Here is a 57,671-nt window from a genome sequence, read left to right as displayed (position 1 = left end):
GCAGGCGTAAGCTGTGACGTAGAAATCGCTTCTGAATTCCGTTACCGCAAGTTTGTGACGCGTCCAAACAGCCTATTGATCACGCTTTCTCAGTCTGGTGAAACCGCCGATACGCTAGCAGCCCTTCGCCTAGCAAAAGAGAAAGGTTACATGGCGGCAATGACCATCTGTAACGTCGCGGGTTCTTCTTTGGTTCGTGAGTCTGACTTTGCATTTATGACCCGTGCTGGTGTGGAAATCGGTGTGGCATCAACTAAAGCATTCACGACACAGCTTTCAGCGCTATTGATGCTAGTAACTGCTCTTGGTAAGCAACAAAACCGCATCAGCAAAGAGAAAGAAAAAGAGATCGTAGAAGCGCTTCACGCTCTACCGAAGCAAATCAACGCAGCGCTGTCTTTCGAAAAAGAAATCGAAGCACTAGCACCAGACTTTGCTGATAAGCACCACACACTATTCCTAGGTCGTGGCGAGTTCTACCCAATAGCGATGGAAGCATCTCTAAAACTGAAAGAGATCTCTTACATTCACGCAGAAGCGTACGCAGCGGGTGAACTGAAACACGGCCCTCTAGCGTTGATCGATGCAGATATGCCAGTTGTGGTTGTTGCACCAAGCAACGATCTTCTAGAGAAACTGAAATCAAACGTTGAAGAAGTACGTGCTCGTGGTGGCCTGCTTTACGTATTTGCCGATGCTGATGCAGGCTTCGAAGGCGATGAGACCATGAAGATCATCACTATGCCACACGTTAGTGAAATCACGGCGGCGATCTACTACACCATCCCAATGCAGCTACTGTCTTACTACGTAGCGTTGATCAAAGGTACGGACGTAGACCAACCTCGTAACCTAGCGAAAGCAGTAACGGTAGAGTAAGCAACGCAAGGTGTGATTAAGATTACACTTGTTTATGTTGCGCTATGTAAGTAGCGAGAACCTAAAGCGAAGTCACATGACTTCGCTTTTTTTATGTCTGTAAGCATGGTTATGATGCGCAATACGTTGACATTCAATTGTTTACTTTCTGACACGCCGAGCGGTGAGCATCACTATCGTAAGCCCAACGGATGTGGTTTCCATTGAACTGAAAAGGTCACTATGAAAATCAAACTCTTGGCTTTATGTATCGCGTCCTCACTTTACCATCCATCAGTGATGGCAGAGGAAGAAACACAAACAGAAGAGCGCAAAAGCCAAACAGTGTTCATCGATGAAAGCGATGACTGGTTACAACTCAAATCTGGTGAAGTGATCAAAGGGGAACTCACTGGCACGATCAAGGAAGAAACCAACTCGTTCGATCAAGAAGTTGAATTCGATAGTGATGATCTTGGCGATCAAGAGATCGAATTGGAAGACATTGCGGTGCTAGAGACAGCAAGTTTCTTTACCATCCGGACTTCTAGTGGCGATATCTACGATGGCTATTTGTCGATCCGCGAAGACAAGTTATACCTCAGCAATGATGGTGAAGAGATCGCATTCCCTGTGACAGAAGTCGTGTCGATCTATCGTGGTTCAGAGACCGACTCAGACCACTGGACGACGGAGATCTTTTTGGGACTGGACATCAGCAAAGGAAACACTGATGAGTTCTCACTCCTTGGTGAAGTAGAAGCGGAAAGGAATACCGTTGGCTCGCGGACTAAGCTGAAAGCCAAACACGAAAACTCCAAGACGAATGATGAGACGACAGCGAATAACAGTTCGTTTGATGGCTCCTACGACATTTACCTAAGTAACCGACTCTTCTTTAGGCCACTTAAGCTCTCGCTGCTCAGGGATGAGTTCCAAAACATTGATTATCAAGTTAATGCCTCGATGCAGATGGGTTATTTCATCATTGCTAATTCACAGACAGAATGGGATGTCTCCATCGGTCCCGGTTACCAGTACACCGATTTTAAAACGGTAGAAGAAGGGGAATCTGGCGATGCGACCAGTAACACCTTAACCTTCGAATCTAACTTTGAGTATGAACTGACCGATGACATCGATTTCAGTCATACCTATAACCTCAACTGGGCGAGCAACGATGCTGGTGGTACTCGACATACCAACGAGCTTGGTTTTGATATCGATCTTGTTGATGATCTTGATCTGAGCATAAAAGCGATTTGGGACCATGTTTCGGATACCAAAGCCGATGCGGAAGGTGTGGTGCCAGAGAAAGACGACTATAAGTTCCATTTTGGTCTGACTTACGAGCTGTAGTTTGGGTGGTTATCGGTAATCAATCGCTATTTTGGTTTATGACAAAAATGTCATTTTCGAGATAGGTTGGTGTCAGGTGTGTTGTTGAATAATGAAGCCATTGAAAACAAACACACTCAAAGGTCATCAACATGAAAGTACTGAAAACCGCTCTCCTTGTAACAACAATGGCAATCACTAGCGCATCAGCATTCGCTCAACCGACTTTCACTGGTGGAAAATACATTAGCCGTGAAGAAATGAAGACCATTTCTGTTGAGCCAACGGCAACCTCGGATGCAGCTTATCAACAAGCGTTAGCTGAACTAAACTCCTTAAAAGACATGTCGTCTCATGAGCTTAATAAAGAGTTGAACATCGTGACTTTCGATGTCGCGAGAAACAGCACACACCTGCAGGACGGTGGTTTTGTTACGGTACAAGAGCGCATGAACGAACAGGGACAGTTGGAATATCTGGGTACTGTGAACGTGAAAGTGAACTACGCACAGCGCGACAGTAATCGATAAAAACATTGAATGAAAAGAGTATGATGCAATTTGTGTCGTACTCTTTTTGCTATCGTCAATGCTGAGCACACCCCGTTAAGATAGAGGGCTGAAATTGAAACTACTGATTGTCGAAGATGAAGTAAAAGCAGGGGAATACTTGCAAAAAGGGCTGGTGGAATCGGGCTACGTTGTTGATTGGGTTCGCGACGGTGTCGATGGTTTGTATCACGCTACCAGTGAACCTTATGATCTTATTCTTCTCGACATCATGCTGCCCAAGCTCGATGGTTGGCAAGTGCTCAACACGCTGCGCAGTAGTGACATTCACACCCCAGTTATCATGCTCACTGCCAAAGAGCAGATAGAAGATCGCGTGCGTGGCTTTGAGTTAGGAGCCAACGACTACGTGGTAAAACCTTATGCGTTTGCTGAGCTGCTGGCGCGCATTCAGAATGTCTTTCGTCATCATACTTCTTCTCGTGTACAGACTTCTCCTCAGACACTGCAAATTGCGGATCTAGAGCTTGATATGATGAAGCGAGTGGCAATGCGAGGAGGGCAAAGTATTACGCTAACGGCAAAGGAGTATGCGCTGCTTGAACTGCTGATGCGTAAAGAAGGTCAGGTGTTATCACGGACCACCATTGCGTCATTGGTGTGGGACATGAACTTTGATAGCGATACGAACGTCATTGACGTTGCCATCAAACGACTGCGCAATAAAGTCGACAAGCCATTTGAAACGCCTCTGATTCATACCATCAGAGGGATGGGGTATAAGCTGGAAGCGCCAGATGTTTAAACACCCAGCCAACCTATCCATGCAAAATAAACTGGTGCTGATGTTTGTAGGCACGACGTTGGTGGTGTATCTCGCTTTAGCCTTTATCCTCTATTACACCATCGAGCGCCATTTCTTTACTCAAGACTATAACGAAATGGTCAGCAAATATAATGCGATAGAGAAGACCATGATGGTTTCTCCTGAGTCGGCTTATTTGCTTATCGACAACAGCTCCGCTTACATGTGGGCGTTTGAGGAGGGAGAGCAGACCTACAAAAACTCAACGCTTTCTATTCCTAACAAACTTTCTCTCACGCTGAGTTCGCCGCAGATTTTGAATCAAAACAATGCGATTGAATGGCATGAAGATTCTTTGGATATTCGAGCTTTCGCCTTTAAAGCCAAAGATGTCACTGTGGTGATAGGCACCAGCATTAACCACCATATACTGTTCCTCAATAAACTGGGGTGGATTCTATTCTGGTCGCTGGGCTTTGCGTTTTTAGCTTCTGCTCTGTATAGCCGAACCATAGTAAATCGAGGTTTGAGGCCGATTCTTACCTTAAACAAACACATCCAACATATTACTCCTGAACAGTTAGATATTCGTATTGACTCTGAGACGTTGCCGATCGAGCTAAGAGAGTTAGCGATAAAGCACAATGCAATGTTGGATCGATTACAAACCGGCTTTCATCGTTTGAGTGAGTTCTCCTCTGATATTGCTCATGAGCTTAAAACGCCGCTGACTAATATCACCACTCAAAACCAAGTAATCCTTGGCGCTGCCCGCAGTTCTGAGGAGTATCAAGAAGCGATTGCTTCTACTTTGGAAGAGCTTGAACGGATAACTAAAACCATCAATGACTTACTGTATATCGCCAAAGCAGAAAACAAACTGATCCATCGACACAACGAGCGCTTCGCAGCTCATGAACAAGTGGCTCATTTGATCGAGTACTTCGAAATACTGGCGGAAGACTCAGCGTTGGCCATTACCACTTCAGGTGAGGCGATGCTGTATATGGACCGAAACATGTTTGAGCGCGCTATCAGTAACTTATTGTCCAACGCGATTCGCCATGCGTATGACGAGACGACGATTTCGGTTGATATTGAGCAGGTTGGTGAACTTGTGAAGATAACCGTCAGCAATGTTGGTGAGGCGATTCCCAAGCAAAACTTGCCGTATCTGTTTGACCGCTTTTATCGGGTCGACAAGTCTCGCCAACATTCAGGTAGCGTGGGAGCCGGGCTGGGTTTGTCAATCACTCAATCGATAGTTCACGCCTACGATGGAAGCATCAGCGTCACTTCAGAAGATGGCCAAACCCAGTTTTGTTTGATACTGCCAGCGGCTAAAGCTGACTCAGCAGTGGAATCACTTCCTCAAGAGACGCTTTAATGATGACTTTGTCTTCGAGCTCTGGCAGAGGTGGAAGTAAATCCGGAATCATTACCGCTTGGCATTTTGCAGCGAGTGCGGCTTTGATGCCGTTGTTCGAATCTTCCAATACTAAGCACTGTTTGGCGTCCACACCTAAGTGGCGATAAGCCATTTGATAGCAATCAGGGTTTGGTTTGCCGCGTTCTACATCTTCGGCGGTAATCACTAAATCGAACTGTGCAAGGTACTTGCTGCCTGCGAAATTGTGCTTCACCTCTGGAAGGTGAGAAGAAGTGACAATCGCGGTTAATAAGCCATGTTGTTTGATGGCATAAAACAGTGCGTCGAATCCGGGTTTGAGCGCAATGCCTTGATTTCTTAGATTATGGAAGTGTTCATCTCGCACGGCTTTATAGCGAGGCATATCGATAGCGTCTTGAAAATGCTCGGCGAGTATTCTTTCACATTCAGGGTCTTGGACACCGATGAACTGTTGGTAGAAATCATCGGTGATGGTTAAGCCTTGCTCGGTCGCGGCGTATTGCCAACTTTGCTTGTAGATTGATTCGGTATCGAAAATCAGTCCATCCATATCAAAAAGTACAGCTTTTAACATTGGGTAGGGCTCCTACGTTTTTGGGTGTAGAGCGGCTGACATTGTTATCTTGTTATACCTAAGCAACCTCGAATCCTTTTGAAGGTGGCTTGGGTATAAAATGTGGCGTTAGAATGGGCTCTCTTTGCCGAGTTCATTGCAGATCTCGACAATCGCAAGCGAGAGCCCTGACTTAATGATTTGTTGTTGACGTTGCAGTTGTAGCTGATAAAACTCAAGGTCGATGTCGTCATCTGGTTCGTTGACTTCCAGCTGTACCATGCCCATCTTCTTCACCAAATGCAGCTTTTTGATTGGATCTAGAATATTAGGGTCCGTGAACTCGTAGTCAGAAGCGTCGCTATTGAGATGGTTTTTGAGCTTAATGATGTCTTCGATGTCGTGGTAAATATCATCGGGAAGCACACCCAAGCCAAACAATAACTTCAAACGAACAGACAGATCGCCCAGCGGTCCCGAGTCTTGTAACAGCGGACCGACAACCGATTGAACAGCGAAGTTATCTTTACGAAAAATTCTTTGCACTAACCCGTCGATCGAATCGTTAAAAACGTCGACTGCTGCAATGAAAAAGCCTCGTACCGATGGTGCGCTGTTTAATCGCTCAATGATCTCGGTTTCGTTGATGTTATCTGCCATATACTGAATACATTTCTAATTATTAGCTATCCCAACTCTTCATGGAGATGGATATAGAAGGGGAGCCAAGCTCCCCTAGGTAAATCAAAGTTGGTTGTAAAGTGTCTCGATTTGAGTCACTTCAGCACTGTTTTCTGCAAGACCTGTGTATGTCGCTAGCGTCTTCTTCACTCCCACTTCTTTTAATGAGTTTTGTAGCTCTACGGCTTGTGGGTCAGTGTCGTTAGTGTACTTCAACGCAGCGGCAATGCCTTTCAAAAGTGTTTTATTTTCAGTGCCATACTCAATTGTACCGAGTAAAGGCTTCACTAATCTATCGTTTGCACCTAATTTACGAATTGGTTGACGACCTACGCGATCAACCTCATCCACTAAGTATGGGTTGGCAAAGCGTCCTAGAATCTTCTCGATGTAAGCATTGTGCATGTCACGGTCGAAACCGTAACGTTTGATCAGCACTTCACCACTCTCTTGCATCGCCTGTTTTACTTCAGCATGAATACTTGGGTCTTCAATCGCTTCACGAATGGTGCGATGGCCTTTCAAGCAACCTAGGTAAGCGGTAATGCAGTGACCTGTATTGAGAGTGAACAGCTTGCGTTCTACAAATGCCATTAGGTTGTTGGTTTTTTCCATGCCTGCGATATCAGGGATTTCGCCCTTGAATTGCTGTTCATCCACAATCCATTCGCTAAAGCTTTCTACCGTCACTTCTAGTGGGTCATCGTTCGCCGCTTCTGCTGGTGGCACGATGCGGTCTACCGCGGAATCGACAAAGCCAACTAACTCGTCTGCTTTTTCGTGCAATGATTCATCTAAGTGTTTGTACACTTCACCTTTTAGGTGTGTGGTACCACGAACCATGTTTTCACAAGCGATGATGTTCAATGCTTTATCGTTACCTGCTGCAAAGCGTTTAGCAATGCCGGTAGCGATGGTTTTTGCAATGATGTCCAGTACGTTAGGGCCCACTGCTGTTGTTACCAAGTCGGTTTTTACAATGCGGTCGATGACATCTTCACTGGCTGAGTTAACCGCGTTGACGTGAGTTACTGTGTCGATTTGGCACTCAGTACCGACCACTTTTACTTTGTATTCTTGCTTGTGGCTCAGCTGATCGACGAGTGGTGCATCAACGTCTGCAAATGTCACCTCGACTTCTGCGTCTGCTAATAGTTTACCGATGAAGCCACGACCAATGTTACCTGCGCCAAAATGAACTGCATTTTTCATAATTCTTACCTACCAATGTCTGAAATATTGACTAAACGAATTTAGGGTGAGGCCAACCGCATAGGGGGTGACAGCTGACCTCGGTTTGCTCAGGAGCAAATTAAAGGGAGTGATTAAGCCGCTTGCTGGCCGCCAAGGATGTTCAGAATCTCTTCTACATCGTTGGTGCTAGTTAGTTTCTCAATAGCCTCTGGCTCATCGAGCGCGTTTGTAATGGTGGTAATCACCTGGATGTGCTCATCGTTCTTAGCGGCAATGCCGATAACCAGTTTCGCTACATCATCGTCGTCTTCAGTAAATTGGATACCCGATGGGTATTGGCAGATTACAATGCCGGTTTTCTTCACGCGGTCTTTCGCTTCTACCGTACCGTGAGGTACCGCGATAGATTCGCCTAGGTAAGTTGGAACCAACGCTTCACGCTCAAACATCGCGTCTACGTATTCTGGTTCTGCGTAGCCAAGTTCAACCAATTTGTTGCCTGCAAAGCGAATTGCTTCTTCTTTGTTGGCTGCTTTCAAACCTAGGTGAATGTTCTCACGCTGGATTTGGAATACCGATGGTTGTTGTGGCTCAAAGCTGTCGTCGTTCGCCGCCATGACTGACACTTTTACCATTTGGTCGTCATTGGCTGCGGATTGGTTTTGTGCTGCTAGTAGTTTGGTGACTAGCTGGTTGTACATTTCGCTGTCTAGGAAGTTAGTCAATGAAATGTGGTGCGCGTTTGGAGCATGCTTACGTGCACGATCCGTTAAGTCTTTATGAGTAATCACGATATCTGCACTCTCTGGTAAGCTGTTAATAGCAAGGTTGGTTACGTGGACGTTCAGACCTGCGTCTTGAACCTTTTTGCGCAGCATGCTTGCACCCATTGCGCTTGAACCCATGCCCGCATCGCAAGCGACAATGATGCTTTGTACTGTCGCTAGGTCTACGTCACCTTTGCTTTGGCTGTTTACCATCGCATCGTTTTTAGATGCAGATTTCATGTCTTTCATTTGTGATGTTGCTTTCTCTAGTGCAGCTTCATCACCGTCTTCTTCTGTTGACGTTTGCGTCTTCATTAGTAGTGCCGCTACTGCGAATGACACACCTGTTGCTGCTGCGATAGATGCGAGTACACCTACGATTGAACCTTTCTGAGTCATCAACAAGATAGCGAAGATTGAACCTGGTGATGCTGGAGAAACGATACCTGCGTTAAACATTGTTAGAACGAATACGCCAGTCATACCACCTGCAATAGCTGCTAGGATTAGGCGAGGGTTCATTAGAATGTATGGGAAGTAAATTTCGTGGATACCGCCGAAGAAGTGGATGATTGATGCACCACCGGCAGTTTGACGAGCCGTTCCTTTACCAAACACCATGTAAGCCAGCAAAATACCTAGACCAGGACCTGGGTTCGCTTCGATTAGGAAGAAGATAGATTGACCTGTCTCAGACGCTTGTTGGATACCTAGTGGAGAGAAGATACCGTGGTTGATCGCGTTGTTTAGGAACAGGATCTTCGCAGGTTCAACGAAGATTGAAGTCAGTGGTAACAGGTGAGCAGATACTAGGAAGTTAACGCCGGCTGCTAAGCCACCAGATAGAATTTTTACGAATGGACCGATAAAGATAAAAGCAAGAATCGCACATAGCATGCCGATGATGCCTGCTGAGAAGTTGTTAACCAACATCTCAAAGCCACTTTTTACTTTACCGTCGATGTAGTTATCGAATTTTTTGATCGCCCAGCCACCCATCGGACCGACCATCATTGCACCCATAAACATTGGGATGTCTGTACCGACAATCACACCCATTGTTGTGATTGCGCCGACTACCGCACCGCGATCGCCACCGACTAATTTACCACCGGTATAACCGATAAGCAGTGGTAGCAAGTAGGTAATCATAGGACCAACCATAGAGGCTAACGTTTCGTTAGGTAGCCATCCAGTTGGGATGAATAGAGCAGTGATAAAGCCCCACGCGATAAACGCGCCGATGTTTGGCATTACCATGTTTGACAGAAAACGACCAAAATTTTGTATCTTGATCTTGGCATCTGGTGATATCATAACAATTCCCCGTTCGATGTTCTGATGAATCTTGTTGTAGTAAACGGTTCGCCAAAACCGTTTGTTTGATTGCTTAGTACCCAATCAATTTACCACACATTTTCCAATTGGAACTGACAACGGGTTTTTCGTGATCTACGCCCGCATTTCTTAGGCTGAGAAACGGTTTTTAAGTGACCAAGTTCAAGTTATTAACTTGTAACTTAATAACAAAAAGCCACTTTCAAATCTGTCAATAAAAATCTTAGTGATCAATTCGATCTTCTGATAAATTTAAAATCAAAATACTTTGTGACTTAGATCGCCTTTGATTTCTTTTGAAATTCAAATTAAATACCAGTAACGATCAATATCACATTTTGTGTTGGTTTGGTCTGGGTATAAAGTGTGATCTGAGTCGTTTTTGGTGTTTTGTGAAAGTTTATGACGGGATTGGTGTGATCAATGTCATTGCTAAGGTTTTGATAAATTGCGTTGATGAATGTCTTTTCGAGCCACTTCACGCAGTGATATGTCATTAGTGATAGAAAGATTAGAAGTGCATTGCTCTAGGGCTTCATTCTATCCATTACAACGCACTTTTCATTGATATTTCAATACTCAGCGGTGTTGACCTAAGTAACGGTGAGCCTGCTCGCCCCCCATGTACCGTGCTAATGTTTTTTCTTGGACATTACGCAAGTCAACCATGATCAATCCATCCAAAGCGTTGTTGAATGCTGGATCTACATTGAAGCACACCAGTTTGCCATTGAGGCTTAAGTACTGACGCAGTAAAACGGGCACACCTTTCCCTTCATCGATTCTGGCAATAACGCGTGATAATAGCTGTAAATCCCCCAGAGCAGTAAGCATGCTGGTGTTCCAGTCACGGTGGTGCTCAGGAAGTGGGTTAGAAGGCGTGACGTACTCTGCGCAGTTGTTATCGTAGTGGTGCAGTGTCATTGATTGGGCAAGCAGTTGGCGTGCAGTATCGCTATAGTCGTTGCTAATGCTTACCGGACCAAATAGGTGAGTGTAATCTGGGTTTTGATGCACGAAGGTTGCGATGCCTTTCCACAGCAGCAGTAGCGCGCTTATGCTCTTCTGATATTGCTGCGCAATCACTGAGCGTCCCATTTCAATGGATTTACCCATTTGGGCGATAAAGCGTTGGTCATAGTTAAACAAGGTTCGTGAATACAGACCCGCTACGCCGCGCTTTTCAATCAGTTGATCAACCAGACCTAAACGATACGCGCCCACCAAGCATTGGTTCTCTCTGTCCCACACAAACAGATGCAGGTAATCATGATCGAAATGGTCAATGTCTATTGCTAGTCCCGTCCCTTCGCCAACCTGTCGAAAATTGAGCTCACGTAGGCGACCAATTTCATGCAGTAGGGAAGGGATATTCTGCGACTCCGTGCAGTAGACATCGAACTCACCACTTGTTAGCAGCTTGGACTCTTTTGGTAAGTTGTTCAGCTCTTCAAGCAATTCGCCTACGGGTAACCCTGCCGCTATTGGAGAGAGCCGTTCTGATGAGGAAGAGGGTTTCACCGATTGGGTTTCACGATTGAGTAAGTAAGTGTTGAGCCGCAAATAGTTCACCACTTGATCATCGCTAAGTGTGTTGAGCTCTTTAAATTTAATCGCTTGGCCAAAAGACAAGTTGATGGTTTGCGCGTGTTTGTTCAGCAGCTCTCGACCAAGCATTAGGGGGCGTAGAAGCGGATGGATTTTTCCCGCTATATAAAAACTTTTCGAGTTTTGACCGCTGATGAAGACCGGAACTGTCGTGGCTTTGTTTTTGCGGAGCAGGCTACTTACGCTTCGACTCCACGCTTTGTCTTCCAAGCGTTGCTGTTTGGCATCGACTAACTGGGAAACCTCACCGGCAGGAAAGACAAGCAATAAGCCACCATTTGCGAGGTGTTTATTGGCAGCTCTCAGGGCTTTCATATTCGATTTGACGGCGTCTTTGCCTTCAAGCACATCAACACCAATAAAGAGCTGATCTAACTCCAGCACGGTTTTAAGGTATTGATTGGCTAGGATTTGGATATCGTCTCTGACCATCAATAACAGTTCAGCCAAGATCACGCCTTCTACACACCCAAGCGGGTGGTTCGCCACAATGACGGTAGCACCTTGTTTGGGAACTGAGTCGAGTGAACCATGAGCAATGCGATAGTCTATACCTAAGATATCCAGCGTGAAGCGGAGAAAAGTTTTGGTATCGGCGTTAACGGGGCGTTGGGCGTAGAATTTATCAAGTTGGTTTAAACCGGTTGCCCATTCAGCAACGTTTTCACCAATGCCAAACGGCGTTTTACGTGGGAGACGAAAAGGGGTCGAACTATCCATATTTACCTCAGCGTACAAGTTGCTGATTGGATAGTAGAAATTACAGATGACAGTTAAGAGGCAAAAGCATGAGCCTTTGGTGACAAACCAATGAAGCTTTATTGACCAAAGGCGTTGAGGCGAGAGTTACTAATGGTAGCGTTAGGTTTTATCCCCAGCGAACATTAAGAAACTCAACGAGTTCAGTGTTTCACCCAAGCTTTCGAGAGAGCTCAATACCTGCTTGGTTGGCTCGTTGTCTAACAGAATACGCCCATCAAACCCCTTGCCTTCGCAATGCTCCTCAGTACAAGCAATCGTTGATTCGTCTATAGCTGCGTTTTCGACAACTTGCTCTTCACTCATCTCTTCAGAGGCAATCTCGTCAGCACTCAAACAAGACGCAGAGACAAGTAGGCCACTGAGCAACACCATCAACTTTGGTTTTAACATAGTAATGAAACTCGAAAATAAAACACTGTTCGATTTTATGCTATTGCGCTTATCATTTCGAGCGATATGACAAAAACTTAGCTTTCAGTCGCTATTTTCCTGCGGTATCTAGGCTATGTTATCTAGATAACAAATTGATTGGTTTAACGAAATTAGGAGGATGAATGGAGCGGATTTCTAACAAGTCATCACTGTGGCTAGGGCTGTGCTTAATCATCGGGTTAGGTGTGTTGGGCTTTTTCATTCAACAGACCGCGGTAAAATACAAAGCCTATGAACGCGTCGTGACGGTAAAGGGCTTATCTGAGCGTGAGTATCCAGCGGATACGGTGATTTGGCCAATTCAGTTTACTGTTGCGAGTAATGATATGCCGACGATGTTTGATGAGATTGATCAGCAAACCAAGCTGGTGCTCGATTTTCTGGCAGCTAAGGGGTTGGATGAATCAAACTTTTCTCTTTCCTCTCCCGCTGTAACAGACCGCAAAGCGCAGCAATACGGTAATGAACAGGACATTGAGTATCGTTACTTAGCCAATCGAACGGTGACGGTTTATAGCCAGAATATTGATGTCGTCAGAGCGGCTATCAATGAAATTGGTGAGCTAGGTAAACAGGGCGTTTTGCTTAACCAAGACCCTTATGCAAATCGTGTTGAGTACAGCTTTACCAAGCTCAATGACATCAAGCCAGATATGATTGAGGAAGCGACTAAAAACGCTCGTGAAGTAGCAGAGAAGTTCGCCAAAGATTCACAAAGCTCGCTTGGTAAAATCAAACGTGCGACGCAAGGTCAGTTCTCTATTTACGATCGTGATAGCAACACGCCGTATATTAAGAAAGTACGCGTTGTTTCAACCGTTCAATATTACTTGTCGGATTAACTCTATTTCTTGCCAACCCTGAATAACAGTAGAAGCCAGTCATTTGATTGGCTTTTTAATACTCAATTAATTGCATTTTAATTGCCGCTCTTTTTCTGATTTGTGCAAGTGATCTTTTATAAAACTAAGTTCTTATTTGTTTGGCGATAAAGTTGATAAAAGTCAATTCAGAGAAGGAGTTAGAGGCGTAATTTTGACCGCACTGATTAGCTAGAAGGAATTACTAGAATGGCATTTAAACATTACCTCAGAGAGTTACTGGGTTTGACCATCGTGGTCTCTGTGGTGTTCGGGGTTTTGAGTATCTTATTGGATTTCTGCGCCCTTGCGGCACTGTGCGAGCATCAAGAAAATATCGCGCATATCTTCTTCCACGAATCGTTTTACTTCGTCGCGTTTCTGATCCCGCCTTATTTCTTGTGGAAAGTCATTAATCGCCCTGACTTAGTCGCAGCGACAGAGGGTTACCAAGTCAGCAAGCTTGAGTTAGAGCGCCCTTAGGTCTAAACAAACCTCAGTTCTAAACTACCTCTAAAGTTAGTGTTGAGTCGTTGGTATTGGAGGGAATCTCTGTCTTCCAGATACAACAAAGGCCCGTAGATTTCTCTACGAGCCTTCTGAATATGGTGGCCCCTCCCAGACTTGAACTGGGGACCAATCGATTATGAGTCGACTGCTCTAACCACTGAGCTAAGGGGCCTTAATAGGTCAACGATTATAGGGGAAGCTTTGCTAGGTGTCTAGCCACTAGGTAGGGCAATTGCGCTTAGTTTTTATTCACTTAGCTTCACAGATAATAAAAAAGGTGACACTCGGTCACCTTTTTTTGTTTTTAATCGCTGCGATTACTCGTCTAGGAAGCTGCGCAGTGTTTCTGAGCGGCTTGGGTGACGAAGTTTACGTAGTGCTTTCGCTTCGATCTGACGGATACGTTCACGAGTAACGTCGAACTGCTTACCAACTTCTTCTAGAGTGTGGTCAGTGTTCATGTCGATACCAAAGCGCATACGAAGTACTTTTGCTTCACGTGGCGTTAGACCTGCAAGTACGTCTTTTGTTGCCATTTTCAGGCTTGTCGCAGTTGCAGAATCTAGCGGTAGTTCTAGCGTAGTATCTTCGATGAAATCACCTAGATGCGAATCTTCGTCGTCACCAATTGGTGTCTCCATAGAGATTGGCTCTTTAGCGATTTTCAGTACTTTACGAATCTTGTCTTCTGGCATTTGCATACGCTCTGCCAGTTCTTCCGGTAATGGTTCACGACCCATCTCTTGCAGCATTTGACGAGAGATACGGTTTAGCTTGTTGATCGTTTCGATCATGTGTACCGGAATACGAATTGTACGTGCTTGGTCCGCGATTGAACGAGTGATTGCCTGACGGATCCACCACGTTGCGTAAGTCGAGAACTTGTAACCACGACGGTATTCGAACTTATCTACCGCTTTCATCAGACCGATGTTACCTTCTTGGATTAGATCCAAGAACTGTAGACCACGGTTGGTGTATTTCTTCGCGATAGAAATTACTAGACGTAAGTTCGCTTCAACCATCTCTTTCTTCGCACGGCGAGCTTTTGCTTCACCGATAGACATGCGACGGCTGATGTCTTTAATGTTTTGAACGTTTAGAGAAGTCTCTTCTTCAATCATTTTTAGTTTAGTGATTGAACGACGGATTTCTTCTTCGCTACGTTTGATTTTTTCAGCGTATGGCTTGTCAGATGATAGGATTTCATCCAACCATGCTTCGCTTGATTCGTTGCCTGTGAACAGTGCAATGAATGATTTCTTAGGCATTTTGCCGTATTCAACAGCAGCCTTCATGATCAAACGTTCTTGAGTACGAACGCGATCCATCGCCGTGCGCAGTTCATTCACTAGGTGGTCAAACTGTTTTGGCGTTAGACGGAATTCTTTGAATACGTCTAGCATCAACTCGTTAGCTACTGTTGCTTTCGGGCTCTCGTAACCGTGTTCGTTGATTGCAAGCTGAAGGTTTTGGTACGTGCTGCGTAGCTGGTTGAATTTCTCAAGCGCTAGCTCTGGGTCGATACCAACATCTTCTTCAGAATCATCTGAATCGTCATCGCTTTCTTCGTCTTCATCAACGTCTTCTTCGTCTTCTTCTTCTAGCTGAGATTCAGTCAGTTCAGAACCGATGTGCGTTGCTGTTGGTGCAGCCGTGTCGTCTGCATCAGGGTCAACAAATCCAGAGATTAGGTCTGTTAGACGAAGTTCTTCTGCTTGAACTTTGTCAAATTGCTCAAGAATGTATGGGATAGTGCCAGGGTATTCAGCAACAGACGATTGAACTTGGTTAATACCTTCTTCAATACGTTTTGCGATGTCGATTTCGCCTTCGCGAGTCAGCAGCTCTACAGTACCCATTTCACGCATGTACATACGTACTGGGTCTGTTGTACGACCAATTTCACTTTCTACGCTAGAAAGTGCTGCTGCTGCAGCTTCTGCTGCATCTTCATCGGTAATGTTTGTGTCATCGTTCAGCGCTAGATCATCGGCATCAGGAGCAGTTTCTACTACCTTGATACCCATGTCGTTGATCATCTGAATGATGTCTTCTACCTGTTCTGAATCTACGATTTCAGCAGGTAGGTGGTCATTTACTTCGGCGTAGGTCAGATAGCCTTGTTCCTTGCCTTTAATAACAAGTAACTTTAGCTGTGACTGCGGATTTTGATCCATAGACGGTATCCAACTTCGTAATCTGGTGAAGGAATCAGTATGCGAAATGCAAACCACTTACTATAACAAATTAAATTGTTGCTGACTAATTAAACAGGGTTACGCTTTTAAATCTAGCATCAAAGCTAGCAGCTCCCTTTTCTCTTCGGCTGATAAACCGACACTTCTTGCTTTGGCCTGCAGGTTTTCAATTTGCTTTTCTACGCACTGGGCAATAATTTTATCCAGTGAGTCTAAAAATATTTCTTCTTGGTTGTCTTCATCGAGGGGAATATCCCAGCTCGCTAGACGAGACAGAAGGGTCTCATTTTGGCTATTTCGCCAATGCTCTAATAATTGGCCTGTGTTTATATGGGGATGTGCCTGGCATTTATCAAGTACATCAACAAATAAACTTAGTCCCGGTATTGATAATTCTCTTACCGAAGACAAATCAGGTACCATTTGAGCATAGCTCGGATTTTGAATAAGTAGAGCGATTACCTCGCGCATAGGAGTTCGTTTGATCTCTTTGTGCGGCTGAGGTCGAGTTTCGCTCGTCTTCTTACGCGGCTGGCGTAAGCGGTTATCAAAGCCCGTGCGTTCATCAAGCAGCTTTTCGAGTAACTCCTGAAAGTAGGGATCAGGTATCTTGTCGATTAAAGCACTCGCGTAGGCACGCAGTGCGGATTTACCTTCATTGTTGCCCAAGTTGATTTGGTGCAATTCAATCAGGTTATCGAAAAGATAGCTCGAAAGCGGTGTCGCTTGTTCAATTTGTTGTTCGAAGGCTTGTTTGCCGTATTTACGAACGTAGCTGTCTGGGTCTTCACCATCAGGCAAGAACAGGAACTTCAATGTGTTACCTGTTTTTAGGTATTGAAGTGCGTTCTCTAACGCGCGCCATGCGGCTTCTTTACCTGCTCGGTCACCGTCATAACAACACACTACGGTGTTGGTTTGTCGGAACAGCATTTGAATGTGGTCACCGGTCGTTGACGTGCCCAATGAAGCGACAGAGTAATCTACGTCATATTGCGCCAAAGCCACCACATCCATGTAACCTTCAACCACCAAAATTCGTGGTGGTTCACGATATGCTTGTAAAACTTCATAAAGGCCGTAAAGCTCTTTACCTTTATGGAAGATAGGCGTTTCTGGTGAGTTTAGGTATTTCGGAGTACCGTCGCCAAGTACACGACCACCAAATCCAATCACTCGACCACGACGATCACGAATCGGAAACATGATACGACCACGGAAGCGGTCATAACGGTTACCTTTGTCGTTCTCGATCAACATGCCGCCACTCACAAGCATCTCTTGGTTGTCTTTGTTCTGGCCGAAGTTCTTACGGACTAAATCCCATTCATCAGCCACATAGCCGATGCCAAACTTCTGTACGATTTCGCCAGATAGACCGCGATCTTTCAGGTACTCTATCGCCACTTTGCTTGCTGGCTGCTTGAGTTGGTTACGATAGAACTGAGCAATACTGCCCATCAAATCGTAAAGGCTGCGTTTTTCACTGCTGCTTGCTTGGGGGCCAGAGTTAAACTGACCACCGCCACCACTGCGTTGTTCGCGTGGAACATCCAAACCAAGGTAAGACGCCAGTTCTTCAATCGCTTCGACAAACTCTAAGCGCTCGAATTCCATGATGAAGTCGATGGCATTGCCGTGAACGCCGCAACCAAAACAGTGATAAAACTGTTTCTCTTGGCTAACGCTGAAAGAAGGGGTCTTTTCGTTATGGAAGGGGCAGCAAGCACCGTAGTTTTTGCCTTTTTTCTTAAGTTTTACGCGCGCGTCGATGATATCGACAATATCGAGTCGAGCTAGGAGGTCATCAATAAAACTGCGAGGGATGTGTCCAGCCATAAAACCTAACAAAAAAAGAAAATCATGATTGGTGTGAATGGGTTACAGAGAAAAGCATGTGTACGGCTTTTTTGTTATTCCATTCTGCCAGATACAAACAAGCCGTGCGTTCCAAAGGATAGCACGGCTTGCTGCAATCGGGTGGGGTATTAAGCCAATTTAGCGCGAACTAGACCGCTTACTTTACCCATATCTGCACGCCCTTGAATTTGCGGTTTCAGAACGCCCATTACTTTGCCCATGTCTTGCATGCCAGCTGCACCAGATTCCGCAATTGCATTCTCGATAAGAGCTGCAACTTCTTCGTCTGTCAGTGGTTGAGGCATAAAGTCCTCAAGAACCGTAATTTCAGCTTGTTCCGCATCAGCTAGATCTTGACGACCCGCTGCTTCAAATTGCGTTACAGAATCGCGACGTTGTTTAACCATCTTAGTCAATACCGCAAGAATGTCGTCGTCGCCCAGAGTGATCTGTTCGTCAACTTCACGTTGCTTAATTGCTGATAGAGCTAAACGAATAGTACCAAGGCGCAATTTGTCCTTGGCTTTCATCGCTAATTTTTGCTCTTCTTTGAGTTTATCAATCAGAGCCATAACTAAATTCCTTTCCGGAGCTCAGTTATTAGTACAGGCGAACGCGACGAGCGTTTTCGCGAGCTAGCTTCTTAGCGTGACGCTTTTGAGCTGCTGCTTTAGCGCGTTTGCGAACTGTAGTTGGTTTTTCGTAGTGCTCACGACGACGCACTTCAGAAAGGATACCTGCTTTTTCGCAAGAGCGCTTGAAACGACGTAGAGCAACGTCGAACGGTTCGTTTTCACGTACTTTAACTACTGGCATATGCCTTTCACCTCAGGGGTTATTCGTTAACGCTGGAATTTAATGAACCAAATCACAATTGTTTGGTCAGTTACCAGCTTGATCAAAAATGGTGCGGAATTTTAATCCGATCAACACTGCTTTGTAAAGCCTTTTATCGCTTATTGTCTGTACAAAATTTGTTTGAAGCACCAAGGCAGGGTAATATGACGCCCAAATTTCCTCTATATAGAAAGCATACTGAGAAAACCATGCGCATTATTGGTATTGAAACCTCTTGTGACGAGACTGGCATCGCGATTTATGACGATGAAAAAGGTCTGCTATCACACAAGCTTTACAGCCAAGTAAAACTTCACGCAGATTACGGCGGCGTGGTGCCTGAGTTGGCTTCACGTGACCATGTTAAGAAAACCATCCCTCTTATTAAAGAGGCACTGAAAGAAGCAAATCTGACTTCTAAAGACATTGACGGTGTAGCATACACGGCAGGTCCAGGTTTGGTGGGCGCACTCCTTGTTGGTGCTACCATCGGTCGCAGTATTGCTTACGCTTGGGGTGTACCAGCGGTGCCTGTTCACCACATGGAAGGTCACCTACTGGCGCCTATGCTAGAAGATAACCCACCACCGTTCCCATTTGTGGCGGTATTGGTATCGGGTGGTCACTCAATGATGGTGGAAGTAAAAGGCATCGGCGAGTACAAAATCCTAGGCGAATCAATTGACGATGCGGCGGGTGAGGCATTCGATAAGACGGCGAAGCTCATGGGCTTAGATTACCCAGGTGGTCCGCTGCTTTCTAAGCTGGCTGAAAAAGGCACGCCGGGTCGCTTCAAATTCCCACGTCCAATGACGAATGTACCGGGCTTGGACATGAGTTTCTCTGGTCTAAAAACCTTTACGGCTAACACGATTGCTGCCAACGGTGATGACGAGCAAACACGTGCTGATATCGCTTTAGCATTCGAAGAAGCCGTGTGTGCTACGCTGGCTATCAAATGTAAGCGGGCACTTGAGCAAACGGGTATGAAACGCATTGTTATTGCTGGTGGTGTAAGTGCGAACCGTCGTCTGCGATCAGAGCTTGAGAAGCTGGCGAAGAAAGTTGGCGGCGAAGTTTACTACCCACGCACTGAGTTTTGTACCGATAACGGTGCGATGATTGCTTACGCAGGTATGCAACGTTTGAAGAACGGTGAAGTGGCTGATATGTCGGTTGAAGCGCGCCCACGTTGGCCGATCGATCAACTAACGCCAATCGCGTAATCAAACTTTCGCTTAAGGTTTGAAATAGATTTACGAAGATAAAGGTCTCTGCTCATCAGAGGCCTTTATTTTTAGATATCTAATTGAAAGGCTTTGTGTAATTGATGGTAAGAGCCTGACTGATGCGAGCAGTTTTATATCGTTTCAGTGATAGGATGGTTCTCAAAAATAATAGATGGATATAACAATGAACAAGTTTGAAATTGAAGGCCAGCAACTTGCTTACTTAGATAAGGGTGAAGGCCCTGTGCTTCTGTTTGGTCACAGCTACCTTTGGGATTGCCAAATGTGGGCACCACAAATTGAAGTGTTGAGCCAATCTTACCGCTGTATCGTGCCAGACCTTTGGGCACACGGTGAGTCGGATGCTGCACCCGCTTCAACACGATCTTTGGTGGATTACGCACAGCACATGTTGGCGTTGATGGAGTATCTGGAGATCGAGCAGTTCTCTATTGTTGGTTTGTCTGTTGGCGGTATGTGGGGTGCAGAGCTGACTTCTCAAGCTCCTCAACGTGTGAAGTCATTGGTGTTGATGGATACCTTCATTGGGCTTGAGCCTGAAGTGACGCACAAGAAGTACTTTGCGATGTTAGATACGATTAGCCAAGTGCAAGCCGTGCCAGCGCCAATTATTGAGGCCGTCACTCCATTGTTTTTTGCCAATAATGCCGAGCAAGTGAACCCTGAGTTAGTGGATTCATTCAAACAAAGTCTGGAAGCTCTGCAAGGTGAGCGTGCAGTCGAAGTTGCTCGTATTGGACGCATGGTGTTTGGCCGTCGTGATGTGATTGAAGATTCTGAGATGTTCGCACTGCCAACGTTGATTGCGGTCGGTCGTGAGGATAAGCCACGCCCTGTTTTTGAATCTTACTTAATGAATGACTGCATCACTGGCAGTGAGTTGGTGGAGATCCCTGAAGCAGGCCACATTAGTTCGCTAGAGCAGCCAGAGTTCGTCAATCAAATGCTGTTAGACTTTCTAAACAAAGTGCACGCATAGTTCTGCGTTCGAAAGCTTAAAACTAAAAACTCGGCATCAAGTCGAGTTTTTTTCTATCAGTTTCTTTTCGCCAATTTTAGGCTCTTCGCCGGACAATAAACGGCGGATATTTTGGTGATGCTTAAATACAATCAAGCAGCACAGCATGGCAACGGGCAGAGTGTATTGGGGTTTGAACATCCAAGTATAAAAAGGAGTAACCAGAACCGTCACCAATGCCGCCAAGGAAGAGTAGCGGAATAAAGCCGCAACAGAGAGCCAAGTGAGCATCACCAACCCAGTTAAATCCAAACCAATCGGCGCAATTGCGCCCAGTGCCGTTGCAACGCCTTTGCCACCTTTAAAGTGAAAGAAGATCGGATACATATGGCCAAGACAGGCTGCAATAGCGATGACGCCAAGGATGATAGGGTCGATACCAAGGAAGTAACTGCCCCAAACAGGTATGGTGCCTTTGAGCATATCGCAGAGCAATACTGCGACCGCCGCGCCTTTTCCGCCAATGCGTAACACATTGGTTGCACCTGGGTTATTGGACCCCACTTTACGCGGGTCTGGCAGCCTTAATAAACGACAAATCAGCACCGCACTGGAGATCGAACCCAGCAAATAGGCGGCCATTGTCATTATCAGTGCCAGTGCGTCCATAGAAGTCCTTGATGGATTGGAATTTAATGCTCAGTTCCTGAGTAGTTGCTATCATACCGCGATTCGGCTGTGAGCAAAAATACTCTCTGCGATAGAGCTTGCATTATGGGATTTCTTGTATATAAAGAGTCTTCGCAGTTTATACCCAAGTGACTTTTACCGCCAATTGACGCGCTTAAAGGTCTCTATAGGTTACTTGGGTATAGAATAGTACGATCAAATTGCCCAAATCGGGTATCCGACCTCTGAAATAGAAGGACATAAGATGGCTCTGGATAAAGTTTTTATTGAACAGTTAGAAGTAATCACCACCATCGGCGTTTACGATTGGGAACAGCAAATTAAGCAGAAGCTGGTTCTGGACATCGAAATGGCGCACGACAATAAGCCGGCGGGCAAGAGTGATGATGTTCAAGATGCGTTGGATTACTCACAAGTGAGCGAAGCGGTGTTAAATCACATCGAAAATGGTCGCTTCTTGTTAGTAGAACGCGTAGCAGAAGAAGTCGCAGAGCTTATCATGCAACGTTTCTCTGTTCCTTGGGTGAAGATCCGTTTAGCGAAACCAGGTGCTGTACCTCAAGCACGCGCTGTTGGCGTTGTGATTGAGCGAGGTCAGGCATGATCAAAACGTATATCGGTGTAGGGACCAATATTGACCGAGAACATCACGCACTTGTGGCTTATCAAGAGCTGCAAAAGCTTGGATGTGATCTGAGTGTTTCGCCGATATACGAATGCGAGCCAATCGGCTTTAGCAGCCAAAACTTCTACAACTTCGTGATTAGTTTTTCCACGGAGTTATCACTCGAAGAGTTGAGTCACCGCTTACGCGAGATTGAATTTCAGTGGGGGCGTGAAGAAAACGCGCAGAAGTATCAGGATCGAACTTTAGATCTCGATATAGTCTTGTTTGGTGAGTGTATTTCGCAGCAAAAACCTGAGCTACCTCGCAGTGATATCTACAAATATCCTTTTGTAACAAAGCCCCTGTATGATCTCGAACCTCAATTGGTGATCCCCGGCGATGGCAGAACAATCGCAGATATTTGGCGGGCGATACAGCCCGTCGATTCACTCAAACCAGTTTCCTTTTCACTTTAATCTTGAGTAGTTTACATGAGTTACTTTGAAGCCTTTATTCTGGCTCTGATTCAGGGTCTGACAGAGTTTTTGCCAATTTCCAGCTCTGCTCACTTGATCCTGCCTTCAGCCATTCTTGGTTGGGAAGACCAAGGCTTGGCATTTGATGTTGCCGTTCACGTTGGTACGCTAATGGCGGTGGTGATCTATTTCCGTCAAGAAGTGATCACGCTTTTCCAAGCACTGTTTGCCTCGATCTTTAAAGGTGATCGCAGCAAAGAAGCTAAACTGGCATGGATGATCGTGATTGCAACGATCCCGGCGTGTGTATTTGGCCTACTGATGAAAGACATCATCGAAGTTTACCTGCGCAGTGCTTACGTGATTGCAACCACCACGATCATCTTTGGTCTGCTGCTTTGGTGGGTAGATAAGAATGCGGAGCTAGTGGCGGATGAGTACCAAACTGGCTGGAAGAAAGCCCTGTTCATTGGTATTGCTCAAGCGTTGGCGATGATTCCTGGCACGTCACGCTCTGGTGCAACAATTACTGCTGCTCTTTACCTAGGCTTCACTCGTGAAGCGGCCGCGCGTTTCTCGTTCCTAATGTCTATCCCAATCATTACCTTAGCGGGTGGCTACCTAGGTATGAAGTTGGTGACAAGCGGTGAACCAGTACACATTGGCTTCCTGCTAACGGGTATTGTGACGTCATTTATCAGTGCCTACATCTGTATTCACTTCTTCTTGAAGATGATTTCACGCATGGGCATGACACCATTCGTAATTTACCGTCTAATTCTAGGTTTTGGCCTGTTTGCGTTCTTGCTAATGGCTTAAGTCTAATCCGAATGAAAACGCCCGCTTGGTTAAGCGGGCGTTTTTGTTTGACTCTCTTTTCTTTTGAATCGCTTACTTACCTAATGCAGCTTTAACCGCTTCTGCACGACGTTTCTCTTGCTCATCACGAATTGCAGGGCCTTTGAAACCGTTTTTGATAATGGCTTGCACATCAACCGATGCCGCGGCTTGATAAGCGCGCATAAACAGTTCTGCTTGCGGGTACGGTTGGTCTTCTAGCCCCTTTCGGCCTGCATGATCGGCTTGGCAGCAAATTAAGATATCTTGTAGACGCTCAGCCTTGCGCCACACATCAAACTTGTTGAGGATCTTGATAATGGTTTGAGGCTTGAGCTCAGCTGCTCGATGTATGTTAGAGTGCTGCTCGCACACCATTAGGGCTAAGTCACGAAACTCATTAGGTACGCGTACACGGTCGCACAGCTTTTTAATCAGTTTTAATCCTGTATGACAATGCATTTTATGACTTGGCCATTCGCTTTCTGGCGTGACGCCTTTCCCTAAATCATGTACTTGCGCAGCAAATCGAACGGGTAGTGAATCACTCAGCTTCGCTGCCTGCTGTGCCACCATTAAGGTGTGAATGCCCGTGTCGATTTCCGGATGCCATTTTTCTGGTTGAGGTACACCAAATAGCGCATCAATTTCTGGCAAGACAACGGCTAATGCTCCGCAATCTCTTAAAACGGATAAAAACACGTCTGGTCGGGAGGTAGAAAGCGACTTATGCCATTCTTGCCAAACGCGTTCTGGCGTTAGCGTGCTTAGCTCGCCGGATTCGGCCATATCGCGCATCAGCAGCATGGTTTCCTCTGCGACACTAAAACCCAAGTTAGCTAACTTAGCCGCGAAGCGAGCAACACGCAAAACACGCAGAGGGTCTTCAACAAAAGCTTGCGAGACATGACGAAGTACTTTTGCATCGATATCTTTTTGGCCGCCATATGGGTCATACAAGTTACCATCTTCATCCATCGCCATGGCGTTGATAGTGAGATCGCGACGGATGAGGTCTTCCTCTAGTGTGACGCTTTGATCAAAGAAACATTCAAAGCCAGTGTAACCTGCGCCAGATTTTCTTTCGGTTCGTGCAAGGGCGTGCTCTTCTTTAGTTTTGGGATGAAGAAATACAGGAAAGTCTTTCCCGACAGCCGTGTAGCCTTGGCTTTGCATCATTTCTGGTGTCGAGCCGACGACCACCCAATCTTTGTCATAACTGTCGATTCCGAGCAAATGATCTCGAACTGCACCACCAACTAAATAAACTTGCACGGATTACCTCTTAATTTATGGATATGACGTTGGACATTGTAGCAAGCAATGGTACTTTTCTTCACATCTAAAAGAACTTAGCGCTTTGTTTAAGTCTAATAAGGAATATCCCGATTTGATTGCGGGTGGGTTTTAGCTGGAGATCCTAATGTATAAGGACTTTTTCGGGTTTGTTGAACTGCCATTTTCGATTGTTCCAAACTCGCGTTATCTATATCTGAGCCAACGTCATAAAGAGGCGATTACGCACCTTCAGGCGGGGTTAGGCGATGGTGGTGGTTTTGCCATGCTGACAGGCGAGGTAGGGACAGGTAAAACCACGGTCGCAAAAGCCATGCTGGCGAACCTAGACGAGAACACCAAAGCGGGGTTGATCCTCAATCCAACGTTCTCAAGTCGAGACTTACTCGAAGCTGTTTGTGATGAATTCAAAGTCACCTATCCGCAAGATGCGACACTAAAGCAGCTTAACCAAGTGATTCATGAGTACTTGTTGAATAATCACAAGTCAGGTTGGACAACGTTATTGGTTATCGATGAGGCTCAGCACTTGGCAGCCGATGTGCTTGAGCAATTACGTCTGTTAACTAACTTAGAAACGGATACGCGTAAACTGCTTAAAGTGCTTTTGGTGGGGCAGCCTGAATTACAGCGCTTGTTGCAAACTACGCAACTGCGTCAACTTGCTCAGCGCATTACTGGCCGTTATCACTTACTGCCATTGGATGAGAAAGAAACCGCAGACTACATCACGTTCCGTTTGCATACCGCTGGTGGTGATAAGCAGTTGTTTGACCGCAGTTCTACCAAATTGATTGCTAAATACAGTCACGGTATCCCACGTCTGATTAACCTGATTTGCGATAAATCCCTGAACATGAGCTATTACAAAGGCAATGTGGTCGTGGATAAGCAAACTGTTCATCAAGCGTGTGAAGAGGTAATGCAGTTCCAAGCAGAGATTTATCAGCAAGACAAATCCATTCGCCGCAGTTTTGAGTGGCCGACATGGGGTTCGGCTGCCATCGGTGTTTGCGCTGCTGTCGGTATTGGTTGGGCTGTGATGCAGCAAATGCCTTTAAAATCGACGGTGAGCACTTCGCCTGTTGAAGTCGTTCAAACCACAGTACCTCAAATCGCTGCACCTGTAGTGAATGAGCAATTGACCAATGAGCAACGCAACATGTTGCTAGAACAAAAACAATCGAATCTAGCGGTGAATGAACTGTACAAGCTTTGGGGGTATCGAGCTTCGGTACGTGACAACTTGTGTTTATCGGAGCCTCAATCGACCATGCGTTGTGAACGTAAAATGGCGACATGGCCATTGCTGGTACAACAAAACCGTCCGGTGATTTTAGAGCTCAACTACCAAGGCCAAGTGGGTTATGTGATCCTTTACGCGATTGGTGACAACAAAGTCGAAGTACTCAACGGTAGCCAACGCCTTCGTTTGCCTGTGTCATGGCTCAAGCCGTTATGGCAAGGCAACATCATCGAACTTTGGCAAGCGCCGCTTAAAGATACTCTGCGCTTAGATATGGAAGGACCTGCGATTGACGTGCTTGACCAGTTATTAGCACAAGCTGTGAACGAGCAACCACTTGGCAGTGACATTTACGATGGCGCACTGAAAGAGCGAGTCGAGTTGTTCCAGCGTTGGCAAGGAATCGGTGTTGATGGAATTGCAGGTAAACACACCTTAGAACGTTTGCAGCAGAGCGTTCAAATTGATGCTCCACAGCTAAAGCAGATAAATGAGGAGGACGCATAATGTCAGTCATGAAGCATGTTGGACTCTTCCTGTTACCAATCAGTGTTACTGCGGTTGGGGCAGCTTGGTACTTGGACCTGTTTGCTCAAGAGGCACCAGTACCCGTGGTCGTAGAGAAAGCACAAGCGCTAGCTAAGCCAGTAACGCCAACGGTGAAAGCAAAATTTGAAAGTTTGAATTATCCCGACGAACCACAATTGGCGCAGTTGGAACGAGAGTGGCCTACCGCTGAGCTATCGCAAGATTACGGTACTTTTGTCGATCAAAACTATGTGGCTAACAACGCAATTCCTGGGGAGCAGGATCTTTTTGAACCTTCACAACAAACGGTGAAAACCAGCCCGAGCATGCAGAGTAATGATGACCTTGGTTTATCGCTCGATGATCTCGATTTGTCCTCGTTGTCGCCAGATTTGGCGCTGAAAGTTGAAAGTGCTTTATCAAACAATGATCAACCGTCACTAAATAGCTCTTCATCTGTCGGTGAGCTGGAGCGTGAAGCTCGCCAGTGGCATGGTCGCTTGCCAGCACTGAACTTACAGACGCACATGTATTCAAGTGATGCAAACCGTCGTTGGGTGAAGATCAATAATGTCGAGTACCATCAAGGTGATGTCGTTGATGGACAAGTCACGCTAAAAGAGATCCAACCGCAAGCAGTAATCGTCGAATTCCAAGGGGAACAAATCCGCATACCTGCGCTGTATGAATGGAAAGGGTAATAGTCCCGCTTGATTCTATTCCAAATCCAATTAGCCAGTGAGCTTTGCCGCTGGCTTTTTTGTAGCCCCAACTTGGATTGGCTTATCGATTCTCATGATGCCAACGAGAAGGGGATCAACGCATTAGGCGGGCTTAGAGAGCGAACATCATAGAGCATCATTGAACCGAGACAACAAAAAAGCCAGTCGAGTACGACTGGCTTTTCTTTATCTATCCAGCTGAAGGCAATTATGCCCAACCTGCTGGCGATTTCTTTCTGCGAGGAATTAGGTGTGGCAGCACCAAACCAAATAGCAGACCAAGACCTGCAACACCACCACCGTAAGTGAAGTACTTCAGTAGCATGTCGTCTTTTTGCGTGTCTAGCTTCGCGCGAAGTTCGCGGTTTTCCGTTTCAACAGAAGTAAGCTGGTCGCTGATTTCAGAGTATTTCTTCTCTAGGTCAGAAATCTGTTGGTTGCGTGTTTCTAGTGATGTCACTAGACCCGCTTTTTCGGTGTCTGAGTTCTGGCGCGCGTTTGCAAGTTGAGATTTCACTTCTTTCAGCTCTTTCTCAATGCGAGGCATACGAATAGCCATGCTTTCTTGGTTCGTAACAAACTTGCTTTGCACCCAGCCTGTACGGCCACGAGCGTCACGGATTTGTGTGTAACCCGTGTCTTTGTTTGTTTGAAGAAGTTGTACTTTAGAGCCTGCGTTAACACTGCCCATAATGCGGTAAGTGTTGTTTGGACCAGAGTGCATAAAAGTGAATAGGTCATCAGAAATATAACGGTCTGCCGCTAGTGCCGCTGGCGCTGCTAGCAAAGTAAACAAAACCGTGATGATTAGTTTTTTCACAGTAAATCCCTTAACGATTTTCTTGGATACAGCTTTGGCACCGAATTATTGGAGCCGGAAATAGACGAATATTATGCAGTTTCAAACTTCGGTGCAACAAAGAAGGGAGGCAAAGCCTCCCTTTCTGTGCGTTTGAGTCAATAATGACAAAGCGCTTACATTGTATTGACGGTGCTTACTCTTACGAGAACATCGCTTGGATGCCGTAGAAGAATACTACTGCCAATAGTGCGCCTGCTGGTAGCGTAACGATCCAAGATGCAACGATGTTACGAACCACGCCTAGGTTAAGTGCTGCGATACCGCGAGCAAAACCTACACCTAGAACCGCACCTACTAGAGTTTGAGTAGTAGAGATAGGTAGACCAGTACCTGATGCTAGAACTACTGTACATGCTGTTGCTAGCTGAGCTGCAAAGCCACGGCTTGGTGTTAGTTCAGTAATACCAGTACCAACGGTAGCCATAACTTTATGACCTAGCGTTGCTAGACCAACTACGATACCAAAACCACCTAGAGGAAGAATCCACCATGCGATTGTGCTTTTCGCTGTAACTTCACCCATGTGTTCAACCGTTGAAACAACGGCAGACAGTGGACCGATCGCGTTAGCTACGTCGTTTGAACCGTGTGCGAATGCCATTGCACACGCTGTGATAACCATTAGTACGCTGAAGATGCCTTCTACGCCAGCAAAGCTGCGGTCTTCTTCGCGGTTCGCGAATTTCTTCTGAATGTAGAAGTAACCACCTGCCATTACTGCAGCAGAGACGATTGCTGCCCACATCCACGCTTCACCATTACTTAGGTGAAGGCCAACGTGTTTCAGACCTTTCTTAATCGTTACAAGCGCAATCACCATAGTCGTGATGAACATGTACACTGGAACGAAACGTTTCGCGTTGAATAGTGGGTTCTCAGTATCAAAGATCAGACGCTGTGCGCTGACAAAGATAACGTAAGCAAAGAAGCCTGAGATAACCGGAGTAATAATCCAGCTACCGACAATCCCTTGAACACTGCTCCAGTCAACTGCTTCTGTACCTACAGACACACACGCAAAACCGATGATTGCACCGATGATTGAGTGAGTCGTTGATACAGGCCAGCCCATGTAAGAAGCAAGTAGAAGCCAAGTACCAGCCGCAAGAAGCGCTGACATCATGCCGTAGACAAGAATGTCAGGTTGGCTAGCAAATAGAGATGTTTCGATAACACCTTTACGGATAGTGTCGGTTACTTCACCGCCTGCAAGATATGCACCCGCAAATTCAAAGATCATTGCAATAATGATCGCTTGTTTAACGGTAAGCGCTTTTGAGCCAACAGATGTACCCATAGCATTAGCAACGTCGTTCGCGCCAATACCAATCGCCATCATGAAACCAAAAATCGCTGCAACAATAATCAGGACAGTGCCGTAGTTCGCAAGGATATCCATCGTAATACCTAGTTGTTTTATAACAAGCGGAGCAAAATTTTGCGCGCGTCAGCCCATAAGACGGTGAAAATAGTCATCGTCCATCTGACACGCGTTAGTAATGCTCTTCGTTATGTCGTTAACTTATGTTTTAAGATCGAGATAGCATGACTTCCAAACGAGCACCTACGCGCTGCGCTTGGTCGGCAATACCACCTACCCATTCAAGAATCTTGTACAAGAACATGACATCGATAGGATTCATGTCAGCTTCAATCGCCATCAGTTGTTGGCGAAGTTCAATCTGCATTGCATCGGTGTCATCTTCAATTACGTCCAACTGATGAATCATTTCAGCAACGAGCGTTACTTCACGGCCTTTGAAGCCGGTCTCTAGAAGTTCATCAAGTTCGTTGATCACTTTTTGCGCCTGATCAGCCGCATCAAGACAACGTTGAACGTATGCGAGGAAGTTTGGTTGGAGAGCCTCAGGAATGACAAGTTGTCGACCATATACACGGCCAGCAATGTCTTTTGCCAGGTTAGCAAGTTTGTCTTGTTGAGTTAGAAGCTCAAGCATGTCAGTACGATCGACTGGCATAAACAAACCGCGAGGCAGTTTTAGACGGATTTCACGTTTCAGCACGTCCGCTTCTTTCTCTAGGTGAGAAATCTGAGCACGAATTTCAGCTGCTTTTTCCCAGTCACCCTTTGAAGAAACTTCAAAGAACTTAACCAGGTGTGAACAACATTCGTTGACACACACAACGTGGCGCTGCAAAGGCTTAATTGGGGACTTTGCAAATAACCCCATAATTGTATTTACTGGCATGGTCATTCAACCTAATAACTATAACCTTAAAAAAACATACACCATTTCTTGGCGAAATGTTGAACGATGGCTATAAAGGCGCGCATGTTAACGCATTAAATCGCTCATTAAAACTGTTTTAGATCATCATTCGGGTGATATTTCTTTCTTGCCGTGTGAGAAATTAGGCAATATCCTGTTTCTATCTGCTTTGAAAGGTATAGCTATGGAAACCGAGATAGAACTGAAGTTTTTTGTTTCTCCTGAATTTTCAGAAACTTTAAGAGCTAAAATTTCCGAAACAAAAGTACTTCAGCACAGTAGTCGTGACTTAGGTAACACCTACTTTGATACCGCTGATAAATGGTTAAGAAAGCACGACATTGGTTTAAGAATTCGCCGTTTTGATGATGTTTTTGTCCAGACTGTAAAAACAGCAGGACGCGTTGTTGCTGGCCTTCATCAAAGACCAGAATACAATGCCGAGCACACCAGTAATGAGCCGGACCTCACGCTTCACCCTTCTGATATCTGGCCAGCAGGTAAAGATATCGCAACACTGCAAGCGGAGCTGACGCCTCTATTCTCTACCAACTTCACACGTGAACAGTGGCTGATTGGTATGCCTGATGGCAGCCAAATCGAAGTCGCGTTCGACCAAGGTGCCGTGATTGCCCAAGGTGAAGACGGAGAAGAAAAGCAAGATCCTATCTGTGAAGTGGAACTTGAACTCAAATCTGGTCAAACAGATGCACTGTTTACCCTTGCTCGCAGCCTATGTGAAGCGGGTGGTATGCGTCTAGGCAACTTAAGCAAAGCGGCCAAAGGCTACCGTTTGGCAAGTGGCTATACGGGTGATGAAGTGAAGCCGCTGGCATTGGTCGACAGCAGCAAAAACGACACCGTGGAATACTGCCTAATTAACTCATTAGAGCATGCGTTAGCACACTGGCATTACCATGAGCAAATCTATGCAGAGCGTGATTGTGTCGAATCACTAAGAGAAATCGTCAACGCAATTCGCTTTATCCGCCAAACGTTCACTATCTTTGGCAGCATGGTACCGCGCCGAGCAAGTGCGATTCTGCGCCAAGAAATGAAATGGTTGGAAGAAGAGCTTGAATGGCTCGATGAGCACGCACACTTAGAAGAGCTACTGGACGATAAAGGCAACGTGCTGCGTAAGCTGGATGCACGTAAGTTCCTTGTTTCTGAGTTAACTCAACAACTGGGCGAGCTACCAAGCCGTGAAGAAGTGCTAGAGCTGCTAAGTTCTGCTCGCTACACTGGTTTGCTATTGGATTTGAGCCGTTGGATCTTAACGCGTGGCTGGCAGCCATTCCTTGATGACAAAGCGCGTGAAAAGATGTCGAGTAACATCCAACCGTTCTCGGTGAAGCAACTGGATCGCACATGGGCTGAGTTGATGGAAGCTTTTCCTGCTGAGCGTGATTTGTCAGCACAAGAATATGTCGATCAACGTTACCGTCTGCTGCGTAATCTTTACACTGGTATTGGCTTCGCGAGTTTGTACGATGCAGAAGAGCGCACCAGCTTCCGTCTACCTTGGGCGGATTTAGTGCATGGTATTGACGACCTGCTCATGCTTAACCATTTGCTGCCATTAGTTGGCATGCTAGAAGGGGAAGAGCAAGAACAGTTAGAGCGTTGGCTACATCGCCAAGAGCGCTCCATCTTGCACGCGATGGATCAGACTCGCGCTATCAGCGTGGAAGTCGAGCCCTACTGGCAAGAATAGGATGACTACAAAAAAATAGGACCTTCAAGGTCCTATTTTTTTGTCTGTTGTTTCTGTTTATTGAGTTCGTCTTCGATGGATTGGAGTCTATCTAGGATCTGCTCCTGCCTATCCAATACTTGTTCCAACAGCTTCTCTTTATTCTTCGAACGGTTATCTTGCTGACGAGTGGGAGCGGTCAGGAACGAGGTGATTAAACCTGAAATCATACCGAAGATACCAACACCGCATATGATGATCAGCACGGCAAGCAGCTTACCTCCCGTCGTCACTGGATAATGGTCACCATAACCAACGGTCGAAATAGTAACAAAGGCCCACCACAATGCGTCTGTTCCCGTCTGAATGTTGGCATCAGGATTTTGCCCCTCAATAAACAGCATCGCACTAGAACCTAAAGTAATCAGTACCACCATTAACAACAGAATGGACGCTAATGTGGTTTCACGACGGTTTTGCTTGAGCTGGAAAAGAATGAACTTGGAAGAGCGTAGTACCAGAATGACGCGCAAGATATGGAATAAGCGAGCGAAGCGCAAAGGCTCAATCATTGGGATGCTCGCCACAAAATCGATCCAGTGGTGCTTAAGAAACAACTTACGATCTGTGGCTCGGATCAAATCTATAGTGAGCTGCAGTATAAAAATACTACAGATTATAAAATCCAGACCGATAAAGACTTGACGGGTTTCGTGATCAAGCGGGAAAAACAACAGGCCAGAGATCACAAATAGTGCCATGAAGGACAAGATTAGTGATAGCAACCCCATCGGTTTAGTGCTGTCTTTGATATCATAGTTTTTCATACGAAGCTCGAAATAAATCGCGCAACCAGAACCAAGCGCGAGCATAACTATAAGTAAGATAAAGACTATATAAGACTCGGTGGAGAACTGACAATGGAAAAGCTGGCATTTAAGCCGTGGGAAAGGGTGATATCCGACATCAAGCTCGTTCCGAAAATGGTCATGTTGATGGTATTCAGTACCATCCTGATTGTGGCAAAACAATTATGGGACGCGAGCACGTTCTATAACTCATTATTAGCGGCAACACAGAACGAGCAAGTTGCCCAACGACATTACGAAGCTTACCTAACGCAAGTGGCGTGGCAAACCGCGATACTCATTGTTGTGTTTGTGGTGCTATTGCTCGCCGCTGCTCGTGTCATGCTGCGTCAAACACAGTATTTGAATGATGCAATCAAGTTGATGGCAAGCAAAAACCTATCCGTCCCATTCGGCATGGATTGTAAAGATGAATATGGCGATGTTGCGCGTGAGCTAGAGAAAACCCGTCGTCAGCTGCATGATGTGATTCAAATGCAGATCAATGCTTCTGATGAGCTTTCTACGCTAACGGAAGTGATGACGCTCAGCATGTCAGAAACCAAAGAGTCAGCCCAAGAAGAGTTCAACGAGATCGATCAGCTAGCAACCGCAATGAGCGAGATGTCATCGACGGTTCAAACGGTTGCAGACCATGCTCAAACTGCCTCGAGCTTAACTGAGCAAGCTTCAACACAAGCGGTGACAGGTCAGCAATTCCTACAGAAAACCGTGTCTAAGATGAGCGAACTGTCATCGGATATCGCTTCTTCGGCAAGTGCCGTTAACCAAGTAGAAGAACGTGTTGATGCCATCGGCAGCGTAGTTGGCACCATCCAAGGCATTTCTGAGCAAACCAACTTGCTTGCTCTGAATGCGGCAATTGAAGCGGCACGGGCGGGTGAAGCAGGCCGTGGCTTTGCAGTTGTGGCTGATGAAGTTCGCAACCTTGCTCAACGCACGCAGCAAGCAACGGTAGAAATTCAAGAGATGATCACTCAGCTTCAAGCGAGCGCAACCTCAGCGGTAGAGTTGATGGAGAAGAGTGTGGTTGAGGCGGCAGAAGGCGTTGAGCTGGTTTCAAATGCTGGCACTGAGCTTGACGGCATTGTTGGTCAAGTCACGCAAATTAACGACATGAACTTCCAGATTGCAACGGCATCAGGTCAGCAAAGCAGCGTCGCAGAAGAAATGAGCCAGAACTTAACTAATGTTCGTGAGCTTGTGGAAGCATCGGTCGTGGTGGTCAGCGAGTTGCTAGAGACCTCCGAGATGATGCAAAACAATGCAGAAGAGCTCGACAAGAAGATTAAATCTTTCGAAGTCTAGTTTCAGTAAGCTTTGATAAAACGCCCACAAACCTTTTGTGGGCGTTTTTATTTATACCAACTCTGGTATAAAAGAGTGTATACCTCTCAAACCACAGTGCTTTTCATACAAGGAAGAAAAATGCAGCTGCCTTCGTCACTGATTTCTGTCGCGGATTCTGCGGTTCAAAACGCCGAGCAAGCGGGATACTTTCAACAATGGCCAAGTGAGATTGCCGAGCAGTTTCGTTTTGTCTCTGGCCTTAGCAAGTTCATTACCGAAGCGATTCATCGTGATGAGACACTCGCACAAAATTTGCCAAGCATGCTGGCAGAAAGCAGCCGACAACAAGCTTACGGTACACGCCTCGCCGATCTCTTAGCTGAATGCCAAGATGAAATGGCAGGCCACCGTGTGCTGCGTCAGTTCCGTAACCGCGAAATGGTCTACATTGCATGGAAAGACTTTACCCACACTTGGACACTCGAAGAGTCGCTCAGTCATTTGTCTCAATTGGCCGAAGCGATGATCTTCGAAACATACCAATGGCAGTACAAGATTTGCTGCAACGAGTGGGGCACGCCAACCAATGCGGAAGGTGAAGCGCAACCTATGCTGATCATCGGCATGGGCAAGCTTGGTGGCGGTGAGCTGAACTTCTCTTCTGATATCGACCTGATTTTCACTTATCCAGAAAACGGTGAGACCCAAGGCGCGCGCCGCAGTATTGCTAATGCGCAGTTCTTTACTCGCTTAGGCCAACGCATCATTAAAGCACTCGACCAACAAACCTTTGATGGCTTCTGTTACCGCGTGGACATGCGTTTGCGCCCGTTCGGTGAAAGTGGCCCGTTGGTGATGAGCTATGCGGCACTCGAAGACTATTACCAAGAACAGGGAAGGGATTGGGAACGCTACGCTATGATCAAAGCGCGCGTGATGGGCAGCGAGATGTATCCGCAATATCAAGAGTTGCGCCAGATGCTGCGTCCGTTTGTTTTCCGCCGTTATATCGACTTCAGTGCGATTCAATCCCTGCGCCGCATGAAATCCATGATCAGCAGTGAAGTGCGCCGTCGTGGTTTGAGCAACAACATCAAATTGGGCGCGGGCGGCATTCGTGAGATTGAGTTTATCGCTCAAGTGTTCCAGTTAATTCGTGGTGGTCGCGAGCCATCTTTACGTGGCCGTGGCCTGCTAGAAACCTTAAGTGCAATCGGTGAATTGGGTCAGCTAACTCAACCAGAGGTCGATAACCTTGAAGCGGCTTATAAGTACCTGCGCCAACTAGAAAACTTGCTGCAAGCGATGGCAGACAAGCAAACGCAAACTTTGCCCGATTGTGCAGACGAGCAGCTAAAACTTGCCACTGCAATGCGCTTTGATAGTTGGGATGCGCTCATTGCTCAAACTCAACAACACATGGCAAACGTGCATAAGGTGTTTGAAAGCTTGATTGGTGATGATGAAGAGGACGAAGCGGAAGTCGTCGCTCGTCATTTCCATGAGTTGTGGGACATGGCGACTAAACAAGACGTGCTTGAACACGTTCTACAAGAGGACATCAAAGCTGAGAACCCAGAACACTTGGCGAAAACCATCATGCAGTTCAAAGCGGATTTGGCGAAGAAGACACTTGGACCACGTGGCCGAGAAGTGCTGACCAAATTGATGCCAAAAGTGTTTGATGCAGTATTTGCCCACCCAGATGCGCAATTTGGTTTGCCGCGAGTTTTGCACTTGCTGCACAACATCTGTACTCGAACAACGTACCTTGAGTTGTTGGATGAGCATCCGGCGGCGTTAGTGCAATTGGTTCGCCTGTGTACCGCTAGCCCGATGATTTCAGAGCAGCTATCGCGTTACCCGATTCTGCTCGATGAGTTGATCGATCCTCAGCATCTGTACAACCCAATTCCACTCGATAGCTACCGAACAGAGCTACGTGACTTCCTTGCTCGCATTCCAGAGGATGATATGGAACAGCAGATGGAAGCGCTGCGTCAGTTTAAGCAAATCTGCATCCTCCGCATTGCGGCTGCCGATATTGCTGGCGTGTTGCCTGTAATGAAAGTAAGTGATCACTTAACCTACTTGGCAGAAGCGATTGTCGAAGCGGTAGTGAACCAAGCGTGGTTACAAGTGTCGGAAAAATATGGCGAACCGACGCATGTCAAAGATCGTGAAGGGAAGGGCTTTGCTGTCATTGGTTACGGGAAAGTTGGCGGCTGGGAGCTGGGCTATAACTCAGACCTTGATATCGTCTTCATGCACGATTGCCCAGTGAACGTCTATACCGATGGTAAGAAAGAAATCGATGGTCGCCAGTTCTATCTTCGTTTAGCGCAGCGCATCATTCATATTTTCTCGACCCGCACTGCATCAGGCATTCTGTACGAAGTGGATACTCGCTTACGTCCATCTGGCGCTTCAGGCTTGTTGGTAAGCCCAACCGATGCGTTTGACGACTACCAACATAAAGACGCTTGGACGTGGGAGCATCAAGCCCTAGTGCGTGCGCGCATGATTTATGGTGATGAGCCTTTGGCGATTGCCTTCCACAACACGCGTCATGACGTGCTGTGTAAACAGCGTGACCAAGACACGCTAAAGAAAGACGTGGTCGATATGCGTGAGAAAATGCGTGACCACTTGGGCGGGAAAAAGTCCGGTCGTTTTATGCTTAAGCAAGATAACGGCGGCATTACCGATATTGAATTTCTCGCTCAATACCTTGTGCTCAACTACAGTCACAGTAAGCCAAAGCTGATTCGCTGGTGCGATAATGTACGTATTTTTGAAACCCTGATTGCACAAGGTGTCATGGAAGAAGATCAAGCGATGCAACTGACGCGCGCATACACATCAATGCGTGACGAGATTCATCGTCGAAACTTGCTTAACTTGGATGCCGATGTGGCGGAAGAGAAATTTGTTGCAGAGCGAGAGTGGGTGAAGCAAGCATGGAATCAATGGTTTGCCTAAGCAGAAGTCGTGCACAAGGTTCAGCCTAGAAAAAGGCTGTGTTAAACTCACCGTGATTTAATTTTTGGAGACCAATAATGAAACCAATTCTACCTGATTACAACAGCGCTGGTGTGCTAATCATCGGTGATGTCATGCTAGATCGTTACTGGTATGGCCCGACTGGACGTATCTCTCCTGAAGCGCCAGTACCTGTTGTGAAAGTAGAAAACAATGAAGAGCGTCCGGGTGGTGCTGCGAACGTGGCAATGAACATTGCTTCACTTGGCGGTCACGCTCACATTGTTGGTCTAACGGGTATGGATGAGCCAGCGAAAGTACTGACGGAAACACTGAACTCGCTAAAAGTGAAATGCGATTTCGTTGCGCTGCCAGAGTACCCAACTATCACTAAGCTTCGCGTGATGAGCCGTGGTCAGCAATTGATTCGTCTGGATTTCGAAGACAAGTTCGAGAACACAGATGCTGAGCCAGTGCTGTCTCGCATGGAAACTGCACTACCAAGTGTGAAAGCTGTGATCATGTCTGACTACGCGAAAGGTTCCCTAGAGCACGTTCAGGCTTACATTCAGAAAGCACGCGCAGCAAACATCCCAGTATTCATTGACCCGAAAGGTGCGGACTTTGAACGCTACCGCGGAGCAACACTGCTTACTCCAAACATGAAAGAGTTCGAAGACGTTGTGGGTAAAGTGAAATCTGACCAAGAGCTAGTTGAGAAAGCACTGGCTTTGGTTGAAGAGTTCGAATTTGAAGCCCTATTGGTAACACGCAGCGAAAACGGTATGACCTTGATTCGCCGTGGGCAAGAGCCATTCCATTTGCCGACCCAAGCGAAAGAAGTGTACGACGTGACAGGCGCTGGTGACACAGTTATCTCTGTTCTTGCAGCATCTGTTGCTGCGGGTAAATCGTTTGAAGAAGCGTGCGCACTGGCAAACGCAGCCGCGGGTGTTGTGGTTGGTAAGCTGGGTACATCAACGCTGTCTGAGATTGAGTTGGCAGAAGCGATTCACGGTAGCCAAGACACAGACTACGGTGTGATTTCAGAACAAGCTCTGATTGAAGCAGTGAAGAAAGCACGTGCGAAAGGCGAGAAGGTTGTGATGACGAATGGTTGTTTCGACATTCTACACGCAGGCCACGTGTCTTACTTAAACCACGCAGCTGAGCTAGGCGACCGCCTAATTGTTGCAGTAAATACTGATGATTCCGTTAAGCGCCTAAAAGGCCCTGGTCGTCCAGTTAACCCAACCGATCGTCGTATGGCGGTATTGGCAGGTCTTGGTGCGGTAGATTGGGTAGTACCTTTCAGTGAAGACACCCCACAACGTTTGATCTCTGAAGTGTTGCCAAGCTTGCTAGTAAAAGGTGGCGATTACAAACCAGAAGAGATCGCTGGTGGTAAAGAAGTGATTGCTGCTGGTGGTGAAGTTCGCGTACTGAACTTTGAAGACGGTTGCTCAACCAGCGAAATCATTAACGCTATCAAAGGTGGTAAGGGCTAATTCCTTTCTCATTAAACTGGCTACTACAAACTAATTACTAAGGGTCGCTTTCTAGCGGCCTTTGTTGTTTTTGGAGGAGTGATTCTAACCACAAGCGCATTCCAGTCCTCCCCCTTTTCAAGGGGGAGTTAGAGGGGGTTAACCCTCTCCTTCGAAAGAGGAAGGGCTCTAAAGCGCACTTGGCTTGGTTATTTACCCCAATAAAAAACGCCAGCTGAAAAATCAGCTGGCGTCTTGCGTTACTTATCTATCGATGTTTATTTTACTGGCTTAAGGCCTGCATCAACATCTAGGATATCTTGCTCGCTCAGTGTACCTACCGCTTGACGTAGCTGAAGGCCAGCAAGAATGTAGTTGTAACGAGCGTCTGATAGGTTCTTGTTAGCATCGTATAGACGACGAGTTGCGTCTAGTACATCAACGATAGTACGAGTACCTACATCGAAGCCTGCTTCTGTTGCTTCAAGCGCAGATTGTGCTGACACTACAGATTGCTCGTACGCTTTTAGTGCGCCGATAGAAGCGTTGATGTTGTTGTTCTGTGCACGCACTTCTTTCACAACACCACGGTATTCTTTCTCTAGTTCTTCACTTGCTGACACATAGCCGTATTCTGCTTGTTTCACTTCAGACGTTGTACGACCACCTGTGTATAGCGGCACAGCGAGGTTCACGCCAACATTGAAGCCATCAGCCGTTTGGTCGTTACTACTATCTGTTGTATCCGCATAGTTGTAACCACCGTCTAGTGATAGCGTCGGTAGGTGACCAGAGCTTGCTAGCGAAATGTTATCGCGAGCGATGTCTTGTGCGATACGTGCAGACAGTAGGCTCAGGTTAGTTGTTTTCGCTTCTTCAATCAGAGCTTCTGCTGGCTCAGAAGAGCGGCTTGCAGAGAAACGAGCAGTGTCTAGAACGTTCAGGTTCTTGTGCTCTTGGCCTGTGATTTCACGTAGTGATTCGTAGCTGTTGATCAGATCGTTTTCTGCCAATACTTCATCGGCTAGTACTGCATCGTACTGTGCTTGTGCATCATGTACGTCAGTGATCGCAGATAGACCCACTTCAAAACGTTGCTTAGTTTGTTCTAGCTGACGGCCAACGGCTGCTTTTTCTGCACGAACAAATACTAAGTTATCTTGTGCACGTAGTACTTCAAAATAAGCTTGAGAAACACGAAGGATCAAACCTTGTTGCGTAGCCGCGTACGTTGCATCTGCGCGACGTGCTGTTTTCTCTGCGGTATCTAGAGTGATCCAAGATGCACGGTTGTACAGCTCTTGAGTAAACCCAACGCCTGCAGATAATTGATTATTATCAGTCGAGACCTTACCTGACGAGTCTTTGTCTAGGTCACCTCTGTTGATATCATAACCCGCAGTTAAGTTGATTTGTGGTAGTAGGGCACTGCGGCTAGAGTTGATTGCTTCAAAAGCTTGATCACGCTGCGCTGCTACACTGAGCAATTGAGGGTCGTTTTGTTTTGCTAAGTCATAGATTTCAGCAAGAGAGTCTGCCCATGCAGATGTGCTCATACTGCCTAGCGCTGCACTGATAAATAGTGGAAGCAGTTTTTTCATTTTCTATTCCCGCGGTCTATAGATTGGTTAATTCTCAGTAGTTTAACTCAATTTGGACGATATTTACTCGAAACTTTGCACTTTTTTACACGTAATTATCCACTTGTGCAATAAGTAATTGGCAAAGGCTTAAAATAATTTATAACTATTGTACAAAAAGTTGAGCCAAGTCCTTTGAGCAAGCGAATAACAATGAGTAAACTACAAGATTCACTCAGAGAGGTGCTGAATGCAACAGTGTGACAAGCAACAAAACGATCTTACTTCCCAAGATGTGGAAATAATCTCGAAAGAAACTGTGTTTAAAGGTTTCTTTAAAATGGTGAAATACCGTTTTAAGCATAGGTTATTCGCCGGTGGTTGGAGTGGGGTTGTCGAACGAGAAATGTTCGAACGTGGTCATGCTGCCGCCATGCTCCCGTATGATCCTGTGACTGATCAGGTTGTGATCATTGAACAGATCAGAGTGGGAGCTTTGGAGCATTCACACCCATGGCAGTACGAGATTGTCGCTGGCATGATTGATCGTGACGAATCTGCTGAAGAGGTGATTCGTCGAGAAGCGGAAGAGGAAGCGGGTATTCAAGTCGGACGTGTAGCTTCTGTCACCTCTTATTATCCTTCTTCTGGCGGCTGTTCTGAAAAGCTGGATGTATTCATTGGTGAAGTGGATGCAACTAAAGCGCATGGCATTCATGGTTTAGACTATGAGAATGAAGATATTCGAGTCCATGTCATGAGTCGTGAAACCGCGTATCAGTGGGTGAAAGATGGAAAATTCGAAAACGGTGCCTCAATCATTGCTCTTCAATGGTTGCAGTTAAATCACCAAGAATTGACATCGCAATGGGAAGTTTCCCCGAAAGTGGAGAGTAAGTAATGGCACAAGTAGCTGAAAAACAGCGATACCATGTCGACTTAGCCGGTCTAATGAGAACTTATGAGACCAACTACGCTAAGTTGAACGCCTTGTTGCCTGCCTCTGCTGAAGTTGGTGATGTTCGCTGCTATCAAGCGGCAAACATGGTTTACCAACTGACCGTGAATGAAATCACAAAATACACCACAGTTGTTGAGATATGTCAGAGTGATGAAACACCAGTGTTTCCTTTACCGACGATGTCTGTCAGGCTTTATCACGATGCGAGAGTTGCTGAAGTATGCTCAAGCGGAGAGTTTTCTCGCATCAAAGCTAAATATGATTATCCCAACGACCAGTTGATGCAGAAAGATGAAAAGCATCAACTTAATACGTTCCTTGGTGAATGGCTGACATTCTGTTTACGAAGTGGCATTAGTAGAACGCCACTTGCCTTCAATTGATTGTCATGTCACTAAAGGAAAATAACTAAAAACTATATAGTGGACGAATCAGGTTTTCATTTTGCAATCATCTAGTGACAGCATAAAGCTATTACAAATCACGGATACTCACCTGTTTGAGGCAGATGAGGGCAGTTTGCTGAGCGTAAGAACCGCTGACAGCTTCGCCGCCGTGGTACAAGAGATTCTTAATCACCAAGTGCAGTATGAATACATTTTGGCAACGGGTGATATTTCACAAGACCATAGTGCCGAGTCTTACCAGCGTTTTGCTGAGGGTATCGCGCCGCTGAAAAAAGATTGTTTCTGGCTTCCAGGCAACCACGACTATAAGCCAAATATGGGCAGTGTACTGCCATCTCCTCAAATTCAAGCTGCTGAGCATGTGATGCTTGGTGAGCATTGGCAGTTAGTCTTATTGGATTCACAAGTGGTGGGGGTACCCCACGGACGTTTGAGTGACCAACAGTTAGCACTGTTAGAAGAAAAACTAGCAGAAAACCCGCAAAGACATACCTTGGTGTTATTACACCACCACCCATTGTTGGTAGGAAGTGCTTGGTTAGATCAGCATGCATTAAAAGATGCGGATGCTTTCTGGCAAGTGGTGGACCGTTTTGAGAACGTAAAAGGCATTTTATGTGGTCATGTGCACCAAGACATGAATGTTCTTTATAATGGCATCCGCGTGATGGCAACGCCGTCGACTTGTGTGCAATTCAAACCGGACTCCGATGATTTTGCACTGGATACAGAATCACCAGGTTGGCGAGAACTTGAGTTGCACAGTAATGGTGACATTACCACAGAAGTCAACCGACTACCCGATGGCCAATTCCAGCCAGACTTTAATTCAAACGGATACTAATCATTATCACGCCCGAACCTTATGTTCGGGCTTACTTTTTTAACGTGAGGCGATCATGAGCAAACCTTCTTTGCTGCTTTATATCCATGGCTTTAACAGCTCGCCGCTTTCCATGAAAGCGAACCTGATGAAAGCGTACTGTGAACAGCAGCGACCGGATATCAAGGTTGTCGTACCTCAACTACCTTGTTTCCCTGAACTGGCTGCTCAATGTTTGCTTGAGATCGTTGAGCAACATCAAGACGACTACAACATTGGCCTTGTTGGCAGTTCGCTAGGCGGTTACATGTCAACGTGGCTAAATGCGAAATTTGGTTTTCGAGCCGTCGTCGTAAACCCAGCAGTAAAGCCTTATGAATTGCTGGTGGATTACCTTGGTGAGCAAACCAACCCGTATACGCACGAAACCTATACACTTGAAGCTTGTCATATTGACGAGCTAAAAGCACTTGATGTACAAAGCATCGCGTCGCCTGAGTCTTTCTGGTTGTTACAGCAAACGGAAGACGAGGTTTTGGACTATCGCCAGGCCGTAGAAAAGTTCGCGCAAGCGAAACAAACGGTAGAAGAAGGTGGTGATCACAGTTTTATCGGCTTTGAGCGTTATCCTGCTCAAATCATTGAATTCCTAAAACTGTAATACTATCGAGACGATTGGAATAGGCTCATAGTTTTAATTGCCATATCCAACCGTTTCTTGACATAGTTGGCAGGCTTTCCGACTATGTTTTGCCAAAAAAGATCTTAAGGGTATGAAGCCCTGACTACTTTGTTATGCATGACCTTATCTTTGATAAGCACGCAGACGGGGTAGCTTTTTCGTTTCTCGAGTACGCCTGCACATTCGCGGGGCTCGGGTTACAAGTAAACTTTGAGAACAATTCCGTATTATGACTGAACAATATAATGCTGGTGCCATTGAAGTACTGAATGGCTTAGAGCCAGTACGTCGCCGACCAGGGATGTATACGGATACAGCGCGCCCAAACCACTTGGGCCAAGAAGTTATCGATAACAGTGTCGATGAAGCGCTAGCCGGACATGCCTCAAAAGTACAAGTCATCCTACATGCTGACCAATCACTAGAAGTGATCGATGATGGTCGAGGCATGCCTGTTGATATCCACCCAGAAGAGAAGGTATCAGGTGTTGAACTGATCCTATGTAAGCTTCACGCAGGTGGTAAATTCTCTAATAAGAACTACCAATTCTCTGGTGGTCTACACGGTGTAGGTATCTCAGTAGTAAACGCGTTGTCTAAGCGTGTTGAAGTGACCGTCCGTCGTGACGGTCAAGTGTATGAGATTGCTTTTGAACACGGTGATAAGGTTTCTGACCTAACGGTTACGGGCACATGTGGCCGTCGCAACCGTGGTACCAGTGTACACTTCTGGCCAGATGCAAAGTACTTTGATTCTGCAAACTTCTCGGTAACACGTTTGGTGAATAACCTACGTGCGAAAGCAGTACTTTGCCCGGGTCTAGAGATTACGTTTACCGATAAAGTAAACAACAAAGACTACAAATGGCACTACGAAGATGGTCTTAAAGACTATCTAGCGGAAGGTGTGAAAGGTTATCCAGTTATCCCTGAAGAACCATTTACTGGTGAGTTCTCAGCAGAAACTGAAGCGGCAAACTGGGCGGTAATCTGGCAGCCTGAAGGCGGCGAGATGATCACGGAAAGCTACGTGAACCTTATCCCAACCGCACAAGGTGGTACACACGTAAACGGTCTACGCCAAGGCTTGCTTGATGCAATGCGTGAGTTCTGTGAATTCCGTAACTTATTGCCTCGTGGCGTGAAGCTAACGGGTGATGACGTTTTCGACCGCTGTTCTTACGTTCTGTCAGTTAAGATTCAAGATCCGCAATTTGCGGGTCAGACGAAAGAGCGTTTGTCTTCTCGTCAGACGGCTGCCTTTGTCTCTGGTGTCGTAAAAGACGCATTCAGCCTATGGTTGAACGAAAAGCCGCAGCTGGCTGAACAGTTAGCGGAAGTGTGTATCGCTAACGCACACCGTCGTATGCGCGCGAGCAAAAAGGTTGTACGTAAGAAGGTCGCATCAGGTCCTGCACTGCCAGGCAAACTGACCGACTGTTCTGTACAAGACCTTAACCGCACCGAAATCTTCTTCGTAGAGGGTGACTCGGCGGGTGGTTCTGCTAAACAAGCACGTGATCGTGAGTTCCAAGCGGTGATGCCACTGCGCGGTAAAATCCTGAATACGTGGGAAGTCTCTGCAGACCAAGTGCTTGCATCTCAAGAGGTCCACGACATCTCAGTTGCTTTGGGTATCGACCCAGACAGCGACAACCTAGACAGCCTGCGTTACGGTAAGATCTGTATCCTTGCCGATGCGGACTCGGATGGTCTACACATCGCAACGCTATTGTGTGCTCTGTTTACTCGTCACTTCCGTGCTCTTGTTGAAGCTGGTCATATCTACGTAGCGATGCCGCCTCTGTACCGTATCGACTGTGGCAAAGAAGTATTCTATGCCCTAGACGATGACGAAAAAGATGGCGTACTAGAGCGCTTGTCGAAGAAGAAAGCCAAAATCAACGTGCAACGATTCAAAGGTCTGGGTGAGATGAACCCACTTCAGTTGCGCGAAACAACCATGGATCCAAACACGCGTCGTCTGGTTCAGTTAACCATTGATGACTCGGCGGCGACCATGGAAATGATGGACATGCTGCTTGGTAAGAAACGAGCAGATGATCGTCGTTCTTGGCTACAAAACAACGGCGATATGGCAGAGGTTTAACGGATGTCTACAGAAATTACTTACGATGGCGTTGAACAGTTGCCAATGCGCAAGTTCACCGAAGACGCTTATCTGAACTACTCGATGTACGTAATCATGGACCGCGCATTGCCATACATTGGCGATGGTTTGAAGCCGGTTCAACGACGCATCATTTACGCAATGTCGGAACTTGGTCTTTCGGCATCAGCGAAATACAAAAAATCAGCACGTACCGTTGGTGACGTGTTGGGTAAATACCACCCGCACGGTGACTCTGCATGTTACGAAGCGATGGTATTGATGGCACAGCCATTCTCTTACCGTTACCCATTGGTTGACGGTCAAGGTAACTGGGGTGCGCCAGATGATCCGAAATCATTCGCGGCAATGCGTTATACCGAAGCAAAACTGTCTAAGTTTGCCGAAGTACTGCTGGGCGAATTAGGTCAGGGTACGGTTGAATGGCAACCTAACTTTGATGGCACAATGAAAGAGCCACAAATGTTGCCTGCACGTCTGCCTCATATCCTGCTAAACGGTGTTACTGGTATCGCGGTTGGTATGGCGACAGATATCCCGCCTCACAACGTTCGTGAAGTGGCGGATGCGACCATTCATTTGATCGACAACCCGAAGGCGGAACTGCCTGATGTGATGCAGTTCGTTAAAGGTCCGGATTACCCAACAGAAGCAGAAATCATCTCGCCACAAGCAGATATTGAGAAGATTTACCGTAACGGTCGTGGCAGCATCAAGATGCGCGCGGTATGGCACAAAGAAGGTTCAGATATCGTGATCACTTCTCTGCCACACCAAGTATCAGGTGCGAAACTGCTTGAGCAAATCGCTAACCAAATGCGCGCTAAGAAGCTGCCAATGGTTGATGACCTTCGCGATGAATCGGATCACGAGAACCCAACGCGTATCGTTGTGGTTCCAAAGTCAAACCGCGTAGATTGCGATCTGTTGATGAACCACTTGTTCGCTTCAACCGATCTTGAGCGCAGCTACCGCGTTAACTTGAACATGATTGGTTTGGATAACCGTCCTCAAGTTAAAGGTCTGGTTCAAATTCTGTCTGAGTGGATCGAGTTCCGTCGCACGACTGTACGTCGTCGTCTACAACACCGCCTAGACAAAGTCATGGCTCGTCTACACATCTTGGAAGGTTTGTTGGTTGCTTACCTAAACCTAGATGAAGTGATTGAGATCATTCGTACTGAAGACGATCCAAAAGCAGTGCTGATGGAACGCTTTGGCATTACCGATATCCAAGCGGATGCGATTCTAGATACTAAACTTCGTCACCTAGCCAAACTAGAAGAGATGAAGATCCGTGGTGAGCAAGACGAGCTAGAGAAAGAACGTGAGAAGCTAGAACAGCTACTAGGTTCTGAGCGTCGTCTGAACACACTACTGAAGAAAGAAATCAAAGCAGACGCAGAGAAATACGGTGATGATCGTCGTTCTCCAATGGTTGAACGTGCAGAAGCAAAAGCGTTGACTGAACGCGACCTAGTACCAAGCGAGCCAATCACGGTTGTGCTTTCTGAGAAAGGTTGGATTCGTCACGCGAAAGGTCACGATGTGGATGCAGAAGGCTTGAGCTACAAGTCTGGCGATAAATACCTAGCGCACGCGCGCGGTAAGAGTAACCAGCAAGCGGTATTCTTTGGCAGTGATGGCCGAAGCTACTCACTTGAGTCGCATTCACTACCGTCAGCACGAAGCCAAGGTGAACCGATTACTGGTCGCTTGAATATCACTGCGGGCAGCAATATTCGCCAAGTGATCATGGGTGAAGAAGAGCAATTATGGCTGGTGGGTTCTGATGCGGGTTACGGCTTTGTATGTAAAGGCTCAGACTTGTTATCGAAGAACCGCAGCGGTAAAGCATTGGTGACGTTACCGGCCAACTCTGAGGTGATGACACCGAAGACGATTGCTGATTTGGATTCGGATGAAATTTTAGCGATTACCAACCAAGGTCGTATGTTGTTGTTCCCAATTAAAGACCTACCGCAATTGGCGAAAGGTAAGGGTAACAAGATCATCAACATTCCAGCGGCGAAGGCGAAAGAGCGTGAAGAGGTGCTTTCTCACTTGATGGCTCTGCCACAAGGCGCGTCTCTAACCTTGTATGCAGGTAAGCGTAAACTAGGCTTGAAACCTGCTGACCTTGAGAACTTCCGTGGTGAACGCGGACGTCGAGGCAGCTTACTGCCACGTGGTTTACAACGCGTAACACGAATTGAAATTGAGATGGGCGGAAGTCCTGAGGTTTCAGAAGAGCCAAGCGATAGCGAATAACGCACAAATAAAAATCCCAGCCAATGGCTGGGATTTTTTTATGCTTCTTGTTTGTCTTCGGCGATGGTGACTTTTAAGTTCATTTCTTTACCCTTGCGGATAATGCCAACATCGACGGAGGTGCCCGGACGTAAGTCAGTGACGATGTCCATCACGCTTTGCCTTCCTTGAACTTTCGTACCGTTAATACTGATGATGATGTCTTGTTTCTCAAAACCAGCATCACTCGCAGGACCATTCGGGTCAATGCCTAACACCACGATGCCACCAATGTGTTCGTTACCTAATAAGCGAGCAGTTACTGCATTAATATCTTGCCCATCAATGCCAATATAGCCTCGGATTACGCGGCCATCAGCAATGATCTTCTGCATGATCTTGTTTGCCAGAGGGGCTGGGATAGCAAAAGAAATACCGTAGGTCTCAAGATCGGTTGCTTGCTGAAAAGAAGCGGTGTTGATACCAACCAATTCACCTTGCGTGTTGACCAAAGCCCCACCTGAGTTACCTTCGTTGATTGCTGCATCGGTTTGGATAAAGGCTTGGCGACCATCACTGATCGACGAACGACCTGTTGCTGAAATAATACCGAATGTGGTGGTTTGACCTAAGTTGTACGGGTTGCCAATTGCTAGGACGACATCACCAACTCGAGGTTTGTATTCTGGATTTAGTGGGATAACAGGCAGGTTAGTGCCTTCAACACGTAAGATCGCAATGTCTGTACGCTTGTCTGTACCTACCAATTGAGCAGCAGCAACACGACCATCTTGCAAGGCTACGACGATTTGGTCAGCTTGAGCCACTACGTGATAGTTGGTAATGATGTAACCTTTTTCGCTAACAATAACGCCAGAGCCCAAGCCTTGAGTTGAAAGCTTGCTGCGGTCATTTTCCACATACTTACGGCTGTAGATATTCACTACCGCGGGCGCTGCCTTTCTTACCGCTTGGTTAAAAGACACCTCGAGTGACGCGATGTTGCTTGGTTGTGGATCAACAAGTGCGGTTGGGATGACATTGCTGCGCAAAGATGGAACGGCGAGTAATACAATGACGGCAGTTGCTAAGCCTAAAAAGACAGAACGTAACAAAAAGCTAAGCATAACCTCTCCATGATTGAGCGCCCAATTGGCATAGAAAACTGAAGGATAGCATTACATTTAAAAATAACAAAAGGGCAAGACGTGATCGTCCTGCCCTTTTAAAAAACCATGACATAAGCAAAGCATTCGAGTGTCATCACGCATTAAATGACGGATGCTACTCCTTCGCTTCTATTTGTGTGATTGGTTTATCACTTAACCCTGTTAACGGATAACCAAGTAAACCGTGCGATCACCACGTTGAACGTTTATCGCGAGCACACCTTTGTGTTTTTCAACAATCGCGCGCAGTTCTGCTAAATTCTTCACACGCTTACGGTTAACACCAATAATGATGTCATCTTGTGCTAGTTGGTATTGTGCCGCTGGAGAGTTTTCAGCCACACTAGTCACCTTAACACCTTGGATTTTATCGCTTGGCGTGGTGTTGCTTAGTTCTGCACCTTTAAGGCCTTCGTGAAGCGTTTCCGCCTTCGCTTTTATATTGGTAGATTCATCTAACGTCACATCGAAGGACTTCTTCTTACCATCACGAATCACACCCAATGTGATCTCTTTGCCCGCACCGAGCGTTGCGACTTTTGCGCGTAACTCGGAGAAGGTATCAATCGACTTACCGTTTACGGAAGTAATCACATCACCGGCTTTTAGGCCTGCTTTATCTGCAGCGCTGTCAGGTACTACTTGACTAACAAATGCGCCTTTACTCGATTCATAGCCTAATGCTTCTGCTAGCTCTGAAGTGACTTCACCACCTTGTACGCCCAACATGCCGCGTTTCACTTCACCAAACTCTAGAATTTGGTCAGTTAAGTTTTTCATCATATTAGATGGAATAGCAAAACCGATCCCAACATTACCGCCATTCGGACCAAGAATTGCCGTATTGATACCGATCAGTTCACCATTAAGGTTAACCAAAGCACCGCCAGAGTTACCGCTGTTGATGGCCGCATCTGTTTGGATGAAATTCTCGAAGTTCTCCACATTCAAGCCGCTTCGACCGAGTGCTGAGACGATACCCGAAGTAACGGTTTGACCAAGGCCAAATGGGTTACCAATCGCAACCGTGAAATCACCAACGCGCAGTTTGTCTGAGTCGGCGACTTTAATCTGAGTCAGATCTTTTGCTTTCTCCAGTTTGAGTAGAGCAATGTCTGACATTTCATCTCCACCCACTAATTTTGCATCGTACTCTCGACCATCGTACAAACGGACACGGATGTCATCAGCGCCTTTAATTACATGGTAGTTTGTGACGATTTGCCCTTTGTCCGCGTTAATAATAACGCCAGAGCCCAAGCCTCGGAATGGACGCTCACGAGTTTGCTCTGTTGGAAACTCAGGCCCAAAGAAGAACTGAAACTGCTCTGGGATACGGCTGGTTTGAACTTGTTTACCTTCAACCGCAATACTCACAACCGCAGGGGTCACTTTTTCGAGCATCGGGGCAAGGCTAGGTAACTGCTCCCCATCCACACTTAACGGCAGCGCCGCAGTCGCAGTAATTGGGGTGATGATTGAACCCAAGCTTAAAGATAGAACGGTTAGCGCAAGCAATGGTTTTTTCATCCAATAACTCCTCTTGAAACAGGTCTGTCAAAAAGAAATATCCGAACCGTTAGTTCTATACGGTTATTTAGTTATATAGGGATTAATTCGGATAATCAAAAGGTGGCGACAGCACACAGGTTGTTAGAGATGAGTTGCTTAAGAAAAGTTCAAAAAGGGTCAATACAAATTGATAAGAAATGTGTATGTATTGACCCAGTTAGGTAGGAAAGAGGGGATTAAGACGCTTTAGCAGTGACAGCTTCTGGTGCGTCGATGATTTCTTTTTCCTGATCCTTTAAAAGACCTGTTGCGCCGTTGGCGTAGTCTTTTGGTTGTTCGTTGACGTCGGATTGGTCTTCTTCAATCTGTTCAGTCGACATCGCAGTCTTCTTATCAAACGGATTGTCTTGCTCAGGCAAGTTAGGCAGAAGTTCTGAAGACGTCTTTGCCATGTGTTGGTACAGCTTGGTGTAGTCTTTACCTAAGGTATCCAACATTTCTGCAGTTTGTGCAAAGTGATCGACGAGCTCTTGACGTTGTTGCTCTAGCTCAAACTTGGCAGCTTCCAGCTCTTTTTGCACAGACTTTTGTTTTTTGTATTCGGGGGTGGTTAGTCTACTAATGACTACGCCTACGATTGTACCGACCAGCAAACCCACAATGGCATAAATCCAAGGCATAACTGCTCCTTATAGTTGTTTTAACAAGTCTTTTACTACTTAGTTACACGCGGTGCTAGTCCATGTTACTATGGCTTGAACAGCCGATAAAGAAAAATAGCGGTAAGTCTTCGGGGACTGATATCCACATCTCTCTATTCTCAAAGCTGACCCCGAGGTGACAATTTTTTCTGTACCTCTGATACGACTCAATGCCATGACACCATTACAACGATACCAACAAGACATAGCAGAGCATGGATTCCAGCGTGACGAAGCACAAAATAATGCTGTCGTTGCTTTAGACAACCTTTACCATGCGATTGCAGAATTCCAGTCTGCGCCTATTCCTCAGCTTAGCACTTGGCAGAAATTACTGGGTAAAAAGCCTGAGATGCCAGAACCACCAAAAGGCTTGTACTTTTGGGGAGGAGTAGGGCGGGGTAAAACTTACCTCATGGATGCGTTTTTTGACGCCTTGCCGACAGAAAGAAAGATGCGCGTGCATTTTCACCGTTTTATGTATCGTGTGCATGATGAGCTCAAGCGTTTAGGTGAAGTGGAAAATCCGCTGTCAAAAGTGGCCGATTTATTCAAGAAAGAAGCGGATGTGGTCTGTTTTGATGAATTCTTCGTTTCCGATATCACAGATGCGATGATCTTAGCGACCTTGTTGCAAGAGATGTTTAAGCGACAAATGATTTTAGTCGCGACGTCGAACATTGAACCAGAAAACTTGTATCGTAATGGCTTGCAACGGGCGCGCTTCTTACCTGCGATAGACATGATCATTCAGCGCTGTGACGTGCTTAATGTCGACAGTGGAGTGGATTACCGCCTAAGAACGTTGCAACAAGCCGAAATCTATCATTATCCGTTGGATGAGCAGGCGTCTATTAATCTTAATACGTATTACCAACAGTTGATTGGTGAAAGAAAAGTTGCTGCATACAGCATCGAAATCAACCATCGAGAAGTGGCGGTAATAGAGGCCAGCGATGGTGTGCTACATGCTTCTTTTGAACAACTGTGTCAAACCCCACGTAGTCAAAACGATTACATTGAATTATCGCGTATTTACCATACCGTCTTGCTGGCGGACGTGAAGCAGATGGATAGCAAGATAGATGATGCTGCAAGACGCTTTATTGCATTGGTCGATGAATTCTACGAACGTAACGTTAAGTTGATTATTTCTGCTGAAGTTGCAATGGAGTTCCTTTATACACAAGGACAGTTAGAGTTCGAATTTAAACGTTGCTTGTCTCGACTGATAGAAATGCAGAGTCACGAATACCTTGCTAGAGAGCATCTGGCGTAAAAAACAGCAACTCATCTTAAAAAAGTGAAGAAAAAATTAGTGATTTGGCGCAAAAAAAGGTGATTTTTTCTTCGCTCTTCTCTATAATCCTGCGACCCACCGTTACTGCAGACCTGAATATCGAAGTTATTTCGGCATAGAAGGTCGAGAGTACCAACGACTCGAAGGGGTGATGACTGGGCTCTTAGACAGTGTGGGAACACAATACTGTGTTCCTTTAAAGTTTAAAATTTAATTAACGGGTTATTATTAGCATGAAAACTTTCGTTGCTAAACCAGAAACTGTAAAACGCGACTGGTATGTTGTAGACGCAGAGGGTAAAACTCTTGGCCGTCTAGCAAGTGAAATTGCATCTCGCCTACGTGGCAAACATAAAGCTGAATACACTCCTCACGTTGACACTGGTGATTACATCATCGTTATCAACGCTGAGAAAGTTGCTGTAACTGGCAACAAAGCTAAAGGCAAAGTGTACTACCGTCACTCTGAATTCCCAGGTGGTCTAAAATCTATCACTTTTGAAAAGTTGATCGATCGTAAACCTGAGATGGTTCTTGAGCTAGCAGTTAAAGGCATGCTTCCACGTGGTCCTCTAGGCCGTGCTATGTACCGTAAGCTTAAAGTTTACGCGGGCGCTGAGCACAACCATGTTGCTCAACAACCACAAGTACTAGACATCTAATTGGGGATTTCGAAAATGGCAGAGAATCAATACTACGGCACTGGCCGTCGCAAAAGCTCAGCTGCGCGTGTTTTCATCAAACCAGGCAGCGGCAACATCGTAATCAACAAGCGTAGCCTTGATGAGTACTTCGGTCGTCCAACTTCTCGCATGGTTGTTAAACAACCTCTTGAGCTAGTTGAACTAACTGAGAAGCTAGACCTATACGTTACTGTTAAAGGTGGCGGTATTTCTGGTCAAGCTGGTGCTATCCGTCACGGTATCACTCGCGCTCTTATGGAGTACGATGAGTCTCTACGTCCTACTCTACGTGCAGCTGGTTACGTTACTCGTGACGCTCGTTGCGTTGAACGTAAGAAAGTTGGTCTACGTAAAGCACGTCGTCGTCCACAGTTCTCTAAGCGTTAATTTCCTCTTATCGGAAATTTATGCTGTTCCAGAGTTACTTTGGAAACTGTGCATCAAAGCTCGGCTATATGCCGAGCTTTTTGTTTTTCTAAAGCTTGAAAAGTCCGTTTTTCCTTTTGTATTTGTTTTCACATTCTTGCTTAATATCCTCGCAACATTTGATCGTTTTATCTGCAAGTTTTCTGGTTTTCTTCGTGCTACAAAACTGAGATAACAAAAGTGGAGGACTCCTTCACATTCTTGAAAGATCTTTCTATCTAATTGGCTGAAAACAGCCGAAACACAAGGCTTTTTATCTCGTTTATAGCCATTCTTCGTTTCGCTTTCTTGTTACAAATCACATCTATTTTTTATAATTTTGCCGCTTTTGTGACGGCGTGAGCGATTTGCCTCACAATTGTTACAAAAAGGTAGCTTTATCTTGTCAAAAAGTAGGGTTTTCTTTATCATTTCCCCCCAATAAATAGAACTAAATTCATTATTTGTTAGCCATGCTCTTATAAGCGGAATAATAACGATCCAAAGGGAGCAAATGGGAGAATGTTTGGATGAGCAACGCGCCTTTAAATAACGGTCGCAGGCGTTTTCTAACCGCTACAACGGCAGTTGTTGGTGGATTAGGGGCAGCTGCCGTCGCCGTGCCTTTTATCAAATCATGGAATCCGAGTGCCAAAGCAAAAGCTGCAGGTGCACCGGTGGAAGTGGATATCAGTAAAATCGAAGCCGGTCAGATGGTTCGTGTTGAGTGGCAAGGTAAGCCTGTATGGGTTGTACGTCGTACTCAAGAAGTGGTGGATAACCTAAAGAACATCGACGGACAGCTTCGTGACCCACAATCAGAAATGGAACAACAGCCAGTTTATGCTCAGAATGCGCATCGTTCGATCAAGCCTGAGTATTTCGTGGCAGTTGGCTTCTGTACTCACTTAGGTTGCTCACCGACCTATCTACCTGACACGTTCTCAGAGCAAGTCCAAGGCGTTAAGTCTGGCTTCTTCTGTCCATGTCATGGTTCTAAATTCGATATGGCTGGTCGAGTGTTCCAAGGTGTTCCTGCACCTCTGAACCTTGTGGTTCCAAAGCACATGTATTTGAGTGATACGAAGCTCATGATCGGTGTTGATGAGGGAGACGCATAATGCAAGCACTACTAGACTGGGTTGAAAAACGAATTCCAGCGATGAATGCTTATAAAAAGCATTTGTCTGAATACCCAATGCCTAAGAACTTCAACTTTTGGTACCTTTTCGGTTCTCTGGCAATGTTGGTACTGGTTAACCAAATCCTTACGGGTATCTGGTTAACAATGAACTACGTTCCATCTGGTGATGGTGCGTTTGCTTCTATCGAATACATCATGCGTGACGTTGATTACGGCTGGTTGCTGCGTTATATGCACTCAACTGGCGCATCAGCGTTTTTCGTTGTTGTTTACCTGCACATGTTCCGTGGTCTGATTTACGGTTCATACCAAAAGCCTCGTGAGCTACTTTGGATCTTCGGTATGTTGATCTTCTTGGTTCTAATGGCAGAAGCCTTCATGGGTTACCTATTACCATGGGGTCAGATGTCATACTGGGGTGCTCAGGTAATCATTTCTCTGTTTGGTGCGATTCCTGTCATCGGTGACGACTTAACACTTTGGATCCGTGGTGACTACATCATCTCTGGTGCAACGCTGAACCGTTTCTTCGCACTACACGTTATTGCACTACCTATTGTTCTGCTTCTTCTTGTTGTATTGCACGTATTGGCACTGCACGAAGTTGGCTCTAACAACCCGGATGGTATCGAGACTAAGCTGCCAAAAGGTTCAATGGGCGACGATTACGAAACGCAATTCAAGTTCCACGATTACTACACGAAGAAATACGACATCATCGATTCGATTCCTTTCCACCCGTACGGTACGGTTAAGGACTTGGTTGGTGTCGCTGGTTTCTTGTTCTTCTTCTGTTACGTGCTGTTCTTCAACCCAGAGATGGGTGGATACTTCCTTGAGCCGCCTAACTTTGAAGCTGCAAACCCACTGAAGACACCTGAGCACATCGCTCCTGTATGGTACTTCACACCGTTCTACGCGATCTTACGTGCGGTTCCAGACAAACTATTGGGTGTAATCCTAATGGGTGCGTCAATTGCAGTACTGTTTGTTCTACCTTGGTTGGACCGTTGTAAAGTGCGTTCATACCGTTACCGTAGCAAGCTGCACCTGTTGAATATTGTTCAGTTCACTATCGCCTTTATCGCTCTGGGTATTTTGGGTGCACTACCGGCAACGCCGCTGTACACAATTCTGTCTCAGATCTTTAGCTTGTGTTACTTCATGTTTTTTGTACTGCTGTTCTTCTACAGCAAAAATGAAGCAACCAAACCATTACCAGAGAGGGTGACATTCAAATGAAGAAGTGGATTGTAATTCTATTTGCTATGTTGCCATCTCTCGCGATGGCAGCGGGTGCCAACGTACCGCTAGACAAGGCGAACGTGGACCTATCGGATAAAGCTTCGCTACAAAACGGCGCGAAGCTATTCATGAACTACTGTTTTGCTTGTCACTCAACGCAATACCAGCGTTACGAGCGAGTAGCGACAGACTTGGATATTCCTGCTGACCTAATGAAGGAAAACCTGATTTTTGATCCTGAAGCGAAAATCGGTGACCTAATGGTAAATGCGATGCCTGCGAAGCAAGCGGGGGACTGGTTTGGTGCACCGCCACCGGATCTAACACTTGTGGCTCGAGTTCGTGGTGCAGACTGGCTATACACTTACCTGCGCTCTTTCTATGTTGACCCATCTCGCCCATTTGGCGTGAACAACATTGTTTTCCCAAGCGTTGGTATGCCGCACGTTCTTGAAGAACTTCAAGGCATCCCGACACCAGTTTACGGCACAAAAGTTGTGGACGGTGAAGAAGTACAAGTGGTTGTTGGTACTGAAACTAACGGTACGGGGGAGCTAAGCTCTGGCGAGTATGATAAAGCAGTTGGTGACCTAGTGAACTTCCTAGTTTACTCCGGTGACCCAGTTCAGCTAGAGCGTCATGCGCTTGGTTGGTGGGTAATGGGCTTCCTAGTTCTACTAACAATTGTTGTCGTGATGCTCAAGAAAGAGTATTGGCGTGATGTGCATTAATTGTGCTATCATACCGTGCTAATTCCCAATTTTAATTGACGAATAATGGAGGCTTAGCCTCCATTATTTTTATTTGTAAGTGTGCTGGAGGGCTCCATGGCTGTAGCTGCCAATAAACGTTCTGTGATGACTCTTTTCTCAAGTGCATCAGATTTGTATAGCCATCAGGTTCGCATCGTATTAGCTGAAAAAGGCGTAAGTGTTGAAGTTGAGCTTGTTGATGAAGCTAACCTTCCTGCTGAGCTTGTGGAACTGAACCCATACAAGTCAGTACCAACTCTTGTGGACCGTGAGCTAGCTCTTTACGATTCAAAAATCATCATGGAGTACTTGGACGAGCGTTTCCCTCATCCACCTCTAATGCCTGTTTACCCAGTTGCTCGTGGTAACAGCCGTCTGATGATGTACCGTATTGAACGCAACTGGTACTCACTAGCTGAAAAGGTTGTTAAAGGTAACGCGGAAGAATCAGAAAAAGCACGTACTAAACTACGTAACGATCTTCTGACTCTTGCACCAATCTTTGCAGAATACGAATACTTCATGAGTGAAGAGTTCAGTCTAATCGATTGTTACCTAGCTCCACTATTGTGGCGTCTACCTCAACTAGGTATCGACCTTGTAGGCCCTGGTTCTAAAGAGATCAAAGTTTACATGAACCGCGTATTTGAACGTGATTCATTCCTTGCTTCTCTAACTGAAGCTGAACGTGAAATGCGTCTAGTTCGCTAAGCGATTTAGATAACACGTTATGGATATTGCAAAAATGACTGCTCGCCGTCCGTACATGCTTCGCGCATTCTACGAGTGGCTAGTAGACAATGACTTAACTCCACACTTGGTGGTTGATGCAACCATGCCAGGTGTGCGTGTACCAGTTGAGTTTGTTCAAGATGGGCAAATCATCTTGAACATTGCTCCACGTGCTGTTGGTCAACTTGAGTTGGGTAATGATGCGATTACCTTCCACGCTCGTTTTAGTGGTCGTCCGCATTCGGTTATCGTGCCTGTTTACGCTGTACAAGCGATTTACGCACGTGAGAATGGTGCTGGCACCATGTTTGAACCAGAAGAAGCATACACCCATATTGAAGAGGAAGGGATTGTCGAAGAAGAGCAATCTCCAACTTTCACTACGGTGAATGAAGAACCTGAAATCGTGGACTCTGAGTCTGAAGAGGAAGAAACACCTCGCCCGAAAGGCAGACCAAGCTTACGAGTTATCAAATAAAAAAAGCAGCGTCGATACGCTAATGCCGTTCACTTAAGGTGATCGGCATTGTTTTTTCTAGGGTATCGGCTTGGCTTTTTCTTAACGACTCTAGGGAAGGATCTTTCTCTCCTAGGTTCAAGTATTAAGCTCTCACTCATTGAGTAGAAGTGTTGGAGTTGCCTC

At 46.1% G+C, this 57,671-nt stretch carries 52 protein-coding genes and 1 tRNA gene (1 of these 53 running past the window's edge); 32 read left to right on the top strand and 21 right to left on the bottom strand.

All coding sequences use genetic code 11. The annotated features are described in order from the left end of the window. From glmS to QTO06_RS18940, 5 genes are all read left to right on the top strand, one after another. A protein-coding gene (glmS, locus tag QTO06_RS18960; protein WP_045416442.1) for a glutamine--fructose-6-phosphate transaminase (isomerizing) crosses the window boundary here: on the top strand, positions 1–879 show its 3' portion. Its footprint begins 954 nt before the window's first position; the window shows 879 of its 1,833 coding nt (coding positions 955–1,833); its start codon lies beyond the left edge, outside the window; it ends in the stop codon at positions 877–879. A 222-nt stretch (positions 880–1,101) separates the two neighbouring features. Continuing rightward, complete coding sequence (locus QTO06_RS18955; RefSeq protein ID WP_038893925.1) at positions 1,102–2,217, top strand: DUF481 domain-containing protein; 1,116 nt, start codon at positions 1,102–1,104, stop codon at positions 2,215–2,217. 131 nt (positions 2,218–2,348) lie between these two features. Beyond that, a complete protein-coding gene (locus tag QTO06_RS18950; RefSeq protein ID WP_009707777.1) occupies positions 2,349–2,726 on the top strand; it encodes a DUF3316 domain-containing protein in 378 nt (125 codons plus the stop codon). A gap of 94 nt (positions 2,727–2,820) precedes the next feature. Then, a complete protein-coding gene (locus QTO06_RS18945; RefSeq protein WP_143691898.1) occupies positions 2,821–3,510 on the top strand; it encodes a heavy metal response regulator transcription factor in 690 nt (229 codons plus the stop codon). Further along, the gene (locus tag QTO06_RS18940) at positions 3,503–4,897 is read left to right on the top strand and encodes a heavy metal sensor histidine kinase (RefSeq protein WP_331409364.1); all 1,395 of its coding nucleotides are present in this window, start codon (positions 3,503–3,505) and stop codon (positions 4,895–4,897) included. Before QTO06_RS18945 ends, QTO06_RS18940 begins: the two co-directional genes overlap by 8 nt. Here QTO06_RS18940 and QTO06_RS18935 read toward each other — a convergent pair. From QTO06_RS18935 to QTO06_RS18910, 6 genes are all read right to left on the bottom strand, one after another. Beyond that, positions 4,851–5,495 (bottom strand): HAD family hydrolase, encoded by a 645-nt coding sequence (locus tag QTO06_RS18935; protein ID WP_331409363.1) that lies wholly within the window; start codon positions 5,493–5,495, stop codon positions 4,851–4,853. The two genes, QTO06_RS18940 and QTO06_RS18935, sit on opposite strands and share 47 nt — an antisense overlap. Before the next feature lie 108 nt (positions 5,496–5,603). Then, on the bottom strand, positions 5,604–6,134 hold the full coding sequence (locus QTO06_RS18930) for an MltR family transcriptional regulator (RefSeq protein WP_005437418.1): 531 nt from the start codon (positions 6,132–6,134) through the stop codon (positions 5,604–5,606). 84 nt (positions 6,135–6,218) lie between these two features. Then, entirely contained in the window at positions 6,219–7,367 is a 1,149-nt protein-coding gene (locus QTO06_RS18925; RefSeq protein ID WP_331409361.1) for a mannitol-1-phosphate 5-dehydrogenase, read from the bottom strand. A 113-nt stretch (positions 7,368–7,480) separates the two neighbouring features. Then, the gene (locus QTO06_RS18920; protein WP_331409360.1) at positions 7,481–9,433 is read right to left on the bottom strand and encodes a PTS mannitol transporter subunit IICBA; all 1,953 of its coding nucleotides are present in this window, start codon (positions 9,431–9,433) and stop codon (positions 7,481–7,483) included. A 600-nt stretch (positions 9,434–10,033) separates the two neighbouring features. Beyond that, the gene (locus tag QTO06_RS18915; protein ID WP_331409359.1) at positions 10,034–11,782 is read right to left on the bottom strand and encodes a lysophospholipid acyltransferase family protein; all 1,749 of its coding nucleotides are present in this window, start codon (positions 11,780–11,782) and stop codon (positions 10,034–10,036) included. A 141-nt stretch (positions 11,783–11,923) separates the two neighbouring features. Beyond that, positions 11,924–12,214 carry a hypothetical protein gene (locus tag QTO06_RS18910; RefSeq protein ID WP_331409358.1) on the bottom strand — a complete coding sequence of 97 codons (291 nt, stop codon included), beginning with the start codon at positions 12,212–12,214 and terminating at the stop codon, positions 11,924–11,926. A 164-nt stretch (positions 12,215–12,378) separates the two neighbouring features. Between QTO06_RS18910 and QTO06_RS18905 the strand changes: the two genes are divergently transcribed. After that, entirely contained in the window at positions 12,379–13,098 is a 720-nt protein-coding gene (locus QTO06_RS18905; RefSeq protein WP_009707771.1) for an SIMPL domain-containing protein, read from the top strand. Positions 13,099–13,326: 228 nt separating this feature from the next. Then, positions 13,327–13,599 carry a D-fructose-6-phosphate amidotransferase gene (locus QTO06_RS18900; protein ID WP_331409357.1) on the top strand — a complete coding sequence of 91 codons (273 nt, stop codon included), beginning with the start codon at positions 13,327–13,329 and terminating at the stop codon, positions 13,597–13,599. A 123-nt stretch (positions 13,600–13,722) separates the two neighbouring features. On the opposite strand, the gene QTO06_RS18895 is transcribed toward QTO06_RS18900, so the two are convergent. The 5 genes from QTO06_RS18895 to rpsU all read right to left on the bottom strand — a co-directional run bounded on the left by QTO06_RS18895 (position 13,723) and on the right by rpsU (position 18,503). Further along, positions 13,723–13,798: transfer RNA gene (locus tag QTO06_RS18895), tRNA-Ile, on the bottom strand. 145 nt (positions 13,799–13,943) lie between these two features. Continuing rightward, a complete protein-coding gene (rpoD, locus tag QTO06_RS18890; protein WP_020193980.1) occupies positions 13,944–15,806 on the bottom strand; it encodes an RNA polymerase sigma factor RpoD in 1,863 nt (620 codons plus the stop codon). Positions 15,807–15,905: 99 nt separating this feature from the next. Then, the gene (gene dnaG / locus QTO06_RS18885) at positions 15,906–17,666 is read right to left on the bottom strand and encodes a DNA primase (RefSeq protein ID WP_331409355.1); all 1,761 of its coding nucleotides are present in this window, start codon (positions 17,664–17,666) and stop codon (positions 15,906–15,908) included. A 149-nt stretch (positions 17,667–17,815) separates the two neighbouring features. Beyond that, on the bottom strand, positions 17,816–18,259 hold the full coding sequence (locus QTO06_RS18880; RefSeq protein ID WP_020193982.1) for a GatB/YqeY domain-containing protein: 444 nt from the start codon (positions 18,257–18,259) through the stop codon (positions 17,816–17,818). Positions 18,260–18,287: 28 nt separating this feature from the next. After that, positions 18,288–18,503, bottom strand: coding sequence for a 30S ribosomal protein S21 (rpsU, locus tag QTO06_RS18875; RefSeq protein ID WP_001145625.1), 216 nt, complete (start codon positions 18,501–18,503; stop codon positions 18,288–18,290). Positions 18,504–18,733: 230 nt separating this feature from the next. Here rpsU and tsaD point away from each other — a divergent pair, with 230 nt between their 5' ends. Continuing rightward, positions 18,734–19,750 carry a tRNA (adenosine(37)-N6)-threonylcarbamoyltransferase complex transferase subunit TsaD gene (gene tsaD, locus QTO06_RS18870; RefSeq protein ID WP_331409369.1) on the top strand — a complete coding sequence of 339 codons (1,017 nt, stop codon included), beginning with the start codon at positions 18,734–18,736 and terminating at the stop codon, positions 19,748–19,750. A 187-nt stretch (positions 19,751–19,937) separates the two neighbouring features. Continuing rightward, positions 19,938–20,753: an alpha/beta fold hydrolase gene (locus tag QTO06_RS18865; RefSeq protein WP_331409353.1), complete on the top strand. Its 816-nt coding sequence runs from the start codon at positions 19,938–19,940 to the stop codon at positions 20,751–20,753. Between the two features lie 36 nt (positions 20,754–20,789). On the opposite strand, the gene plsY is transcribed toward QTO06_RS18865, so the two are convergent. After that, on the bottom strand, positions 20,790–21,401 hold the full coding sequence (gene plsY / locus QTO06_RS18860; RefSeq protein ID WP_331409352.1) for a glycerol-3-phosphate 1-O-acyltransferase PlsY: 612 nt from the start codon (positions 21,399–21,401) through the stop codon (positions 20,790–20,792). Between the two features lie 265 nt (positions 21,402–21,666). On the opposite strand from plsY, the gene folB reads away from it, so the two are divergent. The 3 genes from folB to QTO06_RS18845 are packed head-to-tail and all read left to right on the top strand — an operon-like array spanning position 21,667 to position 23,324. After that, positions 21,667–22,026, top strand: coding sequence for a bifunctional dihydroneopterin aldolase/7,8-dihydroneopterin epimerase (gene folB, locus QTO06_RS18855; protein ID WP_005436044.1), 360 nt, complete (start codon positions 21,667–21,669; stop codon positions 22,024–22,026). Continuing rightward, positions 22,023–22,505 carry a 2-amino-4-hydroxy-6-hydroxymethyldihydropteridine diphosphokinase gene (folK, locus tag QTO06_RS18850; protein WP_331409351.1) on the top strand — a complete coding sequence of 161 codons (483 nt, stop codon included), beginning with the start codon at positions 22,023–22,025 and terminating at the stop codon, positions 22,503–22,505. Before folB ends, folK begins: the two co-directional genes overlap by 4 nt. Positions 22,506–22,520: 15 nt before the next feature. Next, positions 22,521–23,324 (top strand): undecaprenyl-diphosphate phosphatase, encoded by an 804-nt coding sequence (locus QTO06_RS18845; protein ID WP_009707763.1) that lies wholly within the window; start codon positions 22,521–22,523, stop codon positions 23,322–23,324. A gap of 72 nt (positions 23,325–23,396) precedes the next feature. Here QTO06_RS18845 and QTO06_RS18840 read toward each other — a convergent pair whose 3' ends face one another. After that, complete coding sequence (locus QTO06_RS18840; RefSeq protein ID WP_331409349.1) at positions 23,397–24,617, bottom strand: multifunctional CCA addition/repair protein; 1,221 nt, start codon at positions 24,615–24,617, stop codon at positions 23,397–23,399. A gap of 148 nt (positions 24,618–24,765) precedes the next feature. On the opposite strand from QTO06_RS18840, the gene QTO06_RS18835 reads away from it, so the two are divergent. Together QTO06_RS18835 and QTO06_RS18830 are read left to right on the top strand one after the other, a co-directional pair. Beyond that, on the top strand, positions 24,766–26,391 hold the full coding sequence (locus QTO06_RS18835) for an ExeA family protein (RefSeq protein WP_331409348.1): 1,626 nt from the start codon (positions 24,766–24,768) through the stop codon (positions 26,389–26,391). Next, entirely contained in the window at positions 26,391–27,113 is a 723-nt protein-coding gene (locus QTO06_RS18830) for a general secretion pathway protein GspB (protein ID WP_331409347.1), read from the top strand. Before QTO06_RS18835 ends, QTO06_RS18830 begins: the two co-directional genes overlap by 1 nt. Positions 27,114–27,342: 229 nt before the next feature. On the opposite strand, the gene QTO06_RS18825 is transcribed toward QTO06_RS18830, so the two are convergent. The 3 genes from QTO06_RS18825 to QTO06_RS18815 all read right to left on the bottom strand — a co-directional run bounded on the left by QTO06_RS18825 (position 27,343) and on the right by QTO06_RS18815 (position 30,206). Continuing rightward, positions 27,343–27,954, bottom strand: coding sequence for a TIGR04211 family SH3 domain-containing protein (locus tag QTO06_RS18825; protein WP_045416399.1), 612 nt, complete (start codon positions 27,952–27,954; stop codon positions 27,343–27,345). 181 nt (positions 27,955–28,135) lie between these two features. Further along, complete coding sequence (locus tag QTO06_RS18820) at positions 28,136–29,395, bottom strand: inorganic phosphate transporter (RefSeq protein ID WP_005431976.1); 1,260 nt, start codon at positions 29,393–29,395, stop codon at positions 28,136–28,138. Positions 29,396–29,525: 130 nt separating this feature from the next. Beyond that, complete coding sequence (locus QTO06_RS18815) at positions 29,526–30,206, bottom strand: TIGR00153 family protein (protein ID WP_005431974.1); 681 nt, start codon at positions 30,204–30,206, stop codon at positions 29,526–29,528. Between the two features lie 205 nt (positions 30,207–30,411). Between QTO06_RS18815 and QTO06_RS18810 the strand changes: the two genes are divergently transcribed. Then, the gene (locus tag QTO06_RS18810; protein WP_039842411.1) at positions 30,412–31,944 is read left to right on the top strand and encodes a CYTH and CHAD domain-containing protein; all 1,533 of its coding nucleotides are present in this window, start codon (positions 30,412–30,414) and stop codon (positions 31,942–31,944) included. Positions 31,945–31,976: 32 nt separating this feature from the next. On the opposite strand, the gene QTO06_RS18805 is transcribed toward QTO06_RS18810, so the two are convergent. Beyond that, positions 31,977–32,795: a potassium channel family protein gene (locus QTO06_RS18805; RefSeq protein WP_331409346.1), complete on the bottom strand. Its 819-nt coding sequence runs from the start codon at positions 32,793–32,795 to the stop codon at positions 31,977–31,979. A 48-nt stretch (positions 32,796–32,843) separates the two neighbouring features. Here QTO06_RS18805 and QTO06_RS18800 point away from each other — a divergent pair, with 48 nt between their 5' ends. The 3 genes from QTO06_RS18800 to hldE all read left to right on the top strand — a co-directional run bounded on the left by QTO06_RS18800 (position 32,844) and on the right by hldE (position 38,572). Further along, positions 32,844–34,100: a methyl-accepting chemotaxis protein gene (locus tag QTO06_RS18800; RefSeq protein WP_331409345.1), complete on the top strand. Its 1,257-nt coding sequence runs from the start codon at positions 32,844–32,846 to the stop codon at positions 34,098–34,100. 120 nt (positions 34,101–34,220) lie between these two features. After that, positions 34,221–37,064 carry a bifunctional [glutamate--ammonia ligase]-adenylyl-L-tyrosine phosphorylase/[glutamate--ammonia-ligase] adenylyltransferase gene (gene glnE, locus QTO06_RS18795; RefSeq protein ID WP_331409343.1) on the top strand — a complete coding sequence of 948 codons (2,844 nt, stop codon included), beginning with the start codon at positions 34,221–34,223 and terminating at the stop codon, positions 37,062–37,064. Positions 37,065–37,141: 77 nt separating this feature from the next. After that, the gene (gene hldE, locus QTO06_RS18790) at positions 37,142–38,572 is read left to right on the top strand and encodes a bifunctional D-glycero-beta-D-manno-heptose-7-phosphate kinase/D-glycero-beta-D-manno-heptose 1-phosphate adenylyltransferase HldE (RefSeq protein ID WP_005436078.1); all 1,431 of its coding nucleotides are present in this window, start codon (positions 37,142–37,144) and stop codon (positions 38,570–38,572) included. Positions 38,573–38,829: 257 nt separating this feature from the next. On the opposite strand, the gene tolC is transcribed toward hldE, so the two are convergent. Then, positions 38,830–40,152 (bottom strand): outer membrane channel protein TolC, encoded by a 1,323-nt coding sequence (gene tolC / locus QTO06_RS18785; protein ID WP_331409342.1) that lies wholly within the window; start codon positions 40,150–40,152, stop codon positions 38,830–38,832. Between the two features lie 229 nt (positions 40,153–40,381). On the opposite strand from tolC, the gene nudF reads away from it, so the two are divergent. From nudF to parC, 6 genes are all read left to right on the top strand, one after another. Continuing rightward, positions 40,382–41,032: an ADP-ribose diphosphatase gene (gene nudF, locus QTO06_RS18780; RefSeq protein WP_331409341.1), complete on the top strand. Its 651-nt coding sequence runs from the start codon at positions 40,382–40,384 to the stop codon at positions 41,030–41,032. After that, positions 41,032–41,475, top strand: a complete 444-nt coding sequence (locus tag QTO06_RS18775) for a DUF1249 family protein (RefSeq protein ID WP_005395930.1) — start codon at positions 41,032–41,034, stop codon at positions 41,473–41,475. The genes nudF and QTO06_RS18775 overlap by 1 nt, the downstream gene beginning before the upstream one ends. A 61-nt stretch (positions 41,476–41,536) precedes the next feature. Next, on the top strand, positions 41,537–42,343 hold the full coding sequence (cpdA, locus tag QTO06_RS18770; protein ID WP_038890839.1) for a 3',5'-cyclic-AMP phosphodiesterase: 807 nt from the start codon (positions 41,537–41,539) through the stop codon (positions 42,341–42,343). 55 nt (positions 42,344–42,398) lie between these two features. Continuing rightward, entirely contained in the window at positions 42,399–42,983 is a 585-nt protein-coding gene (yqiA, locus tag QTO06_RS18765) for an esterase YqiA (RefSeq protein WP_010445817.1), read from the top strand. Between the two features lie 250 nt (positions 42,984–43,233). Further along, positions 43,234–45,114: a DNA topoisomerase IV subunit B gene (gene parE / locus QTO06_RS18760; protein WP_331409339.1), complete on the top strand. Its 1,881-nt coding sequence runs from the start codon at positions 43,234–43,236 to the stop codon at positions 45,112–45,114. A 3-nt stretch (positions 45,115–45,117) separates the two neighbouring features. Beyond that, positions 45,118–47,406 carry a DNA topoisomerase IV subunit A gene (gene parC / locus QTO06_RS18755; RefSeq protein ID WP_038890837.1) on the top strand — a complete coding sequence of 763 codons (2,289 nt, stop codon included), beginning with the start codon at positions 45,118–45,120 and terminating at the stop codon, positions 47,404–47,406. A gap of 38 nt (positions 47,407–47,444) precedes the next feature. On the opposite strand, the gene degS is transcribed toward parC, so the two are convergent. The 3 genes from degS to zapG form a co-directional block, all read right to left on the bottom strand. Continuing rightward, positions 47,445–48,512: an outer membrane-stress sensor serine endopeptidase DegS gene (degS, locus tag QTO06_RS18750; RefSeq protein WP_331409337.1), complete on the bottom strand. Its 1,068-nt coding sequence runs from the start codon at positions 48,510–48,512 to the stop codon at positions 47,445–47,447. Positions 48,513–48,716: 204 nt separating this feature from the next. Beyond that, the gene (locus QTO06_RS18745) at positions 48,717–50,084 is read right to left on the bottom strand and encodes a Do family serine endopeptidase (protein WP_331409336.1); all 1,368 of its coding nucleotides are present in this window, start codon (positions 50,082–50,084) and stop codon (positions 48,717–48,719) included. Positions 50,085–50,302: 218 nt separating this feature from the next. Further along, the gene (gene zapG / locus QTO06_RS18740) at positions 50,303–50,746 is read right to left on the bottom strand and encodes a Z-ring associated protein ZapG (RefSeq protein WP_039984585.1); all 444 of its coding nucleotides are present in this window, start codon (positions 50,744–50,746) and stop codon (positions 50,303–50,305) included. 196 nt (positions 50,747–50,942) lie between these two features. Between zapG and zapE the strand changes: the two genes are divergently transcribed. From zapE to sspB, 8 genes are all read left to right on the top strand, one after another. Next, the gene (gene zapE, locus QTO06_RS18735; protein WP_331409335.1) at positions 50,943–52,046 is read left to right on the top strand and encodes a cell division protein ZapE; all 1,104 of its coding nucleotides are present in this window, start codon (positions 50,943–50,945) and stop codon (positions 52,044–52,046) included. Between the two features lie 254 nt (positions 52,047–52,300). Further along, complete coding sequence (gene rplM / locus QTO06_RS18730; RefSeq protein WP_005436093.1) at positions 52,301–52,729, top strand: 50S ribosomal protein L13; 429 nt, start codon at positions 52,301–52,303, stop codon at positions 52,727–52,729. 15 nt (positions 52,730–52,744) lie between these two features. Then, positions 52,745–53,137 carry a 30S ribosomal protein S9 gene (gene rpsI / locus QTO06_RS18725; RefSeq protein WP_005436094.1) on the top strand — a complete coding sequence of 131 codons (393 nt, stop codon included), beginning with the start codon at positions 52,745–52,747 and terminating at the stop codon, positions 53,135–53,137. 548 nt (positions 53,138–53,685) lie between these two features. Continuing rightward, a complete protein-coding gene (petA, locus tag QTO06_RS18720) occupies positions 53,686–54,276 on the top strand; it encodes a ubiquinol-cytochrome c reductase iron-sulfur subunit (protein ID WP_005436095.1) in 591 nt (196 codons plus the stop codon). After that, positions 54,276–55,541 carry a cytochrome b gene (locus QTO06_RS18715; protein WP_005436097.1) on the top strand — a complete coding sequence of 422 codons (1,266 nt, stop codon included), beginning with the start codon at positions 54,276–54,278 and terminating at the stop codon, positions 55,539–55,541. Before petA ends, QTO06_RS18715 begins: the two co-directional genes overlap by 1 nt. After that, on the top strand, positions 55,538–56,275 hold the full coding sequence (locus QTO06_RS18710) for a cytochrome c1 (protein WP_005436103.1): 738 nt from the start codon (positions 55,538–55,540) through the stop codon (positions 56,273–56,275). The genes QTO06_RS18715 and QTO06_RS18710 overlap by 4 nt, the downstream gene beginning before the upstream one ends. Positions 56,276–56,371: 96 nt before the next feature. Continuing rightward, positions 56,372–57,007, top strand: coding sequence for a stringent starvation protein SspA (sspA, locus tag QTO06_RS18705; protein WP_005436105.1), 636 nt, complete (start codon positions 56,372–56,374; stop codon positions 57,005–57,007). Between the two features lie 19 nt (positions 57,008–57,026). Beyond that, on the top strand, positions 57,027–57,506 hold the full coding sequence (gene sspB, locus QTO06_RS18700) for a ClpXP protease specificity-enhancing factor (RefSeq protein ID WP_039842398.1): 480 nt from the start codon (positions 57,027–57,029) through the stop codon (positions 57,504–57,506). The last annotated feature ends 165 nt before the right edge of the window (positions 57,507–57,671 follow it).

The organism is Vibrio sp. M260121, from assembly GCF_036533715.1.
Lineage (GTDB): Bacteria > Pseudomonadota > Gammaproteobacteria > Enterobacterales > Vibrionaceae > Vibrio.
This window is presented reverse-complemented; position numbering and strand designations above follow the sequence as displayed.

Coding starts and splice junctions, on each gene's coding strand:
- tolC (WP_331409342.1), bottom strand. CDS start 40,152: ATGAAAAAACTGCTTCCACTATTTATCAGTGCAGCGCTAGGCAGTATG.
- parC (WP_038890837.1), top strand. CDS start 45,118: ATGTCTACAGAAATTACTTACGATGGCGTTGAACAGTTGCCAATGCGC.
- QTO06_RS18935 (WP_331409363.1), bottom strand. CDS start 5,495: ATGTTAAAAGCTGTACTTTTTGATATGGATGGACTGATTTTCGATACC.
- folB (WP_005436044.1), top strand. CDS start 21,667: ATGGCTCTGGATAAAGTTTTTATTGAACAGTTAGAAGTAATCACCACC.
- rpoD (WP_020193980.1), bottom strand. CDS start 15,806: ATGGATCAAAATCCGCAGTCACAGCTAAAGTTACTTGTTATTAAAGGC.
- QTO06_RS18880 (WP_020193982.1), bottom strand. CDS start 18,259: ATGGCTCTGATTGATAAACTCAAAGAAGAGCAAAAATTAGCGATGAAA.
- zapG (WP_039984585.1), bottom strand. CDS start 50,746: ATGCCTTGGATTTATGCCATTGTGGGTTTGCTGGTCGGTACAATCGTA.
- QTO06_RS18925 (WP_331409361.1), bottom strand. CDS start 7,367: ATGAAAAATGCAGTTCATTTTGGCGCAGGTAACATTGGTCGTGGCTTC.
- plsY (WP_331409352.1), bottom strand. CDS start 21,401: ATGGACGCACTGGCACTGATAATGACAATGGCCGCCTATTTGCTGGGT.
- QTO06_RS18915 (WP_331409359.1), bottom strand. CDS start 11,782: ATGGATAGTTCGACCCCTTTTCGTCTCCCACGTAAAACGCCGTTTGGC.
- sspB (WP_039842398.1), top strand. CDS start 57,027: ATGGATATTGCAAAAATGACTGCTCGCCGTCCGTACATGCTTCGCGCA.
- QTO06_RS18920 (WP_331409360.1), bottom strand. CDS start 9,433: ATGATATCACCAGATGCCAAGATCAAGATACAAAATTTTGGTCGTTTT.
- QTO06_RS18830 (WP_331409347.1), top strand. CDS start 26,391: ATGTCAGTCATGAAGCATGTTGGACTCTTCCTGTTACCAATCAGTGTT.
- petA (WP_005436095.1), top strand. CDS start 53,686: ATGAGCAACGCGCCTTTAAATAACGGTCGCAGGCGTTTTCTAACCGCT.
- QTO06_RS18930 (WP_005437418.1), bottom strand. CDS start 6,134: ATGGCAGATAACATCAACGAAACCGAGATCATTGAGCGATTAAACAGC.
- glnE (WP_331409343.1), top strand. CDS start 34,221: ATGCAGCTGCCTTCGTCACTGATTTCTGTCGCGGATTCTGCGGTTCAA.
- QTO06_RS18910 (WP_331409358.1), bottom strand. CDS start 12,214: ATGTTAAAACCAAAGTTGATGGTGTTGCTCAGTGGCCTACTTGTCTCT.
- QTO06_RS18815 (WP_005431974.1), bottom strand. CDS start 30,206: ATGCCAGTAAATACAATTATGGGGTTATTTGCAAAGTCCCCAATTAAG.
- hldE (WP_005436078.1), top strand. CDS start 37,142: ATGAAACCAATTCTACCTGATTACAACAGCGCTGGTGTGCTAATCATC.
- QTO06_RS18715 (WP_005436097.1), top strand. CDS start 54,276: ATGCAAGCACTACTAGACTGGGTTGAAAAACGAATTCCAGCGATGAAT.
- degS (WP_331409337.1), bottom strand. CDS start 48,512: ATGCTTAGCTTTTTGTTACGTTCTGTCTTTTTAGGCTTAGCAACTGCC.
- QTO06_RS18745 (WP_331409336.1), bottom strand. CDS start 50,084: ATGAAAAAACCATTGCTTGCGCTAACCGTTCTATCTTTAAGCTTGGGT.
- QTO06_RS18810 (WP_039842411.1), top strand. CDS start 30,412: ATGGAAACCGAGATAGAACTGAAGTTTTTTGTTTCTCCTGAATTTTCA.
- parE (WP_331409339.1), top strand. CDS start 43,234: ATGACTGAACAATATAATGCTGGTGCCATTGAAGTACTGAATGGCTTA.
- zapE (WP_331409335.1), top strand. CDS start 50,943: ATGACACCATTACAACGATACCAACAAGACATAGCAGAGCATGGATTC.
- tsaD (WP_331409369.1), top strand. CDS start 18,734: ATGCGCATTATTGGTATTGAAACCTCTTGTGACGAGACTGGCATCGCG.
- QTO06_RS18865 (WP_331409353.1), top strand. CDS start 19,938: ATGAACAAGTTTGAAATTGAAGGCCAGCAACTTGCTTACTTAGATAAG.
- QTO06_RS18900 (WP_331409357.1), top strand. CDS start 13,327: ATGGCATTTAAACATTACCTCAGAGAGTTACTGGGTTTGACCATCGTG.
- QTO06_RS18955 (WP_038893925.1), top strand. CDS start 1,102: ATGAAAATCAAACTCTTGGCTTTATGTATCGCGTCCTCACTTTACCAT.
- folK (WP_331409351.1), top strand. CDS start 22,023: ATGATCAAAACGTATATCGGTGTAGGGACCAATATTGACCGAGAACAT.
- QTO06_RS18710 (WP_005436103.1), top strand. CDS start 55,538: ATGAAGAAGTGGATTGTAATTCTATTTGCTATGTTGCCATCTCTCGCG.
- QTO06_RS18905 (WP_009707771.1), top strand. CDS start 12,379: ATGGAGCGGATTTCTAACAAGTCATCACTGTGGCTAGGGCTGTGCTTA.
- QTO06_RS18835 (WP_331409348.1), top strand. CDS start 24,766: ATGTATAAGGACTTTTTCGGGTTTGTTGAACTGCCATTTTCGATTGTT.
- rpsU (WP_001145625.1), bottom strand. CDS start 18,503: ATGCCAGTAGTTAAAGTACGTGAAAACGAACCGTTCGACGTTGCTCTA.
- QTO06_RS18940 (WP_331409364.1), top strand. CDS start 3,503: ATGTTTAAACACCCAGCCAACCTATCCATGCAAAATAAACTGGTGCTG.
- rplM (WP_005436093.1), top strand. CDS start 52,301: ATGAAAACTTTCGTTGCTAAACCAGAAACTGTAAAACGCGACTGGTAT.
- QTO06_RS18845 (WP_009707763.1), top strand. CDS start 22,521: ATGAGTTACTTTGAAGCCTTTATTCTGGCTCTGATTCAGGGTCTGACA.
- nudF (WP_331409341.1), top strand. CDS start 40,382: ATGCAACAGTGTGACAAGCAACAAAACGATCTTACTTCCCAAGATGTG.
- rpsI (WP_005436094.1), top strand. CDS start 52,745: ATGGCAGAGAATCAATACTACGGCACTGGCCGTCGCAAAAGCTCAGCT.
- dnaG (WP_331409355.1), bottom strand. CDS start 17,666: ATGGCTGGACACATCCCTCGCAGTTTTATTGATGACCTCCTAGCTCGA.
- QTO06_RS18805 (WP_331409346.1), bottom strand. CDS start 32,795: ATGCTCGCGCTTGGTTCTGGTTGCGCGATTTATTTCGAGCTTCGTATG.
- QTO06_RS18800 (WP_331409345.1), top strand. CDS start 32,844: ATGGAAAAGCTGGCATTTAAGCCGTGGGAAAGGGTGATATCCGACATC.
- QTO06_RS18775 (WP_005395930.1), top strand. CDS start 41,032: ATGGCACAAGTAGCTGAAAAACAGCGATACCATGTCGACTTAGCCGGT.
- QTO06_RS18950 (WP_009707777.1), top strand. CDS start 2,349: ATGAAAGTACTGAAAACCGCTCTCCTTGTAACAACAATGGCAATCACT.
- QTO06_RS18820 (WP_005431976.1), bottom strand. CDS start 29,395: ATGGATATCCTTGCGAACTACGGCACTGTCCTGATTATTGTTGCAGCG.
- yqiA (WP_010445817.1), top strand. CDS start 42,399: ATGAGCAAACCTTCTTTGCTGCTTTATATCCATGGCTTTAACAGCTCG.
- sspA (WP_005436105.1), top strand. CDS start 56,372: ATGGCTGTAGCTGCCAATAAACGTTCTGTGATGACTCTTTTCTCAAGT.